This is a genomic window from Streptomyces sp. NPDC005775 (assembly GCF_042871565.1).
Lineage (GTDB): Bacteria > Actinomycetota > Actinomycetes > Streptomycetales > Streptomycetaceae > Streptomyces.
Genome location: NZ_JBIAIU010000006.1, coordinates 111310 through 165582, shown reverse-complemented (window position 1 = coordinate 165582; position 54273 = coordinate 111310). Strand labels below are relative to the sequence as shown.

Below are 54273 nucleotides of genomic sequence, written 5' to 3'. Positions count from 1 at the left end.
GCCGGGGTGAGCCTTGCCGAATGCCATCCGGCCAGGATGCCGTCGGCCCGGCGGACGCACCCGGCCGCCCCGCCCGACGGCCCCGCGCGTTTCCGCCGATTACGTCAATACGTCGAAATATGCCGGGCTCGCAAACACAAACGGAACAGAGAACACCACAAGTTCTTCCCAAACAGATCGTCAATTCTCATATAGTGACCCAGACTTGTCTGGGAATTCTCAGTTCCAGTTGTCGCATTTGATCATCACCGTCACGACTCGCCCGAACCGTCCCATCCATCACCGTCCGCCCCCCAAGGACTCCGCTTGCGCCCCTCAACCCGGCCGACCGCACTGGCCCTGCTGGTCACCGTGGCCCTCACCGGATCCCTGTGCCTGTGGGCGGTCGCCGCCGCTCCCGAGTCGGCCAGGACCGCAGTGGCCTGGGGGGCGAGCGCCGCCGCCGTGCTGCTCTCCGCCGCCGTCGCCACCGCCGTCCACGCCCGCCTCGCCGCGCGCCGACTGCGCGAACTGCTGGCCGCCGAGAGCGGCCGGTTCACCGCCGAGACCTCGCGCATGGTGTCGGCGTCCGCGGCCGACGCCCAGCGGTTCACCGCCGAGACGGCCAGGATCAAGGCCGCGGCGGCCGCCGAGACGGCCCGCGTCATCAAGGACGCCACGGCCGGCACCGAGCAGCTCACCGCCGAAAACGCGCGCCTCAAGGCCCGCGCCGCCCGCAGTGACACCGAGCGCTCCGCCGCCGTCGCCGCCTGCGCCAACGCCGCGGGCCGGATGCAGGCCCTCGCCACCAGCATGCTCGCCGACCTGCGGGACATGGAGCACCGGCACTCCGCCGAGGACGTCCTGGGCGACCTGCTGCACCTGGACCACCGCACCGCCCAGGCGGGCCGGCTGGCCGACTCCATCGCCGTGCTGACCGGCGCCCGCTCCGGCCGGCGCTGGGCGAAGCCGATCGTGATGGAGTCCATCCTGCGCGGCGCGATGGGGCGGATCAGCGGATACCAGCGCATCCGTCTCCACTCCACCAGCGATGTCGCCATCGCCGGGCACGCCGCCGAGGGCGTCATGCACGCGCTCGCCGAACTCCTTGACAACGCTGCCAACTTCTCGCCGCCCACCGCCGAGGTCCACGTGTACGTGGAGGAGGTCCCGGCCGGCATCGTGCTGACCGTCGAGGACAGCGGCCTGGTCATGAGCGACGTGCAGCTGCGCCGCGCCGAGCGGGCCGTCTCCGCGACGGACCAGGACCTGACCGGCCTCTCCGGAACCCGCCTCGGCCTCGCCGTCGTCGGCCGCCTCGCCCGCAAGCACGGTCTGACCGTCTCGTTCCGGCCCTCCGCGCGCGGCGGCACCGGCGCGCTGATGATGCTCCCCCAGGAGATCATCACCCGCACCCCGATGCCGGCCCCCGAGCCCGCCGCCGCCCAACCGGCCGCCCCCGCCCCGCGCGAGCCCGAGCCGGTCCACGCCTCCGCCGCCGACCGCACGGACGCGACCCCCGACGCGACCGCCGCCACCGCCCGCGCCCAGGAGCCCGTGCGCTCCGACTCCGGCTCGGAGCCCCTGCGCTCCGACTCCGGCTCGGAGCCCCTGCGCTCAGACTCCGGCTCGGAGACCACCGGCGGCCTCCCCCGGTTCGGCGAGAGCGGCCTGCCCAAGCGCTCGCGCGGCCGCACCCTGGCCGCCGCCGAGTCCCGCGCCCGGGCGGCCTCCGAAGCGTCGGAGGCCGAAACGGCCGACGGCTCCACCCCCCGGCCCCGTGCGTCCGACCCCAAGGCCCAGGCAGCCCGCTTCAGCAGCTTCCGCCAGGCAGTACGGCCCAACTCCCCGCACCCGGAAGGCAACACCCGATGACCGCGACCACCGACGAGAAGCTCAACTGGCTGCTGGAGGGGCTCCTTGAGCGCACTCCCGGCGCCCGTCACGCCCTCGTGCTGTCCAGGGACGGCCTCAAGCTGTGCCGTACCCCCGAGCTCTCCGTCGACCAGGCGGACCAGCTGGCCGCGATCTCGGCCGGAATCCAGAGCCTCTCGCACGGCGCGTCCGTCGAGTTCGGCGACGGCACCGGCGGCGTACGCTCCGCCATGGCCGAGTTCTACGGCGGCGTGCTGTTCATCGTGGAGGCCGGCGCCGGAGCCCACCTCGCGGTCGTCGCCTCCGAGGACGCCGACGTCGGCCTTGTCGGCCACAACATGAGCGAGCTCGTCGAGCAGCTCGGCGAGCACCTCGTCGCCCCGCCGCGCGAGCCCGCAGAAGCCTCCGAAACCGCGACCGTATGACCCCGCGCCCCCGCCCCGGCCGGGACGACGACCCGGACCGGCTGTACACCCTCACCGGTGGCCGCAGCCGCTCCGATTCGGCCGCCTTCGACCTGGTGACGCTGGTCGTCTCCGAATGCGAGCCGGCCCCCGGCATGCAGTCGGAGCACGTCACGATCCTGCGGATGTGCGAACGGCCCACCGCCGTCGTCGAACTCGCCGCCGGACTGAACCTGCCCGTCAGCATCGTGCGCATCCTGCTGTGCGACCTGCTCGACACCGGCCGGATCAGCGCCCGCCACCCCCGTACCGCCCGTGTCGCGGACCGGCTCCCCGACCCCGACATCCTGGAACAGGTGCTCGTTGGACTCCGCAACCTCTGACCGTGCCGCCCTGCAGGCCACGGCCGACAACGGACTGAAAATAGTCGTCGTCGGCGGCTTCGGGGTCGGCAAGACCACCATGGTCCGATCCGTGAGCGAGATCCGTCCGCTCAACACGGAGGAGACCATGACCCGCGCGGGCGAGGCCGTCGACCACCTCGACGGGGTGCAGTCGAAGACGTCCACCACCGTCGCCTTCGACTTCGGCCGGATCACGCTCGACGCCCGCTCCGTCCTCTACCTCTTCGGCGCACCCGGCCAGGAGCGCTTCTGGTTCCTCTGGGACCGGCTGTTCTCCGGGACGCTCGGCGCGGTCGTCCTCGTCGACACCCGGCGCCTCGCCGACTCCTGGTACGCCATCGACCGGCTGGAGCACCACGGCACGCCGTTCATCGTGGCGTGCAACGACTTCGGCGGCCCCCTCCACACCGAGCAGCAGATCCGCGAGGCGCTCGCCCTCTCGGACGACGTACCGCTCGTGGAGTGCGACGCCCGGGACCGGTCCTCCAGCAAGTACGTCCTGATCACGCTGGTGGAGCACCTCTACGCCCTCTCCAGGGGCACGGTCAGCTCCTCCACCTCCGCCGCCCGTCCGGAAACCGCTCCGGAGAAGACCCCGGAGCCCACCCCGTGACCCAGCCACCCGAACCACCCCCGGGCTGCCCCGCGCACGGACGCGCACCCCTGTCCGGGCCCCGCTTCCAGACCGAACCCACCCAGCTGTACCGGGAGATGCGCCGCGACCACGGCGCCGTCGCCCCCGTCGTCCTGGACGGCGACGTCCCGGCCTGGCTGATCCTCGGCTACCGCGAACTGCACCAGGTCACCAGCGACCCGGTGCTGTTCAGCCGCGACTCCGACCTCTGGAGCCAGTGGGAGAACATCCCCGACGACTGGCCCCTGCTCCCGATGATCGGCCGCAAGCAGCCTTCGATCCTCTACACGGTCGGCCCCCGCCACGTCGAGCGCGCCCGGATGATCAGCAACGCCCTGGAGGCGGTCGACCCGTTCGCCCTCAAGCGGTACGCGGAGGAGTTCGCCGACGACCTCATCGACCGGTTCTGTTCCAAGGGCTCGACCGACATCATCGCCGAGTACGCGATGCTGCTCCCCGCCCGCGTCCTGGCCCGGATCTACGGGTTCAGCGACGAGGTCGGCGACGCGCTCGTCGGCTCGATCAACGACATGATCGACGGCCGGGAACGCGCCCTGGCCGGTCAGCAGCACCTCGGCACGTCCATGTTCCAGCTGCTGGCCGACAAGCACACCCAGCCGGCCGACGACGTCGCCACCCGGATGCTGGCCGACCCCGGCGGCTTCACGGACGAGGAGGTCGCCCAGGACCTCATGGTCATGATGGCCGCCGGCCACCAGCCGACCGCCGACTGGATGGGCAACTCGCTGCGCCTGATGCTCACCGACGACCGCTTCGCCGCCTCCCTCTCCGGCGGCCGGCACAGCGTCGCCGAGGCCATGAACGAAGTCCTCTGGGAGGACACCCCGACGCAGAACGTCGCCGGCCGCTGGGCCTCGCGCGACACCCACCTCGGGGGCCGTCACATCCAGGCCGGCGACCTGCTGCTCCTCGGCATCGCCGCCGCCAACGCCGACCCGCAGGTCCGCACCGACGGATCCGCGCTCACCGGCGGCAACAACGCCTTCCTCTCCTTCGGCCACGGCGAGCACCGCTGCCCGTTCCCGGCCCAGGAGACCGCCGAGGTCATCGCCCGTACCGGCATCGAGGTCCTCCTGGACCGCCTCCCGGACATCGACCTCGACGTCCCCGCCGAGCAGCTCACCCGGCGCCCCTCCCCATGGCTGCGGGGCCTGACGGACCTGCCCGTCGCCTTCACGCCGACCCCCGCCACAGGTTCCGCCAACGGAGGCCAGATATGACCCGCATCGCCCTCGACCCGTTCGTCGCCGACCTCGACGGCGAGAGCGCCGCCCTGCGGGCTGCCGGGCCGCTCGCCGAGGTGGAGCTGCCCGGCGGGGTGCACTGCTACGCGGTCACGCACCACGCGGAGGCCCGGCAGCTGCTGACCGACTCCCGGATCGTGAAGGACATCAACGTCTGGGGCGCCTGGCAGCGCGGCGAGATCCCGATGGACTGGCCGCTGATCGGCCTGGCCAACCCCGGCCGCTCCATGCTGACCGTCGACGGCGCCGACCACCGCCGGCTGCGCACCCTGGTCGCGCAGGCCCTCACCGTGAAGCGGGTGGAGCGGCTGCGCGCGGGGATCGAGGCGCTGACGACCGCGAGCCTGGACCGCCTCGCGGCGCTGCCCAAGGGCGAGAAGGTCGACCTGAAGGCCGAGTTCGCCTACCCGCTGCCAATGAACGTGATCAGCGAGCTGATGGGTGTCGACGGCGCCGACCACCCCCGCCTCAAGGAACTCTTCGAGAAGTTCTTCTCCACGCAGACACCGCCGGAGGAGGTCCCGCAGATGATGGCGGACCTCGGCGCCCTCTTCACGAAGATCGTCGACGCGAAGCGGGCCGAGCCGGGCGACGACCTGACCAGCGCGCTGATCGCGGCCTCCGAGGACGGCGACCACCTCACCAACGAGGAGATCGTCAACACCCTCCAGCTGATCATCGCGGCGGGCCACGAGACGACGATCAGCCTGATCGTGAACGCCGTCGTCGCCCTCGAAACCCACCCCGAGCAGCGCAAGCAGGTCCTGAGCGGCGAGCTGCCGTGGGAGAACGTGATCGAGGAGACCCTGCGCTGGAACACCCCGACCTCCCACGTCCTGATCCGCTTCGCGACGGAGGACGTGGCAGTCGGTGACAAGGTCCTGCCCAAGGGCGAGGCCCTGATCGTGTCCTTCGGCGCACTGGGCCGGGACGAGGCGCAGTACGGACCGACCGCCGGCGAGTTCGACGCGGCCCGCACCCCCAACCGCCACATCGCCTTCGGCCACGGCCCGCACGTCTGCCCCGGTGCGGCGCTGTCCCGCCTGGAAGCAGGAGTGGCCCTCCCCGCCCTCTACGAGCGCTTCCCGGAACTGGAGCTCGCCGTGCCGGCCTCCGAGCTGCGCAACAAGCCGATCGTCACCCAGAACGACCTGTTCGACCTCCCGGTCGAGCTGGGCTGACCACCCTCCGTCCCCTCAAGCACCGGCCGAGCCGCTTCAAGCCCGTCCGGCGCTCGAGGACGAAACCCCGAACCCCGAAACCGGCCACCTCACGCCCGTCCGGCGCTTGAGGACAGAGCCCCGAACCCCGGTCCGGCGCGGAGGCTTCCGTCCTCGAGCGCCGGACCGGCTGATGTGGCGCGCGCGTCTCACCCGACGGACAGGCCGCGTAGCCACCGCACCGAGCGGCTACGCTCCGACTCGTGGCCGACATCCAGATTCCCGCTGACATCAAGCCCGCCGACGGACGCTTCGGCGCCGGTCCTTCCAAGGTGCGGACGGAGGCGCTCGACGCGCTGGCCGCCACCGGTACGTCTCTTCTCGGTACGTCCCACCGCCAGGCCCCGGTGAAGAACCTGGTCGGCGCGGTACGTGACGGTGTGCGCGACCTCTTCTCCCTCCCCGAGGGATACGAGGTGATCCTGGGCAACGGCGGCTCCACCGCCTTCTGGGACATCGCGACGCACGGTCTGATCGAGTCGAAGTCCCAGCACCTCAACTTCGGTGAGTTCTCCTCGAAGTTCGCGAAGGCCGCCAAGCTCGCCCCGTGGCTGGCCGACCCGACCGTCATCGCCTCCGACCCGGGTACCCACCCGGACCCGAAGGCCGAGGCGGGCGTCGACGTCTACGCCTTCACCCACAACGAGACCTCGACGGGTGTCGCCGCGCCCGTCAAGCGCGTCGCGGGCGCCGACGAGGGCTCCCTCGTCCTGGTGGACGCCACCTCCGGCGCGGGCGGCCTGCCGGTCGACATCGCCGAGACGGACGTCTACTACTTCGCCCCGCAGAAGTCCTTCGCCTCCGACGGCGGCCTGTGGATCGGCGTCTTCTCCCCGGCGGCCCTGGAGCGCGCCGCGCGCGTCCACGCGTCCGGCCGTCACATCCCGGAGTTCTTCTCGCTGCCGACGGCGATCGACAACTCCCTGAAGAACCAGACGTACAACACCCCGGCGCTCGCCACGCTGTTCCTCCTGAACGAGCAGCTGACCTGGATGAACACCCAGGGCGGCCTGGACTTCACCACCGGCCGCACGGCCGCCTCCTCCGGCCACCTGTACGGCTGGGCCGAGGAGTCGAAGTACGCGACCCCGTTCGTCACGGACGCGGCCAAGCGCTCGCAGGTCATCGGCACGATCGACTTCGCGGACGAGATCGACGCCGCCGCGATCGCCAAGGTGCTCCGCGCCAACGGGATCGTCGACACGGAGCCGTACCGCAAGCTGGGCCGCAACCAGCTGCGCGTGGCGATGTTCCCGGCGATCGACCCGTCGGACGTCCATGCGCTGACGGCGTGCATCGACTACGTGATCGAGAAGCTGTAGTCCGTACGTCCGGAACGGCCCTGCGCACCGCGAGGTGTGCAGGGCCGTTTCTGCTTCACTCGGCCGAGTGGCATATGCCAGAAACACGCTCTGCGGCCGTTCCGCCCTACGATGATGGTCTCGACACCAGCCATTCCAGGAGGCCCGCAATGTCTGCAGCAGCAGTCGAGCACCCCTGTGACGATGGACCGGAGCCCCTGCTCGTCACGGCCAACAGGCTTGCGGAGCAGCATCCCGGCTATCGCGTCGAGATCATCGGAGGCATCATCACCGTGGCTCCACCCCCGGACGGCCCGCACGCGGACGCGTTGACCACACTCATGATTCCGTTCCTCGCCGCAGGACTTCATGGCGCGGAATCGAGAGTCCTCCAGGCCATCGGTCTGTGGCTGCCCGGCGGTCCGGAGGACTACGCGATCCCCGACCTGGCCCTCGTCGACGCCGATTTCGACGAGCACAAACTCGAGAACAACTGCTACGACCCGGCCGTTTTCCGCCTTGTCCTGGAGGTCACCTCCAGCAACTACAACAGCGACCTGCGGCACAAGGTCGCGGCGTACGCCGGGGCCAAGATCCCCGTCTACGTGATCATCGACCGCAGGCACGGCCGCGTCCACGTCCTGACCGAGCCGGTCGGCGGCACCTACGACCGCCACGAGGTGTACGCCCCCGGCCAGGAAGCCCCGCTCCCCGACTCCATCGGAGCCGAAGTGGCCCTCGACGTCGCCGAACTCATCAAGGCGGGCCGGCCCCGCAACTGATCTCCGTACCGGCCCGTTGTCAGTGGCCGCGGCTACCTTACGGATCATGACGAAGACCGTGCCGTACACCGGCGGCGAGAAGGAATCCCTGCACATCGCGCTCGACCGGCACCGCGACGTGGTGCTGTGGAAGCTCGACGGACTGGACGACGAGCGACTGCGCCGCCCGATGACCCCTTCGGGGACGAACCTGCTGGGCCTGGTCAAGCATCTGGCGACCGTCGAGTACGGCTGGTTCTGCACATCGTTCGGGTACGAGGTCGAGAAGCTCTGGTTCGACCCGGCCACCGAGGACATGACGGTCTCCGGGGACGAGTCGACCGCGGACATCCTCGCGTTCTACGACCGCGCCCGCACCGCCGCCGACCGGGCCATCGAGGCAACGGACCTGGACACGACGGGCACGTCGTGGAACGGGCGGACGGTGTCGATGCGCTGGGTCCTCATCCACATGCTGGAGGACGTCGTACGGCACGCCGGGCACATGGACATCGTGCGCGAACTGATCGACGGGGCAACGGGCGACCACCTGCGCTGAGCCCACCGGGAGCCGTCATCCGGCGTCCAGCCGCCACCGCTCCTCGCCGTCCTCCCACGCACCGGTCCGCACCAGTCCCGCCGCCTCGGCCACGGCAGCCGACGCCGCATGCCCGGGGTGGATGTGGGCGACGACGGTACGCACCGCTCCCCCGCCGAACAGGTGCGCCACCAGACCCTCCACCGCCTCCTTGGCATGGCCCCGCCCCTGCCACTCCGCCCCGATCACCCAGGCGATCTCCGCCTGCGTACCGCTCACCGTCGCCTGCACGTAGCCCGCCAGGCGGTCCTCGTCCCGGACCCGCAGCACCCAGTTCCACCAGAGCTCGCCCGGGTCCGGCGACCCGGCGGTCTGCCGCTCGTAGCGGGCCCGCAGCTCACGGGCCGACTCCGGGGCGCCACCGGTGAAGGTGTGCAGGGCCGGGTCGGCGAGCACGGTCGCCATCTCTTCCGCGTACGCCACCCGGAGGGGCTCGGCGTCGAGGCGTGCGGTGGTGAAGGGAGCGGGCCCGTGGTTCGTCGTCGTCGTCATAGGCCGACGACCCTACGCCGGACCCGTCGCCGCCTTCGAAACGCCCGTTCCGCACCGCCCGCGCGGATGAACACGACGCCGGGGCGGCGGACCATGGAACGTATGCAGACGATTCCCGAGCTGAAGCCGTTCGTGACGCAGTACACCGTGCTGCTCAGCACGCGGCGCCAGGACGGGACGCACGCCGACACCCCCGTCCACATCGCCGTCGAGGGCGACCACGCCTACCTCCGTACGTTCTCCTCGGCGTGGAAGGTGGAGCGGATGCGCAACCACCCCGTCGTGCGGATCGGCCCGTGCACGCTGCGCGGCCGGCCGACGGGGCCACAGATCACCGCCCACGCCCGCCTCCTCCAGGCCGGGTCGAAGGAGAACACCCACGCCGCCCGGATGCTGTCCCGCAAGCACCCGATCGTGCAGGGCGTGCTCGTCCCGGTCGCGCACCGGATCAAGCGCGACAGGACCCTGCACTACGAGATCCGCCCACTCGAAACGTAGAACGGCGTCCGCACCCGTGGAGCGGTGTCAGCACCCGTGGAGCGGCGTCCGCACCCGTGAGCGGCGTCAGCCCTGTCTGCGCCGCCTGCCCAGGAACAGCAGCAGCCCGATCCCTGCGAGCACGGCGATCCCGGTGAGCGTCGTGCCCTTCACCGGCACCCCGCCCCCACCCGCCGCGCTCCCCGCGGACGACGGCGACGTGCCCCCCGCCCGGGCGGGCCCGTCGCCCCCGGCGCTCTTCAGGTCCACCCGCACGACATCGCTCTGCTCGCCCTCGGAGCCGTACATCAGCGCCGAACCGTCCGCCGTGTACGTCACCGACTCGGACTGCCCGAGCAGCGGCGACTCGACCGGGTAGTCCTTGCCTAGCCTGCCGTCGGCGAACGCGTAGCCGCGCGCGCTGAAGTACGAGCGCAGCACCAGTTCCCTGCCGTCCGGCGAGAACGCCCCGTCCGTCACCCACGGCACGTCCCCGACCCGCCGGAACACGTTGTCCCCGCCCGTCGTGAGCTTCGCGGGACCTTCGTACAGCCCGCCGCCCTCCTCGTTCTTCGACGCGATGTACACACGCCCGGTCTTCGGGTGGACCATCAGCGCCTCCGCGTTCCGCGCCCCGTCCGCGTACTTCACGTCGAACTGCGTGGCCCGGACGGTCGCGTCCCGGAGTTCCTTCGGCTCGGGGAAGCGGTAGATCCAGACGTGGTCCCAGCTGCCGTTCAGGTTGTCGCCGATGTCGCCGACGTACAGGTTCCCGTCGGGTCCGAGCGAGATCGCCTCCACGTCCCGGGGTGCGCCCACGCCCTTCATCGTGATGCGCGCGACGGTCTTACCGGTGCGGGAGTCGACGGCGAAGACGTACGGCCCGTCGTCGCTGTCGTTGTGCGTCCAGTAGATCCCCGGGTGGGCGCGGCTGGCGGCCAGGCCGCTGGACTCGGTGATCTGCGGGTCCTCGATCGTGAAGCTCCGGTCGGGCTCCGAGTCGTCGGCCACAGCAGGGGCAGCCGCCGCGAAGGACAGGAGCGCGGCGGCGCCGAAAGCAGTCAGTCGGTACGAACGCATGGCACAAGTGTCCATCGTCACGTCGCAGGCCGAAGCCAGGATCCGCCATGATGGCGCCATGCGTTTCATGTGCGTCGGCGATTCCATGACCATCGGACGCGCCGGTGACTTCACGTGGCGCTACCGCATGTGGCAGCACCTCGAAGCTTCCTTCGACGGTCCGTACGCGATCGTCGGCCCGCGCACCGAGTTGTACGACACCGGCACGGGCACGCCCGTCTCGGCCGCGTACGCGGTCCCCGGCTTCCCGGCCGAAGCCCGTCGGCACCTGGCCGGCTGGGGCGAGGGCTGGCTGCACATGGCCCCGGTGATCGCGGAGACTGTGGCCGAGCACCGGGCGGACGTCCTGCTCGTCTCGCTCGGCCTGATAGACCTCGGCTTCTACACGGACAGCGAGCAGACCGCGGCCAACGCCCGCGCGTTCCTCACCGCGGCCCGCACGGCGAACCCGCACATCAAGTGCGTACTGCTCCCCGTCATACCGAACGTGCGCGCCGAGTCCGACGCCCCCTTCGCCGCCGAGTGCGCCCGCTTCAACGAACTCCTCGCCAAGACGGTGGCCGACCTCGACGCCCCGGGCTCCCCGCTGCTGCTGGCCTCGCACCCGCCCGGCTACGACATCCACACGGACACGTACGACGGCACGCACCCCGGCCCGTCCGGCGAACACCGGCTCGCGGCCGCCTACGCCGACGCGATGCACCAGGCGTGGGGGCTGGGCGGGCCGTACCGCCCGTCCGCCTCCTGACCCCCTAGGGGGTCTCCGACAACGCCGCGCGCGCCGCGGCGAGGATCTCCTCGGAGAGCGGGGAGCCCTCGGTCGCCCGGGCCAGGACGAGTGCGCCGACCATCGTGCTCAGCCGGGTGAGGCCCTCCTGGGTGTCCTGGGTGTCCTGGTCCTCGGTGCTGAGGAACGCGGCGAAGTCCCTCACGCCCTCGGTGTACACGCGGCGTGCCTCGCGGTCTCCGGGTTCGCGTGCCATGTCGGAGGCCAGCGCGGCGACGGGGCACCCCTCGGCCGCGCCGTCCCGGTGCTCCACGGAGAGGTACGTGCCGATCAGCGCCTGCTGCGCGGCCTGGCGCTGTCCCGCGTACTGCTCGATCCCGTCCTTGTGGTGCCGGGCGAGGTCGTCGAAGGCGTGGGCGGTGGCTTCGTCGATGAGCGCCTCCTTGGAGGCGAACTGCTTGTAGAAGCCGCCGTGGGTCAGGCCGGACGCCTTCATGAGGTCGGCGACGCTGGTGTGGGTGCCCTGCTCCCGGAACAGCCGGGAGGCGGTTTCCACGACCCGTCGGCGGTTCTCCTCCGCCTGTGCCTGCGATACGCGGCCCATGAGCCACCTCCCATTGGATGTCGGTTGCAATCTATCCTAGACTGTGTTTTAGATTGTCATCGTAATCTAATTCTGGCGGGGCCGTCCGGCGCCCGCGACGTAGGGAGTAGTCATGGATCTGCAACACACGGTCGCGGTCGTCACCGGCGCCAACCGGGGACTCGGCCGGCATCTGGCCGGCCAGCTCGTCGAGCGCGGCGCGAAGGTGTACGCGGCAGCCCGCCGCCCCGAGACGGTGGACCTGCCCGGCGTCATCCCCCTGCGGCTGGACGTGACGGACGAGGCGTCGATCCGGGCCGCGGCCCGCACGGCGTCCGACACGACGCTGCTGGTGAACAACGCGGGCATCTCCACCGCCACACCACTGATCGCGGGCGGCCTCGACACGGTGCGCCTGGAGATGGAGACGAACTTCTTCGGCCCCCTCGCCGTGACGCGGGCCTTCGCCCCCGTCATCGAGGGCAACGGAGGCGGGACCGTACTCAACGTCCTGTCCGTCCTGTCCTGGCTGCACCCCGCCGGTCTCGGCTCCTACGCGGCGGCGAAGGCCGCGGCCTGGGCACAGACCAACGCGGTCCGGGAGGAACTGGCGCCCCGCGGCATCACCGTCTCCGCGCTGCACGTCGCGTACATGGACACCGACATGGCCGCGGACGTCCCCGCCGAACAGAAGACCGACCCCGCCGATGTCGCCGCACAGGCCCTGCACGGTATCGAGACGGGCCTGCTGGAGATCCTCGCCGACGACACCACCCGATACGTCAAGCAGAGCCTGGCCGCGGCACCGGCCGCCGCCTGAGACGCCCACCCCCGCGCAAGTCGCCACCCGCCGCTCCAGCCGGCGGAAGCACCCACAACGGACCGGTCCGTCCGGGGCAGAACCTCAGGACGGACGGCTGACGGAGACGGCGATGAAGACCTTCATGATCGAGCGGTACGGCGACGAGGCCGGAGTGCACGCCGGCGAGATGCCCGAGCCGCAGACGGGCCCCGACGACGTCCTGGTCCGGATCCACGCGGCGAGCGTCAACCCGCTCGACCTCAGACTTCGCGACGGGGCCTTCAAGGCGTTCCTCCCGTACCGTCTCCCGCTCGTCCTGGGCAACGACTTCGCCGGGGTGGTCGCCCGCACGGGACCGGCCGTCACACGGTTCGCGGTGGGTGACGAGGTCTACGCGCGACCCGACACGAACCGCATCGGCACGTTCGCCGAGCTCATCGCCGTCCACCAGGACGACGTGGCGCTCAAACCGGTCGGCCTCACCATGGAGGAGGCCGCGTCCCTCCCCCTCGTCGCCCTGACCGCGTGGCAGGCCCTGGTCGAGCGGGCACAGGTGCGGCCGGGCCAGAAGGTCCTCGTCCACGCGGGTGCCGGCGGTCTCGGCACCATCGCCGTACAGCTGGCCAAGCAGTTGGGCGCGCACGTGGCCTCCACCGCGAGCACGGCCAAGGTCGACCTGGTGAAGGAGCTCGGCGCGGACGTCGTCGTCGACTACAAGCGGGAGGACTTCGAGGCCGTCCTGCACGACTACGACGTCGTACTGGACACCCTCGGCGGCGAGACGCTCAAGAAGTCCCTGGGGGTACTCAAGCCCGGCGGGAAGGTCGTCAGCGTCGCAGGCCCGCCCGACGCTGCCTTCGCCCGCGAGCTGGGACTGAACGCGGTCCTCCGGCTCGTGATGAGCGCGCTGAGCTTTCGGACCCGCCGTCGCGCCGGGCGGCGCCACGTGACGTACTCGTTCCTCTTCATGAGGGCGAGCGGCGACCAACTGCGCGAACTCGCGCAGCTCGTCGAGGCCGGCAGCATCCGTCCCGTCGTCGACCGTGTCTTCCCGTTCGATCAGACCCGCGAGGCGCTGGAGTACGTCGAGGAGGGCCGCGCGAAGGCCGGCAAGGTCGTGGTCACGATGACGTGAGGACGCCCCAGCGGCGGACGACGCCACCGAGAGCATCCCGCGGCCCCGGTCACCGGGGCGGGCCTGCGGCTGGAGGCTCTCACCCCTTCCCCGTCGGCTTCGCCCGTACGTGCATCCGCTCCCCCTGCGGCCCGAACAGGCTCAGGCACTCCACCGGTTCCGGCCCTGCCGCGCCCCACCAGTGCGGGGTGTGCGTGTCGAACTCGGCCACCTCCCCCGCTGTGAGCACCAGGTCGTGGTCCCCCAGCACGAGCCGCAGCCGCCCCGAGAGCACGTACAGCCACTCGTACCCCTCGTGCACCCGCTGCTCGACCGGCCCCTCCCGGCCCGTCGCCCCGGGCATGACCTGCTTGTACGCGTTCACGCCGCTGAGGTGCCGGGTGAGCGGCACGAACGTCTGCCCGTGCCGCTTGAAGGGCCGCAGGGTGACCCGCGGGTCACCCGTGTCCGGGGCCCCGACCAGCTCGTCCAGCTGCACCCCATACGCCTTCGCCAGCGGGAGCAGCAGCTCCAGGGTGGGCTTGCGGCCGCCCGACTCCAGCCGGGACAACGTGCTGAGCGAGATCCCGGTCGTCTCGCTCAGCTGCGCCAGGGTCGTCCCGCGCTCGGTGCGCAGCGCGCGCAGCCGCGGCCCGACACCGGTCAGGACGGACGACAGCTCGTCGTCCCCCATCGGGCTGCCCTCTGTGCTTACCTCATCCGCTGCCATGGTTCCATTTGCCGACCCGGCAAGCGGCGTTGTCAACCGGAGACGTCTGCCGACCCGGCCGCCGGTCCGATCATGGCCATGGACAGGCGGGTGAACTCGCTGGTCAGCCAGGCGGGCGGCACCTGACGCGGGCGGCGGCCGTGATGCGCGAGGAGCTCGTCGACGGACCGGGTCAGCACCTTCACCACCACGGCGAGGTTCCCGTCGACGGCGTGACCGCGCCGCCTGGCACGCTCGGACTCCTGGGTCAGGAACTCCGTCCACACCGACCGCCACATCGTGAGGTGCTCCTCCATCTCCCTGCTCACTCCGAGCACCTCGACGAACGCCACCCTCGCCTCCTGCGGATCCCGCGTGACGGCCCGCACATAGGCGTCGAAGAGCCGGTGGACCCGCTCCTCGGTCGAGCAGGTCTCCATGCCCTCGGCGGACAGCTCCGCCTCGGACGCCCGCATCCCGCGCGTCGCCACTTCGTCGTACAGATCGATCAGCAGGGCCTCGCGCGATTCGAACTCGCGGTAGAAGTCCCGCACTTCCACATGTGCGGCAGCGCACAGGTCTTCGACGGTGGTACGGGCGTAGCCGTACACGGCGAACATGGTCCGCCCGGCCGCCAGGAGTTGCGCACGCACCCACGCGGGGTCACGTGCGGCCCTCACTCCGCTCCACAGCTCCATCACGGCATCTGCCATCGGTCCTCCTCGGTCCGTCCAGGCCCCCCGGCCCACTTTCCTCGCTCCACCGCGTTGACGGCACTACCGCCACACGGCGAACAGCCGTACGCCTCACCCGGAGGCGGCCGCGTCCGCCGCCTGGAGCGCCGCGACGCGCTCCCGCCAGGACACCGGCTCGGGCCGCACGTAGTCGTCGGGGAGGGGCGAGGGCTCCCACTTGACCGTGTGGGCGTCCCATGCGGCCTGCTGGGTGCACGGCCGGCACACGGTCTCTGTTCCCCTGGGCCGGAAGACGTGCTCGGCCACGTCGCCCGTCCCCTCGCAGGGGATGGGCGGCAGAAGCGCGGGCGGGGCGAGCACGGGCTCCTCCTCGCGCACGGGCTCCGGCATCATGCGGACGAGCCGCTTGCCCAGAAACCCGACGGCGCACCGCACCCCGTCCTCCGGCAGACCCCTGCTGAGCGCCATCCGCAACTCGGCCGCACTCGCCCCGCGCCTCAGCCAGTCGGCAGCCGTCCCGGCCAGACCACGGGCCTCCAAGACGCCGAGACGCAGCTGAATGTCGGCGTGCTTCAGCGAGAGCAACACGCGCTCAGCCTGCACGACTTGCGGGTCCGTGGGCTCGGGTTCGGCCGTCTCGTCCGGAAGCTGCGGCTCTTCGGTGGGTGGGTGGGATGAGTTCTTCTCATGTTCTTCATCCACCGGTAGGTAGCCACCGGCCGACCGACCACCCGGATGACCGACGGCCGGGTGTCCGACAGCCGGAATCCGCTCACTCGGTCGGACCTGCGGCGCCGACGCCCCGAGGTCCCGGACACACCGGGCCTCCTCGTCGGTGAGGGGCACATTGGAGAAGACCTGATCGGTCACCCACAGCCCGCCGTCACCCTGCCGCCGCCACTCGTGGACGAACCCGTTGACCTTCAACTGCGCCTTGGCCTTCTGGTAGGCGCGCCCGGTGATGCCGAGCTTCTTGGCGTGCTCGCTCAGGGCCTTGCCGGCCCATTTCCCGGGCAGCCCTTGCACGTAGGCGATCAGGATCTTCGCGTCACTGTCGAGACGCGGATGACGGATGACGTCGTGCGACGCCTTCACATAGCCGTAGGACGGCGAGATAGCATGGCAAAGCATTCTCGGTGGACCTCTGTCATATCCATCGTGGGGTGAAGGCCCTCGGGTAGGTGTTGGTAGCACCGCCGGGGGCCGCCCCATGCGCGGATGCGCACGGAGCGTAATAACGCGATCACCGTACAGCACGTTTCTCCTGCTCGACGACTTCCAGCTAGTAGCTCGAACAGCAGTTCCGCGTCTACGAACGGAACTTGAGCGGTGGGCAGGGAACGCCAGTCCAACGGGAACGTCACCCCGTCCACAGCGGGCACCCCGACGAAGGCCACCCCCTCCCGCACCAACGCCTCGGCCCCGACGGGCCATCGGTACACACGCGCGCTCCCGGGCGGCAGCAGGAAGTACATGCTCCGCTCACCGATGCGCGACCGGACGATGGGCCCGGCACAGAAGTCGGTGAACTGCATGACCTCGTAGGCCACTTGCTCGCCCAGGATGCCGATGATCCGTACGGCGTCGAAGTGGATCCCGGCGAGACGGAGCGCGTGGCCGGTCGCGGGAATCCAGGAGGGCATCAGGTCCGGTGAATTTTTCGGTTCCATACGGAAAGCGTCGACGCCCGCACGTACCGTGACCAGGGACACAAGGCGTCTGTGCACTGCTGTGCATTTGGGGGTCAGGCTGTGCACTCCGGTAACCACGGCGGCAGTAACGCCGAGATGTTCGGCGCGTTGTTGCGGTTCTTCCGCGAGCGGGCGGGGCTGTCCCAGGAGGCGCTGGGGGCGAAGATCGGTTTCTCCAAGTCGCAGGTGGCGATGGTGGAGCGGGGCGCCCGGCCGCCGAAGGGGACGTTCGTCGCACGCGCGGACGAAGAGCTGGGGGCACAAGGTGCACTGATCGCGGCCGGCGCGACGCTGCGGACCAGCCATTTGGCCTCATGGTTCCAGGAGTTCGCGGAAGAAGAGGCACACGCGTTCGCGCGCCACGAATACGAAACGCATGTGGTACCCGGCCTGCTTCAGATCGAGGAGTACGCGCGGACCGTACTCGCCCACACATACCCGTCCGTCGACGACGACGAGATCGACGGACGTGTCACCGCGCGCCTGAAGCGCCAGAGCGTGATCGCCCGCAAACCAGCCCCCGACATCGGGTTCGTACTGGAACTCAGCGCCCTCACCCGGCTCATCGGCGGTCGGCAGGTGCGCAGGAAGCAGCTGGACCACATCCTGAACGTGGCCCAGCTGCGCAACGTACAACTACAGGTGATGTCACCGGACCGGGAGACTCACGCCGGTCTGGACGGGCCGTTCGTCCTGCTGGAGAACCAGGCACGGCGACAGCTCGCCTACATCGAAGGCCAGGGCGGCAGCTTCTTCATCAGCGAGCAACCACGCTTGGGAAACCTGTTCGGCAAATATGGCATTCTGCGGGCGCAGGCGCTCAGCCCAGAAGCGTCTCTGAAGCTGATCGAAGAGGTGGCAAAGGACGTATGAGCACCGACCTCACTTGGTTCAAGAGCAGTTACAGCGGCAACGACAGCGGCAACTGCATCGAGGTCGCCACCCGCCCCCACACCATCCACGTGCGCGACTCCAAGGACCTCACCGTCCCCGCCCTCACGCTCTCCCCGGCAGCCTGGGTGCGGTTCCTCAAGTACGCCTCGGATTAGGGGACTTCGACGGTCACTCAGCACCCCACTCGTGGTAGCAAGGACGGGGTACTGAAGATCGAGTCTCGAACGGGGTGTTCCGGTGGCTGTGGGTTACCTGGTGACCGTGGTGTTGGCCGTGCTGATCGTGGTGTTCTGCCTGGTTCGCATACGCGGGCCGCAGCCGCTGTTCTTCTTCAGCTACCGGCTCGGCCTGGTCTTCAACGAGATCCCGCACGTCGCCCTCTACGCGCTGGTGGCATCGACGGCCCTGGCCTTCGCCGAGGGCGACATCGCGACGGTCGCCGACCGGGTGAACGTCGGCGTGGCCGCCGTCGCGGCTGCCGGGCTCGTGGTGGTCGCCCTGCGCGGGATACGGGCGGCGCCCGTGGTGCGGCTCGCGCTGGACGAGGCTCTCGGTGCCGGTGCGGCGAAGCACCACCGGCCGCCGCTGGCGCGCATCCTCCTCCGGCCGGTCTTCCGCCGCCGCCGTGACGTCAGGCGGGTGGGCAACCTCAGTTACGGGGACGGGGGCTTCCGCAACCTCCTCGACGTCTACCACCACCGCTCGCGCCCCGGGGGCGGCCCCGTACTGATCCACTTCCACGGCGGCCACTACGAGCAGGGCCGGAAGGACACCCAGTCGCTGCCCCTGCTCTACCGTCTCGCGAGCAGGGGCTGGATCTGCATCAGCGCCAACTACCGCCTGCGGCCCGACTTCCCTCACCCCGCCCACCTGATCGACGCGAAGAAGGTCATCGCCTGGGCGCGCGAACACGCCGAGGAGTACGGTGCGGCTCCCGCGGCGGCCGTGTTCGTCACGGGGAGCTCCGCGGGCGGCCACATGGCGGCGCAGGCCGCCCTCACCCCGAATGAGCCCTCCTACCAGCCCGGGTTCGAGGAGGCGGACACCTCGGTGACGGCCGCCGTAGCGCTCAACGGCTTTCTCGCGGAGTACTTCGACGGGGACCCGGCGACCTCGCCCGTGAACCTCGTCCGGGCGGATGCGCCACCGTTCCTGATCGCACACGGCGACTTGGACGAGCTGGTGGACACCGACAACCCCAAGGCCCTCGTGGCCGCACTGCGCTCCGTCTCCACCTCGCCGGTCGTGTACGTCGAACTACCCGGCGCGCACCATGCTTTCGACCTCTTCCACTCCTTCCGGTTCGAGGCGCTCATCGACGGCATCGAGGACTTCGCCGCGTGGGTGACAGCCGGGAAGAGGGCGGCTTAGCGGTGACGCGGAAAGGGGTGCGGTCATGGTCGGCGGTTCGGGCGTTCGTCCAATGAAGGCTGTCGACCTGACCACTCGACAACGCGCGTGCCGGCCATGGCTGAGGAACCCTTCCCGCGGGGCCTCTGCGCACGGATGGCGAGAGCTTGGGCATTCAGATGCTGTTGGCGATGCGCTCGTGGTCCCGTTCGCCCTCACGGGTCTGGATACCGGCAGCGAGCAGCTTGTGGGCGAGTTCGGTGACGTCGTCGCCGAACGCCGCGTACAGGCCCTCGTTCTCCACGGCGTACGCCGTGTGAGGAATCGGAGGAGCGATCGCGTCGACCGCGGCCTTGGTGATGGAGATGACCTCCGGTCGGAGGCCGGCGATCCGTCGGGCCAGGGTGCCGACGAATGCGTCGAGTTCCCCGGCGGGCAGCGCACGGTTGATCAGGCCGTAGCGTTCCGCGAGTTCCGCGCCCACGAGTTCGGCGCCGAGGATGAGCTCCAGCGCGCGGGCCCGGCCCGCCAGGCGCGTCATGTTCACCGTGCCACCGCCTCCGGGGAGAATCCCCATCAAGGACTCCGGCTGTCCCTGCCCTGACTTGCCGATCGCCGCGAAGCGCATGTCCAGGTACATGAAGAACTCGTTACCCGCGCCACGCGCGAAACCCGCCAGCTTGCCGATGGTGACCTGCGGCAGCGAGCGGACCTCCTCGCTCAGCGCCTGGAGGATGTTCAGCCCCTCGGGAATGGTCGCGTCCGGTGCGGCCGCGATCGCGGCGCGGGTGGCTTCGGGCAGGGCGTCCGGGTCGGTGAGGTAGGCCATGTCACCGTGCGCGATGAAGAACTCCGGGTCGGCGCTCTCGAAGACGATGACGCGGACATCGGCGTCGTTACGCACCCGCGCGATGAACGCCCGCAGGGACGGCAGCAGGAACGCGTCCATCAGATTGAGCGGCGGGTGATCGATTGTCACCGTCGCGACCCCGTCCGAGACGTCGATCGTCAGGGCGGAGAGGTCGTCGTAGCTCATGGGGTGACTCCACTTCAGATGAAGGCCGGCGCATGACCGTGCCGCTGACCGGGTAGGCGCCGCGACTCTCAGCGTCGCGACTGACACTGAGTATCAGATTATGAATTGAGGTTCATAAAAGCAAACGAGTGTGGCGCAGTACACTTGGCTCCATGAGTGCAGCACCCGTCGGTACCCGTGAGATCGGCCGCCACGCGGTACGAGCAGAGCTGGCCCGCGTGGCGTTCAACCGGTTCTGCCTCACCGGCTTCAACCAGGTCACCTTCGCCGACCTCGCCAAGGCCGCCGGAGTGTCGCGGAGCACGTTCCTGCGCTACTTCGGAACCAAGGAGGACGTAGTCCTGTTCGTCTTCGACCCCGTCGGTGACGTCATCGCCAACGCGCTCGGCGCCGACCGGGTGAGCGAGAACGACTGGGACAGGCTGCGCAACGCCCTGGAATCAGCAGTGACATTCCTCGTGCGCGATGTCCAGGAACTCGTGACGATCCTCGGCCTCATCGACCAGACTCCGGCCCTGTCCGCACGGCTCCACGAGAAGCAGGCTGAATGGCGACCGGAGATCGTCGCCCGGCTGCGGGAGACGGCCTCCTCGGCCGACGAATCCCCGGTCATCGCCGACGTGCGCGCAGCAGCAGCACTCGAATGCCTGTGGATCGTCCTCAGGCAGTGGAGTGCGAGCGGCGGCCAGGAAGACCTTGGCAACCTGCTGGACGCTGCGTTCGCCGCCTTCTCGACCCCGGCACGCCAGCAGACGGACGCTCCGCTGTAGAAGGGCCGGGGCGGCGGCGGCTTCTCGGCGGTGCCGAAGCGGACGGTGTCCACGCGCCCAGCCGTGCGGCCGCCGAGGCCCCACAGCACCTATCTGCGCAACCTCTCAGGGCGCGTAGCGAAAGTGAGGCCGCGCCACCCCTTGAGGTCGAACGGCGACCAGCGCGCCATCTTCCTCTCGGCACGGCGGCAAGGTAGCGGCTGGATCTACAGGATGACCTCCGGCGGCACCGCGTCGCCCGGGTGCCGCCATAGGCCGCGATCGATGCGGGACGCCAGTTGGTCGGGCAGAGCAGGGCCGCGGACTCTTGAACGCGCCATGGCGTACACCTTCGCACGGCAGGGCGACCCGACCGCAGCCGATCGCCTCTACCCGGGCGACAGCCCCTAGGGCGTGCGAATCCGGTCCCTGATCTCCGGCATCGCCCGGTACCCGGCCGCCTTGTAAGTGGCGACACCACCGACGTTGGAGCTCGGCGTGCAGACGCGCGCGCTCGACGAGCCCATCTCCCGCAGCGCGGCCGCCGCGGCGACGGTGATCGCCGTGCCGAAGCCGCGACCGCGATGGTCCTGGTGTGCGCCCATCGGCTCGATCAAGCCCGGCTTGCCCGGCCCGGCCGACCAGGCCGTCACCACCGCCGCCAGGTTGCCCCGGTCGTCGTACGCGCCCAGACACCGGGCATCGGTATACGGCGCCCCCGCCGCCATCGCGTGCCAGCGCTCAGGCGTGAACGTCGAGTTGTTGAACGCGGATCGCATGACCTCGGCGAACAGGTGGGCATGGTCCGGGCCGATGGACTCGATGCGAACGCCGGGGTCCTCCACCGGCTCCGTGAGGTCGCGGAACAGAGGTGTCCACGGTTCGTCGACGCCCCAGCCCTCGTCGGTCAGGAGGTCGTGGAGCAGTAGGCCCACGGGTGCTTCGATGCCCACAGGGCCCGCCGGGAGCACGCCGCGCTCCGGGAGGATCATGTCCTCGGCCAGCCGCCGCGCCAGCTCCTCGTCCCTGAAGGCGTCCGGTGCGACCGTCATCCGCAGCACCGTGGGGCTGTCCAGCATTCCGACGGCGAGGACCCGTCCGTCGCGGCTCCAGGTCCGGACCGCCGCGGCCGTTTCGTCCGTACCGAACCGGTAGTTCCAGCCCAGGTCACCCGAATGCAGCTGCATCGGCGCCGCCTCGCGCTGCCACTCCCGCACCGTCCCGACCGCTTCGTCGAGTTGGCCGACTCCCGGCGTGCTGAGCGCGATGGTCATAGCCCGGATCAGACACCGCGGACCGGCCCGTCGCAACCGGTTTTCGGCTCAGTGGACGACCCAGCGGCTGACCCCGCCGACGCGGCCCTCACGTCAACGGACCGACCTTCCTCGACCAGGCCCGAGCGGTCGTGGGACAGCCCGATTCGGGCCCCGGAGGCCCTGCTGAAGGGCAGCCCCTAGTGGCGATACCTCCGGGTGGCATGAGGGATCGTCCTGATGGACCGGGGCGCGCGACTCCGCGACCGTAGTCGCATGACCGAAACCACACGCACAACTCGCCTGTTCGCACTGCTTGTTCCGCTGTTCCTGCTTCTCTACGGCGTCCTCCGCCTCATCGACGGAATGGACGGGGATCACGGGCCCGGGCTCGCCTGGAACGTCGGGCACACCTTCTTCTTCGCCGCGTTCCTCCTGCTCGGCGCCCTCGTCGTGGAGCTGCGCAGCCTGGTCCCCGTCCACACGGCGCGAAGAGCGGCGGTCGCCGGAGTAGCCATGGTCGCCGGGGTGTTCGGCGCCGGGTGCTTCCTCTGGGTGATCCTCGGAGACCTGTTCCCCGGCTTCGACGACTCCGCCCCGCTGCCCGAGACGCTGGAGCTCGTCGGCCCCCTGGCCTTCCAGCTCGGCATCCTGACCCTGATGGTCATGCTGGTCACGTCCCGGCCCCGGCGGCTTCCCGCGTGGAGCCCCGTGCTCGTCTTCGTCGCCTTCCTCCTCATCGCCGTGAACCTCGACCTGATCCCGGTGGCCGCCTGCGTCCTCATGGCCGGCCTCGCGCCCCTGGTCCGGCCCCTCACCCGTACGTCCTGAGTCGCCTCAGCGCCGCACCAGCGCCAGCAGGCTCAGGCCGAACATCAGGACTCCCAGCGGCAGATGGACCGACGGTACGTGCGCGATGCCGAGCACGACCTGGACCGACGCGAGGACCAGGAAGCCCGACGCGTACCCGATGGGCCGGGGCGATCCGCCGCCCGGCTTCCAGGCCAGGACCGCCGCGAGTACGTACAGCATCGACGCCCCGTACATGACGCGGGCTCCGGCACTGTGCAGCGTCTCTCCGTACGACGAGGTCAGCAGGAGTCCGGCGGAGACCGCCTGAAGGAAGACGGTCAGGGTCTGCAGGAATATCGCGACCTGCAGAAACGAGTAGCGGCGCCGCTTCGTCGCCTGGGTTGTCTGGGATTCCATGGCACGGTCCCCTTGTCCGCCCGGGGGCGCTAGATCGATAGGGTCTTCACCAGCCCGACGACGCGGGCCCGCGAAAGGTAAGGCGAGGGGGCGGTCGGGGCATGGGGACGGCGGGGACCAGCACCGAGGGGATAGCCGGTGAGCGGCGCCAACTCCTCAACGTCGCCTATCGGTTGCTCGGCTCGCTCGCCAAGGCCGAGGACGCCGTGCAGGAGGCCTACGCACGCTGGTACGCGCTGCCGCGAAGTCGGCGGGACGAGATCGTGGCGCCCGGCGCCTGGTTGTCGACGGTGACCGGGCGGATCTGCCTGGACGTGCTCGGCTCGGCGCGGGCCCGGCGTGAGCGGTACGTCGGCGCGTGGCTGCCCGAACCGTTGCCCGACCGCACCGAGTGGGGCTCCGGCCGGGGCATCGACCACTCCGATCCCGCCGACCAGATGGTCCTGGACGAGTCGGTGACCATGGCCTTCCTCGTCGTACTGGAGTCGATGACGCCCGCCGAGCGGGTGGCCTTCGTCCTGCACGATGTCTTCCGGTACCCGTTCACGGAGATCGGCGACGTCCTCGGCCGCACCTCCGCCGCCTGCAAGCAGCTCGCCGCCTCCGCCCGGCGGCGGGTGCGCGTCGCGCAGGCTCCGGTGGCCCCGGTGGCGGTGGCCGCCGGGCAGGCCGAGGCGGTGCGGCACGTCAAAGAGGCCTGGGAGAGCAAGAACATCGCGGCCCTCGTCGACCTCCTCGACCCGGCCGCCGTGATGACCGCCGACGGCGGCGGACTGGTCGGCACCGCGCTGCGCCCGATCGAGGGCGGTGCGCTCATCGCCCAGTACATGGTCGCCATCGCCGACAAGGCCCCGGGACTCGAACTGCTGGAGCGGTCGGTCAACGGGATGCCGGGGTTGGTGGCGCAGCGGGCCGGTGCCGTCATGACCGTGGCCTCGTTCGAGGTCGTCGACGGTCGCGTCACCCGGATCTGGGTGGTCCGCAATCCGGAGAAGCTGCGGCCGTGGGCGCGGGGCGACTGACGCCGGCGATCCACGACGTCCGAGCGGCAGCCGGAGAGGCGGCCCGCGCGGCAGCCCGCCCGGCGGCCGGAGCGGGGCCTGCCCGGCGGTCTGCGCCGGACAGGCCCCTCGTCCCGATCGGGCTCAGCGCTTGAGCAGGAAGGTGAAATCGCCGGAGAGCCTGCCGCTCAACCGGACTGCCGATATCAGCTTCCCCGCCGCGGCCAGTCGCTCGACCTCGGCCCGCGGCAGACCGCAGCCTTCAGCGATCAGGCGCACCGGCCGGACAGGAATCCGCGCCGCGAAACGGACCGTGACGTCGAGGGCCTCGTCGCCGTTGGCGGCGTCGTTGGCGTCGCCGTCGCGGTGCTCGTCGTCGAGGTGGTCCGATCCGGCGGTGTCGAGGCGCCAGGCGTTGTCCCAGTCGAGGGCGATGCGGTTGCGGCGACGTACGCCCGGTTCCTGAAGCAACCGCGCCGCCAGGCTTGCGTCGTTGTCATGCATTCGGTTGAGCGACTCGGCTGGTATGGACCGCACTTGTGTCCGCTCCAGGACCGTGAGCTTCGTCGTCCCCCCGCAAGCAGTGCAGAGCGCGAGGAGCCAGGCGTCGAGGAGCTTGTGGTGTGCGTTGACGCGGAACTTGCCGTCCGTCCGGAAGCGATCGGACGCGCACACGTGGCAGCGACGGACGACGAGAGGAAGGCAGGTGGGAGTGACCACCCAGGTTTTGAGCACAGAAGTACACCGGTTCCAGTGAGAAGACCGCAGCAAGAAGGAGCGCGGCGCACATGCGCGACGCGCGACGATTCAGCGCTTGGGAGGTCTCACAGGGTGTACAACGGGGCGTCCTTGCCTGGGCGACGTGGTTCGGCAGCACGGTAGCGGCGTCCGGCGGTGGCGTACCACTGGATTTCCCGCAGGATGAAGTCCGGCTCCTCGCAGGGGCGTTCGCCGGACCCGTCCGCTTACGGATGCAGCGTGGGCCGGTACGTGAGCTCCTGGATGTGGTCGTCGAGCGTGCGGTGGCCGATCAGCTCAAGGTCGAAGTCGGCCGCGCCCTTGAAGATCGGGTCCTGCCCCGTCCGGCCGGTGATCACGGGGAAGAGCGTCACCTGGACGCGGTCCACCAGCCCGGCGGCCATCAGCGCCCGGTTCATCGACAGGCTGCCGTGCGAGCGCAACGGCACCTCGGACTCCTCCTTGAGCCGGGCGACGACGTCGACGGCATCACCACTCGCGACGGTCGCGTCCGGCCAGTCGAGGGAACCGTCGAGCGTGGTCGACACCACCGTCGTCGGCAGGCTCCTCATCCGTGTCACCCAGGGATCGCGAACGTCGGACTCCTTGGTGCTCTCGGCCAGCATCTGCGCGAACAGCCGGTAGGTGTGCGCCCCGAAGACCATCCGCTGCGTCTCGGCGTACAGGGCGAGGCGGTGGGCCAGGAGCTCAGGGCCCTGCTTGCCCCAGTAACCGGTCCAGTCGCCGCCTGCGCCGCCGAAGCCGTCGAGGCTGGAGAAGACGTCGAATGTGTAGGTGGCCGTCATGATGCTCTCCTCACGTGCGGGGCCGGTCGCGCGTCGTAGTCCGCGCGCCGTGAACCCTTCCGTAAGTACAGACCGGCCCTCGCGGCCGGACTCATCGGCACGCCGGAGCCCTCACTCCCGGATGCCGCGCAGGAGGTTGTCGATCAGGGCGTCGGCGAAGGCGGTGTCCAGGGGCTCGTCCGGCATCATGAGGCGGTGGTAGCACGCGCCCCAGAGCTGGTCGACGACCACCTGGGGGTCGACCTCGGCACGGATCTGGCCCGCTTGCCGCGCCCGGGTGAGCCGGTCCACCGCGAGACGGCGGCGCGGGTGGACGTAGTGCCGCGCGAGGGCGTCGGCCAGCGCGGGGTCGGTCTGTGCCGCGCCGACGAACTGGGCGATCACGGGTCCGGCGGGCCGGCCGCCGAGCAGGCCGACGAAGGAGTGGAGCTGGGCCGTGAGGTCGCGCTCGATGTCGCCGGTGTCCGCGAAGGCGAGGGTGTCCTCGACGGCCGTGAAGTACGCCTCGAAGGCGAGCGCGCCGGGCGAGGGCCACCACTTGTAGAGCGTCATCTTGCTCGCCCCGGCGCGGGCGGCCACCTTCTCGAAGGTGATCCCGGTCAGTCCCGCCTCGAACAGCATCGCGCCGGCGGCCTCCAGCACCGCCTGCCGCACTTCCGCGGCCGGGCGGCGGCCGCGACCACGCCTGCCGGGCTCCGTCGGCTCGTCCACGCGCCCTCGACTCTTCGGCTTGCCGTATATGGACGATCAGTCTACATTTATTTTATGGACGGATCGTCCATAAATTCGAGGAGGCCGGACCCCATGAACCCGAGCACCGAATCCGCACGCCGCGTAGCCATCGTCACCGGCGCCTCCGGCGGCATCGGCCGCGCCGTCGCCGAGCGGCTCGCCTCCGACGGTCTCGCCGTCGTCGTGCACTACGGCAGGGACGAGTCCCGTGCCGCGGAGGTCGTCGCCGGCGTCGAGGCGGCCGGCGGGGTCGCGACCGCGATCGGTGGCGACGTGGCCGACGAGGACGTGATGGCCGCGCTCTTCGCGACGGCCGAGAAGCTGTACGGCGGCGTCGACGTGGTCGTCAACACCGCCGGGATCATGCTCCTCTCACCGATCGCCGAGCTCGACCTCGCCGACTTCGACCGGATGCACCGCACCAACGTGCGCGGCACGTTCGTCGTGTCGCGGCTCGCCGCCCGTACGCTGCGGCCCGGCGGCGCCCTGATCAACTTCTCGACCTCGGTGACCCGCCTCCAGCAGCCCACGTACGGGGCCTACGCCGCCACGAAGGGCGCCGTCGAGGCGATGACGCTGATCCTCGCCCGCGAGCTGAAGGGCCGTGACGTGACGGTGAACGCCGTGGCCCCCGGCCCGACGGCCACGCCGCTCTTCCTGGACGGCAAGCCGCAGGAGGTCATCGACGCCATCGCGTCCCGCACCCCGCTCGACCGCCTCGGGACGCCGGACGACATCGCCGAAGCCGTCGCGTTCCTCGCCGGTCCCGGCCGCTGGATCAACGGGCAGGTCCTGTACGCGAACGGCGGGATCGCCTGAGTCGCGGGCATCCGGCGGGCTGCGGGGCGGCGCGGGGCGGGGCGCGGGGCGGTGGCCGGGGTGACTCCGCCTTCCCGGACCCCGCCTCCGCCGCGACCCGGGCGGTCCCCCACCATGGGGCCACGAAGACGTAGGAGGGGAGGCGGCTGCCATGGGCTGGAGCCCGATGATGTTCACGTTCGTCGAGGGTGCCGAGACACCCGTGCCGCTGGACCTGGCCTCGGTACGGGCCCTTCTGGAACCGTATGACGTCGGCGCTCCGGGGGGCGCGGCGGCGGACGGCACTCTGGCGTTCCTCGTTCGCGCGTCCGACGGCAGCGAGGCCGAGATCTTCGTCGACGAGCGGTGCATCGGGGTGCACCGCCCCCAGTCCGGCGGCGTGTTCGCCATCCTCGCGGAACTGGTCTCGCGCCTGGGCGTCACGGTCATCGACCCGAGCAGAGCGGGGGTCGTGTGCTCGCCGGAGGCGTACGCGCACCTTCCGGCGGGCTTGCGGGACGACGCCCTGGTGATCGAGCCGACCCGCGAGACCCTGGAAGCCGCACTCACCGGGCCGAGGCGGCCCGCCGGCCCCTGACCCGCCCCCCGCTCACAGCCGGCTGGCGGCTCCGCATCCGGCTTCGTCGCTTCCCGCCATGCGGGCGTCCATCGTCGTGCTCCGGTCGTACGGGTCGACCTCGTCACCGCGCGGACCGACGGTGACGGCGCGTTCGGCGGCGAACTCGGGGAGGAAGAAGCCGGTGTGGTTGTCGCAGCCGCCGTTGGCGGTGTCCGAGCGGCGGGACACGAGGGAGAACGTCCCCGGTTCGATGATGATCTTCGCCGGGTCGTCCCAGCCCATCACGACCTCGCGGCGCACGATCGTACGCGTGACCTCGTCGCTGCCTTCGGCGGCGCGTACGACCGGGTAGACGTACGTGACGTCGGCCGCCACCTCGACCGCGCCCCGCTTGCCCTCGCGGTACGTGATCCGGCCCCGGGTCTTCACCACGTCCCCGACGAGTCGCACCTTCGACGGCGCGAAGCGGCTGAACAGCTTCAGGGGATCGTCGTCCGCGTTCGGCTTACTGAATGCCGCGGTCAGGTACTCCTGGACGTCCTTCTGATGCGGGTTGAGCAGAGCGATGGCCTTCGTCGGACGTTCCCCGCGCAGCACTTCGGGGTCGAGGGAGGACGCGACGAGGAAGTCACGGGACCGTTCGAGCGCCCGGGCGACCTCCGCCTTGCTCATCCAGCCCGTGGCCCGCGCCTCGGGCAGGGGCAGTGCGGCCACTCCGTCACCCCAGGAGGCTGCGGGCGACCCCCTGAACGGCTCGTCCAGGGTGGGGCGTTCGGCGGCGGCCCGCGTGGCCGGCGGCCGCGTCGGGCTCGTCGACTCGGCGGCGAGGGGCGGGGAGTCGTCGCTTCCCGAGAACCAGCCGGTGACCCACCCCGGATTCAGCGCGACGACGAGCAGGGCGACCAGCACGAAGAACCCGACGAAGTACCCGGCCTTGCCCCCCGACCGCGTCGGCGGCCGGTGCGTACGCCATCCGTCCGGCTGAGCGGGCTCGTCCGTCAGGCGGCTCGCCACCATCCTGGCGCGCGCCGACGGCTCCTCGGGCGCCCCAGGCGTGCCGGCTTCGGCGTCCCGGAGGAAGCGCTCCCACTCCTCGTCCGGTATGGATGTCCCGTCCTTGCCCACGCTGCACTCCCACCCCTGCTACGCGTCCGGCCCCTCCCCAGGACCGGCCGGATCATCCGTGCATCATCACACAGGCCACGGCCGGCGGCCGGTGGCGCCGGTGGCTCAACTCAGCGTGACACGGGCGGTGATGGGCAGGTGGTCACTGCCCGTCGCGGGCAGGGTGCGGATGCGGCCGACCGTCGCCGAGCGGGCAAGGACCTGGTCGATGCGGGCCAGCGGGAAGGACGCGGGGAAGCTGAACGCGAATCCGCGCTCCGGCACGTTCAGTTGCGAGACCAGCGGCGACAGGCCGCGATCGTCGACCGTGCTGTTGAGGTCGCCCAGCACGATCACCTTCGCCACGGTCTCCGCGGCGACGGCCCGGCCCAGCAGATGGGCGCTCTCGTCCCGCCAGGAGGAGGCCAGTCCCCCTGCGCCGACGCGGATCGAGGGCAAGTGGGCGACGTAGGCGGCGACTTCGCCGTGCGGGGTGTGCACCACGGTGCGCAGGCCACGACTCCAGCCCTCGGCGATGCCCTTGGGCTTGATGTCCACCGCCTGCGTGCCGGAGAGCGGGTGCTTGGACCAGATCCCGACCGTGCCCCGGACCTCGTGGAACCGGAAGTCGGGGGCGAGGGCCTTCTCGTACGCCGGCAGGGCGGCCGGGACCAGTTCCTCCAGCGCGATCAGGTCCGGCCCGGCCCCGGCCAGGATGCGGGCCGTGCCCGCCGGGTCCGTGTTCACGTCGCTCACGTTGTGCTGCACCACGACCAGATCGCGCTCGCCGGGCTCCGGCGCGGCGAGGAACAGCCCGCCGAACGCGTACGCCCACGCCGCCACCGGCAGGCACAGGGAGACGAGCGCCGTGGCCGAGCGACGCAGCAGGGCGGCGGCGAGCAGGGGCACGACCGCGAGGCCGAGCCAGGGCAGGAACGCCTCCAGCAGGCTTCCCAGGTGGCCGGGCCGGTTGGGCACCACCCCGGGGAACGCGAGCAGGAGCGCCGTGAGCAGGGCGAGTACGGCGATCACCCGGCCTCGCACCCAACGCCCCGGGCGCTCCCACGCCCACCGGGAGACGCCCGCCTTCGCCGCCGTGGCCGCGCCGCTGTCCGTCCGCTCCACCATGTGTTCCGTACGCCCCTTCCACGAGCCGGCCTCGTTGTCGAGGACGGTCTGCCGGGCCGCACAGTTCCAGGGGTGCGCGGCAGCGGCCCTCTCGCCCCGACCGGACGCGCGAACGCCTCCAGGACCGGCCGCCAGTCGTAGGAGTGCGGCCCCCGTGCGGGTGACCCTGCGGCCTCGTCGCTCCGTACTGCCGGACCACCACACCTACGGTCCGCGGCATGAAACGCACCCATCTCGCCGCCGCCGCGACCGTCTGTGTCCTGGGCCTGGCCTCCGCGCTTCCGGCCGCGGCCGACTACTCGGGCAACCCGCTGGCCGGGGACAACGGCTTCGGCGTGCTCGTCCAGGACGACGCCACCCTGGGCAGCACCGAGACCGAGGGCTCGGTGGCCATCGGCGGGGACCTCACCTACGGCCCCGGGTACAACGTGGCGCTGCAGACCCCCGGCACCTTCACCGCTCCCGGTGACGACCGCCCGACGGCCCTGCTCGTGGGCGGCAGGGCCGACCACGCGGGCAGCTCACCGCAGGGTGTGCTGAAGGTCCTCAGCGACGGCTACGTGAAGATCGGCGACGCGACGGGGTCGTCCGTCCTGGACACGGACGTCAACGGCGCCGACGTCACCACGCAGGTCGTCGCGGCCGGTGCCGCGTACAACTCGACGCCCCGGATCGAGACGACCGTGCGCCAGCCCGTCGAGTCGGTCACCGACACCACCGGGCTGCCCGACCTCGACGCGCTCTTCGCGACGTACCGCGACCGCTCCGACGCGATCGACACCTGCGACACGAACGTCATCCTGCGTGACGCCGCCGGGAACCCGCTGCCCGACCAGACCGGCTTCCCGGCCGGGACCAGCGCCCATGTCACCCTCACCGAAGGGGAGACGAACGTGCTCCGGCTGACCGGTGAGCAGCTGAACAACCTCTCCGAGATCACGTTCGACACACCCCCGACGGCGTCGACGCCGTTCGTGGTCGACGTCGACACGACGGGGACGGACAGTACGTACGTCTGGCACCTGCCGAACCTCGCCGGGGTGTCCGGTGACCAGGCCCCGTACATGCTGTGGAACTTCCCCGACGCCACCGACATCACCATGGCGGACGGCGACTCCCTGGAGGGCACCGTCTTCGCGCCCCGGGCCCATCTCACGGACCTCGCCGCGTCCAACATCGAAGGCACGGTCGTGGTGCGGGAACTGACGGCCGGTCCGCTGACGGAGGGCGGCGCCTCCTCGGTCGACGCGGGCGAGATCCACCAGTTCCCGTTCGCCGCCGACATCGACTGCACCGGCGGGGAGCCCCCCTCGCCGACGCCCACCCCGACGGAACCCACTCCCACTCCGACGGAACCGACGCCCACACCGACACCCACCGAGCCGACGCCGACACCCACCGAACCGACGCCGACTCCCACGCCCACCGACCCCACACCGACACCCACCGAGCCGACTCCCACGCCGACGCGCGCGCACTTCAGCCCCACCCCGCCACTGCCCGACCACGGCGGACACGACCACGGCGGACGCGGCGGACACGGCGGATACGACGACGGTGGACACGACCACCACAGGCCCGGCGGGGGGCTCGCCGACACCGGTACGACCACGGCCCTCGTCGCGGCGAGCGGAAGCCTTCTCCTCGTCACCGCCGGTCTCTTCCTCCTGGGGCGCCGCCGTCGGCCGCGGCACTGACACGGTCCCCGGGATCAGCGGTCGGGGAAGCGTTCCCCGCACTCGCCGCAGTACTTCGGTGCGGACTCCTGCGACATGCGGCCGCACTCGGGGCACACCCGGTCCAGGGCACAGGGCGCCTCGCCCCCCTCGTGCGTCACCGACGCGGCCGGCGCGCGCTTGATCGCGAGGCCGGGGCGGCGGCGGTGCACCGTGAGGTAGGCGAGGCCGTCCGGGCCCGCGGCCAGGGAGCGGCGCGAGGTGCGCGGCAGCCAGGTGGCCGTGGTGGGGATGAGAGTCAGGGGCTCGCCGCCGTCGCCCGGGGTGAGGCGGCCGCTGCCCTCGAGGACCACCAGGAGGACGTCCAGCACGTCCTCCTGGTGCTCCCCCACCTCGGCACCTGCCGGCAACCGGACCAGATTGGCGTCCAACTCACGTCCCTGACGGTCCAGTTGCCAGAGGGCGCCACGGTCTTCGGGAGCCGCGGCGGCGAGCAGGTCGCCGAGTACGGCCAGTACCTCGGGAGTGGAATTCACGGTTCCCAGGCTACGCCGCAGAGCGCCGACGGCCGGAGGGTGCGTGCCGGGTCGGGGGGCGGCTCCCGCCGCGCGTGCCGCGCCGCCGGACGGGGTGAACGGCACCCGCCACGGAGATCCACCCTTGCTTCGAGCGGACTCGAAGGCGTTGGCTTGCCCCCATGAAGTACACGCAGCTCGGACGCACCGGACTCAAGGTCAGCCGCCTCGTCCTCGGGACGATGAACTTCGGCCCCCAGACCAACGAGAGCGACAGCCACGCACTCATGGACGCCGCCCTGGACGCGGGCGTCAACTTCTTCGACACCGCGAACGTCTACGGGTGGGGCGAGAACAAGGGCCGCACCGAGGAGATCCTCGGCACCTGGTTCGCGCAGGGCGGCGACCGTCGCGACAAGGTCGTGCTCGCCACCAAGGTCTACGGCAACATGGGCGCCGACGGTGAGGCGTGGCCCAACCACGACAAGCTGTCCGCCTTCAACATCCGCCGGGCCGTCGACGCCAGCCTGAAGCGGCTGCAGACGGACCACATCGACCTGTACCAGTTCCACCACGTCGACCGCTCCACGCCGATCGACGAGATCTGGCAGGCCATCGACGTACTGATCCAGCAGGGCAAGATCCTCTACGCGGGCTCGTCCAACTTCTCCGGCTACAAGATCGCCCAGGCCAACGAGAGGGCCCGGCAGCGGGGCAGCTACGGGCTGGTCAGCGAGCAGTGCATCTACAACCTGATGGAGCGCGGGGCCGAGATGGAGGTCATCCCGGCCGCCCAGGAGTACGGCCTCGGGGTCATCCCCTGGTCGCCCCTGCACGGCGGGCTGCTCGGCGGCGCGATCCGCAAGGAGCGCGACGGCGGCGGCGCCCGGTCCGTCTCGGGCCGCTCCGCCGAGGCGCTGGCCGACCCGAAGGTGCGCGCGCAGATCCAGTCGTACGAGGACCTGCTGGCCAAGCACGGCCTGGAGCCCGGCGAGGTGGGCCTGGCCTGGCTGCTGACGCGGCCCGGCGTCACCGGCCCGATCTCCGGCCCGCGGACGCGGGAACAGCTCGACTCCGCGCTGCGCGCGGTGGAGCTGGAGCTGACGGACGAGGTGCTGGGCGCGCTGGAGGAGATCTTCCCCGGCCCGGGCCCGTCGCCGGAGAACTTCGCCTGGTAGGAGCGGCTCGTGGGCGGCCGTCCCCGGCGGATCATCCGAGGGCGGCCGCCACGGCGACGACGGCGAACATCAGCACGAGCACGGCCGCCATAATGCGGTTTCTGGTCTTCGGGTCCACCCGACGAGCGTAACCGCCCCGCTCACCTTCCCAGCGCCCAGGCCCGTCCCACCTCGTACCGGGGCCGCCCCGGGGCGCGGTCACCGCGGCGCGCCGGCGCCGGGCAGGGGGCGCGGTACGCGTACGGCCCCGCCCGGATCCCGGGCGGGGCCGTATCACGTCCGTACGGACGGCTGGGCGGCTCTCAGGCCGCCGTCGCCAGCTGCTCGCGCGGGACGAACCGCACGTGCGGGCGGCCCGGGCGCAGGTCGACCTTGAGGCGCAGGCCGCCGACGCGGGCCAGCATGAAGCCGACTCCGAGCGCGGCCACCAGGGAGAACGCCCCGCCGACCGCCATACCGGTGCGGACGCCGTACGCGTCGCTGATCCAGCCGACGATCGGGGCGCCCACCGGCGTACCCCCGGCGAAGACCATCATGTACAGGCTCATCACCCGGCCGCGCATGGCCGGGTCGGAAGCCATCTGCACGCTGGTGTTCGCGCTGATGTTGGTCGTCAGGCCGATCATGCCGATCGGGACCAGCAGGATCGCGAAGATCCAGACGGAGGGCGCCAGGGAGGCGACGACCTCCAGCACGCCGAACGCCGTACCGGCGGCCACCAGCATCCGCAGCCGCGAGGAGCGACGGCGGGCGGCGAGGAGGGCGCCGGCGAGGGAGCCGGCCGCCATCAGGATGTTGAAGAACGAGTACATCCCGGCGCCGCCGTGGAAGACCTCGTCCGCGAAGGCCGTCAGCCAGATCGGGAAGTTGAAACCGAACGTGCCGACGAAGCCGACGAGGACGATCGGCCAGATCAGCTCGGGGCGCCCGGAGACGTACCGCAGCCCCTCGCGGAGCTGCCCCTTGGCGCGCGGGATGACGACGGCCTTGTGCAGTTCGCTCGTACGCATCATCAGCAGGCCGACGAGGGGTGCGAGGAACGACAGGCCGTTGAACATGAACGCCCAGCCGCTGCCGACCGAGGTGATCAGCACACCCGCGACGGCGGGGCCGACGAGCCGGGCGGACTGGAAGTTCGCCGAGTTCAGGCTGACCGCGTTCCGCAACTGTGCGGGGCCGACCATCTCGGAGACGAACGCCTGGCGGGCCGGGTTGTCCACGACCGTGACCATGCCGAGCAGGAAGGCGATCAGGTAGACGTGCCACACCTGGACCATGCCCGAGAGCGTGAGGATCGCGAGCGCGACCCCGCACAGGCCTAGTGCCGCCTGGCTGAAGAGCAGGAGCTTGCGCTTCGGGAGCCGGTCGGCGATGACGCCGCCGTACAGGCCGAAGAGGAGCATGGGGAGGAACTGGAGCGCCGTGGTGATACCGACGGCGGTGGCGGACCCGGTGAGGCTCAGGACGAGCCAGTCCTGCGTGATGCGGGACATCCAGGTACCGGTGTTGGAGATCACGGCGCCGGTTGCGAACAGGCGGTAGTTACGGATCTTCAGCGACGAGAAGGTCCCGCCGGGCTTGCTCTCGTGGGTGGAAGTCGGTGCGGGGGCGGAGTCTGCTCCGGATCCCGTACTCAAAAGGGTTCGCCTCCTCGGGCGTGGACATTGCGCTGACTGACAAGGATGCGGCGGTGGGGGCGGTGCGCCGGTTGCTTTCCGGCGCGGCCCGCTCCGCTACAGGTGGGCGAGCTTCTCCAGCACGGGCGCCGCGTTGCGCAGCGTCTCCCACTCGTCCTCGTCCAGGCCTTCGGCGAGGGTGGTCAGCCAGGCGTTCCGCTTGGAGCGGCTCTCGGCGAGCATGGCTTCGGCCTGCTCGGTCTGGCTGACCATCTTCTGACGACGGTCATCGGGGTGCGGTTCCAGTCTGACCAGTCCCTTGGCTTCCAGCAGCGCGACGATGCGGGTCATCGACGGCGGCTGCACGTGCTCCTTGCGGGCCAGCTCACCGGGGGTGGCCGAACCGCAACGCGCGAGCGTGCCGAGCACCGACATCTCGGTGGGGCTCAGCGACTCGTCGACGCGCTGGTGCTTGAGGCGCCGGCCGAGCAGCATGACGGCGGAACGCAGGGAGCTCACGGCGGCGGCACTGTCGCTGTCGTGGATCAGGTCAGGCATGTTTGTTAGCGTAACTCATTACCTACCCTAAAGACCACTCGGTGGTACACGCGCGCGGGCCGAACCACCAATCGATCACCCAAACGAGTGAGTCGAATCCGGAAAGTCACGCGTGTCGGGCCCGTGGGACGTAACCCTGCTTGCCATGGGATCGACAGTGCTCAGCCTGCGGATAGACGGTGAGCTGCTCGACCGGCTCAAGCAGCACGCCGCCAAACGCGGAATGAGCGTCCAGGACTATGTGGTCCGGACGCTCATTCGCGACGATTTCGACGAGCGCTTCCAGGCGGCCGTCGACGAGACGGAGAAGTTCTACGGAGCGGAGGAGGTCGCGGCCGAGGAGGTCACGTGACCCCCTGGGCCGCGAGCCCGCTTCCGCGTCCGTGACCCTCCGGGGATCACGTGAGGCCGAGCGCCGGCATCGCGTAGTAGAAGACGAAGACCGCCGACACCGCGTACATGGCCGCCGGCACCTCCCGACCGCGCCCGACGGCCAGCCGCAGCACGCAGAACGTGATGAAGCCGATTCCGATGCCGTTGGTGATCGAGTACGTGAACGGCATCATCACCATGGCGAGGAAGGCCGGGACCGCGAGCGTGTAGTCGCTCCAGTCGATGTCCCGCACCGAGCCCGCGATGATCAGGAAGCCGACCGCCAGCAGCGCCGGAGTGGCCGCCTGCGAGGGGACCATGGTCGCCAGCGGCGTGAGGAACAGCGACGCGGTGAACAGCAGACCCGTCACGATGCTCGCGAAGCCGGTACGGGCGCCCTCACCGACGCCCGCCGTGGACTCCACGAAGCAGGTGCCCGCCGAGGCGGAGCTCGCACCACCCGCGGCGACCGCGATGCCGTCGACGAACAGCACCTTGTTGATGCCGGGGAAGTTGCCGTCCTTGTCGGTCAGCTTGGCCTCGTCGCCGACGCCGAGGATGGTGCCCATCGCGTCGAAGAAGCAGGACAGCAGCACGGTGAAGACGAACAGGATGCCGGTGAGGACACCGACCTTGTCGAAGCCGCCGAACAGACTGACATCGCCGATCAGCCCGAAGTCGGGCGAGGCGACCGGATTGCCCGGCCACTGCGGCACGGTGAGGCCCCAGGCCTCGCCCGGCAGGTCGGTGGCCGCCTCGATGATCAGCGCGACGCCCGTCATGGCCACGATGGAGATCAGGATCGCGCCCGGCACCTTGCGGACGATCAGCACGAGCGTGAGCAGTGCGCCCAGGACGAAGATCAGGACGGGCCAGCCGTTGAGGTGGCCGTCGCTGCCCAGCTGGAGCGGCACGGTGGTGTGCGCGAGGTCGGGCATCCGGGAGACGAAGCCCGAGTCGACCAGGCCGATCAGCAGGATGAAGAGACCGATGCCGATCGCGATGCCCTTGCGGAGCGAGGTCGGTACGGCGTTCATCACGCGTTCCCGCAGCCCGGTGGCGACCAGCAGCATGACCACGATGCCCGCGAGGACGACCATGCCCATCGCGTCGGGCCAGCTCATCCGGGGGGCGAGCTGGAGGGCGACGACGGTGTTGACGCCGAGGCCCGCGGCCAGCGCGATCGGCACGTTGCCGATGACGCCCATGAGCAGGGTGGAGAACGCCGCGGTCAGGACCGTCGCGGTGACCAGCTGACCACTGTCGAGCTGGTGGCCGTACATGTCCTTCGCGCTGCCCAGGATGATCGGGTTCAGGACGATGATGTACGCCATCGCGAAGAACGTGGCGAAGCCGCCGCGGATCTCACGCGCGACCGACGACCCCCGCTCGGAGATCTTGAAGAAACCGTCCAGGCCGCCGGTGGGCTGCGGCGGCGAAGGCGGCGTGGAGTCGACCGGAGCGGTGGCCGAGGGGGACATGTATGACCTCAGTCGTGCGTAGAGGGGTTAAAAGTGGTCAGCTTTGGACTTTCGCACGAATAATTCGAGACAGTCGTAAGCAGATTCAGTATGAATACATAAGGCGAAGATCGCTATCTCCGCGCGTAGACCCATGCGCCGACTGGCCTGATCGCGTTTATGTACGCCGCGCATACACTGGCGGCATGGAGAAGTGGACACCGAAGCACGAGGCACCCGAGCCCCTGGAGGGGCCGGTCGTCGCGACCATCACGGGCGGCACGATCCTCTGGTTCGTCCTCTTCCTGGTCCAGCTCCCGTTCTACGGCTGGTTCGACGATCACGGGCACCTGTGGTGGGTGTGGACGTGTCTGGCCGGTGCCGGACTCGGCCTGATCGGCATCTGGTACGTACGGGGCCGCGAGGCGGCACTCAAGCGGGCCGCCGCGGCGCGCGATGATCAGACGGACACTCCGGGCGCAACCGCCTGAGGCGGGCTCGCGCCCCGGAGCCGTCCACCCACGGGACCATTCCTCTCCTCCCCCGGTCTGATCTTCGGACCCCCGGTGGGTGAATCGGACGTTCCGCCCGTACCGTCGGAACCATGACTCAGCGGGCACTCGATCCCTCCGGGGAACAGCCGACCGGTTCCTCCGGTCCCTCCGGACCCCCCGGCGCCGGCCGCCCGAAGACGATCGACGCCGGTTCCGAGCTCGATCCGGTCCACCCGGTGGATCTGCCCGCCCCGGCCACCGCCGCGCGCGGGCTGACCGCCGCCGAGGTCGCCGAGCGGATCGCCCGCGGCGAGGTCAACGACGTACCGGTGCGCTCCTCCCGGTCCGTGACCGAGATCGTCCGCGCCAACGTCTTCACCCGGTTCAACCTGATCATCGGCGTGCTCTGGGTGATCATGCTGTGCGTCGCGCCGATCCAGGACAGCCTCTTCGGCTTCGTGATCATCGCCAACACCGGCATCGGCATCGTGCAGGAGTGGCGGGCCAAGAAGACCCTGGACAGCCTCGCGGTCATCGGCGAGGCGAAACCCACCGTGCGACGGGACGGGGTGGCCGCCGAGGTCTCCGTCTCCGAGATCGTCCTCGGCGACGTCGTCGAGCTCGGCCCCGGCGACAAGGTCATCGTGGACGGCACGGTCACCGAGGCCGACAGCCTGGAGGTCGACGAGTCCCTGCTCACCGGCGAGGCCGACCCGGTGCTGAAACGGGCCGGGGACGCCGTCATGTCCGGCAGCTTCGTCGTCGCCGGCGGCGGGGCCTTCGCCGCCACCAAGGTGGGCCGCGAGGCCTATGCCGCACAGCTCGCCGAGGAGGCCTCCCGCTTCACGCTCGTCCAGTCCGAGCTGCGCAGCGGCATCTCCACCATCCTCAAGTACGTCACCTGGATGATGATCCCGACCGCGATCGGCCTGATCATCAGCCAGCTCGTCGTCAAGGACAACAACTTCAAGGACTCGGTCGCCCGGACCGTCGGCGGCATCGTCCCGATGATCCCGGAGGGCCTGGTCCTGCTCACCTCGGTCGCCTTCGCGATCGGGGTCGTACGGCTGGGGCGCAAGCAGTGCCTCGTGCAGGAGCTCCCCGCCATCGAGGGCCTGGCCCGGGTCGACGTCGTCTGCCTGGACAAGACCGGCACCCTCACCGAGGGCGGCATGGACGTCACCGAGGTCCGCGCGCTGAACGGGGCGGACGACTCGTACCTGCACCGCGTCCTCGGGGCCTTCGGCGCCTCCGATCCGCACCCCAACGCCAGCCTGCAGGCCATCATCGACACCTACCCGGTTCCCGAAGAGCAGGCGTGGACCGTCACCCAGGCGCTGCCCTTCTCCTCGGCCCGCAAGTACAGCGGCGCCGCGTTCGACGAGGGCGAGGGGCGCACGTCGTCCTGGCTGCTCGGCGCCCCCGACGTGCTGCTGCCCGAGGCGGACCCGGCGCTCGCCGAGATCGAGCAGCTCAACGAGCAGGGCCTGCGGGTGCTGCTGCTGGCCAGGGCGCGGGACGAGCTGGACGGCTCCGACGCCGCCGCCGGAGCCGTACCGACCGCGCTGGTCGTCCTGGAACAGCGGCTGCGGCCCGACGCCGGGGAGACGCTCGCCTACTTCGCCGAGCAGCGGGTCGCCACGAAGGTGATCTCCGGCGACAACGCCGTCTCGGTCGGCGCGGTCGCCGCGAAGCTCGGGCTGCCCGGCGCCGAGCACACTCTGGACGCGCGCAAGCTGCCCACCGATCCCGACGCCATGGCCACCGCCATGGAGGAGAACACGGTCTTCGGCCGCGTCACCCCGCAGCAGAAGCGGGAGATGGTCGCCGCCCTCCAGTCCCGCGGCCACACCGTCGCGATGACGGGCGACGGCGTCAACGACGTCCTGGCCCTCAAGGACGCCGACATCGGCGTCTCCATGGGCTCGGGCTCGGAGGCGACCCGGGCCGTCGCCCAGATCGTGCTGCTCAACAACAGCTTCGCCACGCTGCCGTCCGTCGTCGCCGAGGGCCGCCGCGTCATCGGCAACATCACCCGGGTCGCCACCCTGTTCCTGACGAAGACCGTCTACTCGGTGCTGCTGGCGATCCTGGTGGTCTGCTTCCAGGTCGAGTACCCGTTCCTCCCCCGCCATCTGACCCTGCTGTCGACGCTGACGATCGGCATCCCGGCGTTCTTCCTGGCCCTGGCCCCCAACAGGGAACGGGCACATCCGCACTTCGTACGCCGCGTCATGCGGTACGCGGTCCCCTCGGGCGTCATCGCGGCCGTCGCCACCTTCACGACGTACCTGATCGCCGGGCACCACTACTCCGGTACGGACGCACTCGACGCGGAGACGAGCGCGGCCACGCTCACGCTGTTCCTGGTCTCGATGTGGGTCCTGGCGATCATCGCGCGCCCCTACACCTGGTGGCGGATCTGCCTGGTCGCGGCGATGGGGCTGGCATTCGTGATCGTGCTCGTGGTGCCCTGGCTCCAGGACTTCTTCGCCCTGAAGCTGGTGGGGACGACGATGCCGTGGACGGCGGTGGGCATCGCCGTGGTGGCCTCGGTCGCCCTGGAGTACGCCTGGCGCCTGGTGGGCCGCCGCTTCCCGGTGTAGCGGCGGCGCCGAACCGGACGGGGCTACTTCACGTCGACGAAGTCGCCCGTGGAGGTGGCGGCCGGCGTGGTGGACGTACCGGCGAAGCTGTAGCGCCAGTAGCCGTCCACCGAGGCCTTCACGGTGGTCTTCAGGTTGCCGGCGGTGTTGGTCCTGACGGTCTTCACCGTGGTGTAGGTCCTGCTGCCCTTCTTGCAGAACTGGAGCTTCACCGGCTGGGCGCCGTAGCCGTGGTACTTGAAGTCGGTCCAGCTGGCCCGCTCCAGCTTGCCGGTGACCGTAAGGGTCTTGCCCTTCTTCACCGGCTCCGGGCCTGCGTTGGCCGACTGCCGCGCGGCGCGCTGGAACTTGAAGGAGCGCGCCTTCTGCGTCCAGACGTAGTCGCCGTCCTTGGCGTCCACCCACGCGTCGACGTACCAGGTGCCGGCGATGTCGTTGGAGTACGCCAGGTCGACCTTGGGGTCGACGATGAACGTGGCCGTGCAGGTGCTGCCGGAGCAACGGGTCTTGCCGGAGAAGTAGCCGAACCCGGGGCCGTCCAGGGAGATGTCGGCACCCGCGATCCCGGAGTTGTCCCTGGCGGTCACGGAGACGGTGAACTTCTTGACGAGGCTGGTGCCGACGACGACGTTCTTGCCGCCGTTCACCGTGACCTTGGTGAGGGCGATGTCGCCGTAGCCGCTGTCGGCCTGCGCGGCCGGTACGGCGAGGGCGGTCAGGGCCAGGGCGCCGACGGTGACGGCGGCAGAGGTGCGCATGCGCATGTGTGTTTCCCCGTGGGAATGGGCCCCGGTCCGCAGGCGGACCGTCGGCCGATAGGTCGGTCGAGTCGACGACTCAACAGACCAGACAGGGAACGAATGTGAAGGGTTGTACGAAGGTGTGAAGATTTCGCGCAGCACACTGATACCGGGCCGCTCGCGGCGCGCGCCGCCCCGTGCTCAGTCGAACCAGCGGTCCCGGGCCAGTTCGTCCGTGCGGGACGGGTCCTCCAGCAGGGCCGCGACCTCGAAGCGGCGCGGCCACTGGCCCGCCGCCCAGGCCAGGCCCGCCGCGACGCCCTCCAGGGTCGCGGCGTGGACGACACCGTCCGGGGTGCGGCGCCAGTCCAGCTCGGCGCCGCCCGCGAGCAGCTCGCCGTGCTCGACGTACGTGTCCGGGGTGCCGGGGCCGAGCAGGATCCGGACCGGCTCCGGGACCTGGTGCTCCTCGCCCTCGGACGTCACCTCCGCCGCGACGCTCTCGCCGAGCCGCCGCACTTGGAGCAGCTCGGCCAGCTCCGCCGCGCTCGCCGGGGCGACGGGCAGCAGCGCCACTCCCCCGGTCAGCGGCAGCAGGTCCGGGGCGTCCGCGATCACCGCGTCCGCCGCGTCGACCACCCGCACCTCGCCGTCGACGACGGCCCGCAGCTCGTCCGGCAGCGTGACCTGCTCCGGGTCGAGGTCGGCCAGCGCCGTGTACAGGGAGTGCAGTTGTACGGGGCCGACCGGGCGGTCCTCGTCCGCGAGCCGGCCGAGCAGTTCGGCCGCCCCGCCGGGCTCGTCCAGCAGGGCCGCGACCGAGGTCCGCACACCGAGGGCGCGCAGCACCTGCGCGTCGTCGAAGCCCGTCGCGTCGGCGGAGTCGTACAGGCCCGCCAGCCGGGGGTCCCCGCCATGGGCGCGCAGACCGGCCGGGCGGCGGCCGTCCAGCACCGGGTGGTCGCGCAGCCACCAGGCGGTGTACGGGCGTACGGACTGCGTCGTGCCGTCCGGGAGCAGCACGCGCACCGGCTGGGTCAGCGCGTCGCGCAGCGGCGGCTTGGCCAGGAGGGCGAGGGCCTGGGGCCAGGCGTCGTCGTCGACGAGGTCGAGGTCGCGGACGGCGACGATCTCGGTGGCGACGGGCGGTACGGGGGTGTCCGGGAGCTGGTCGAGGATGTCCTCGCACCACACGTCGACGGCGTCGAGCAGTCCGGCGTCGTCGGGTTCGGCGAAGTCGCTGTCGCGGGGCTCCAGTTCGTCCGGGTCCAGGACCACGTCGGTGGCCCGGACAAGGGCGAACGTGGCGAGCACCCCGCAGGCGGTGAGCGGCTGCTCGCCCCAGCGGTCGGCCAGGTCCGCGTCGCAGTGGGCGAGTTCGCCCTCACGCATGACGGCGGCGAACGGGCTGCCGGGCAGCACCAGTTCACCGGCCGGTGCGAGCTCGCCGTCCTCGTCGGGCAGGGCGAGCGCACCGAGCCAGGGCTCCTCGCCCGGCGCCAGGTCGGCGTCCCTGACCAGGGTGAGGACGGTCTCCACGAGTTCGTCGCCGTCCAGCGCGTCCTCGTCCCAGATCTCGCCCGCGTCCATCGAACCGGCGACGGCGGCCCGCACCTGCGGGGTGCTCAGCACGGCGCGCGGCGTGGCGGGCAGGGCGCCGAGCTTCTCCAGGAGCGGGTGCGCGGCGTCCGGGTGCGCGACCTTCAGCCCGAGCCGGCCGAGTCGGTCCAGGACGGGGCCGGTCAGCGCGTCGGGCAGCGGGAGCAGGATCTGCCGGGGGCCGATCGTCGTACGCGGCACGGCCGGGGCGTCCGGGTCCGGGCCCTGGGACGCCGTCCCGGCGAGCGGCACCGGAAGGCCCGACAGCCGGTCCGGGTCGACCCCTGCCAGGCTGTCGTAGAGCCGCCGCCACCAGCCGGGGTCGCGCTCCAGACCCGCGAGCCGGTCGATCGCCTCGGTCAGCGGTACGCGGGCGACGCCGAGCGTCCGCAGTTCGCCGCGGCGCTCGAGTCCGGCGGGCAGCAGGCACGGCAGCACCTCGGCCAGCACCGTGACCGTCTCGGCGCCGACGCCCTCCAGCACCTCGGCCTCGATCGGCCGCAGCGCGGTGGTGGCCTTGCGGGCGCTCTCCGCCCCCGCGTCCCAGCTGTCCCACCGGTCGGGCTCGGCGGCGGGGTCGCGGGGTGCGGCCGGCTCCAGGAAGGCGACGCGCGGCAGCCGCTCCAGCACGGCGCCCCGCAGCGCGCCGTCCAGCTCGCCCTTGCCGAGCGGCCCGGGCACGAGCCCGATGGTGGCCACGGTCACCGGCTGCCAGTCGGCGAGCAGTTCCGCGTACGCGTCGGCCGCGCGCTGCACCAGGAAGTCGGTGAGCGGGCCGGGCGCGGGGTGCCGGCGGGTGGTGTCCAGCGGCAGCGAGGCGATGAGCAGCGCGGGAAAGCCGAGGGGTTCGTCGGTGGGCGTCGGGGCGTGCACGACGGGGGCGGTACGGGGGTGGACGGGGGCGCCCTCCTCGTCGACGGGGACGGCCCAGGTCACCGACCAGTGCGGGCGCAGCCGTTCCTCCAGCGGACGGTCGGCGAGCAGCGCGGGCTCGACGGGGCCGTGGTGGGAGACGGTCCGCCAGCGGTTCGTGCCGCGCGCGGAGTCCTCGACGTGTGTGTACGGGCCGTGCTGCGAGCGCCGCAACGTCCGTACGGCGTCCGGGGTTTCGACGACGATCTCGTCCAGGCCGGCCAGGGTGAGCAGCAGGGCGTCGTCCACGGCGTCGAGCAGCCGGCCGACGAGGTCCTCGGCCACGCCGTCGCGCAGCGGCAGGACGACGACGGTGTCGTAGCCGTCGGGCGCGCTGCCCTCGGCGGGCAGCGGGAGCCGCAGCAGCGGTACGTGGCCGTCCCGGCGGCGCAGCTCGTCACCCAGGCCGGGGCTGCCGACGGCCGCCTCGCGGGCGAGGTCGCGGGCCTCGGCGAGGGACCAGCGCACGCCGCCGTGCCGGCCGACGACGGCCGGCTCGTCGCTCACCGCGAGCACGGCGGCGAACCCGACACCGAACCTGCCGACGGCCCCCTCATGCCCCTCGCGCTTGGCGGAGGCCCGCAGGGTGGACAGCGACTCCACGCCGGTGGCGTCCAGGGGCGCGCCGGTGTTCGCGGCGGCCAGGACGGCGGGGGCGACCTCGGTCGCCGGGTGCAGGGTCAACCGGAGCCGGCCGGGCACATGGGCGCGGGCCGCCGCGTCGGCGGCGTTCTGGGCCAGCTCGACGACGAGGCGGTCGCGGTAGCCACCGAGCGCGAGGTCCTCCTCGGCGTTGGCGTCCTCACGGAAGCGGGCGGGGCCGGCGCCCCAGGCATCGAGCACGCCGCGTCGCAGCCGCGCGGTCCCGAACGGGTCGGCCCCCTCGGTCGCATTCATGCTCACGCCGTTACTCCCTCGTCCGTGGTCCGTGCTCCGGTCGCGCGTACCCCGCGCTGCCCAGTGTGCCCCGGCCCGGGCGCGGGGTTCCGTCCTCAAGCGCCGGACGGGCTGGTTTTGTGCGGGTGCTCCGCGGGGTGCGGGGCGCTTCTGCCCGGTGGGTGGGGGTGGGGCCCCTCCGGGCAGACTCCTCAAAAATGGCGTGTGCACCCGACGCCGCAATGGAACCCGGGTCGTACGCCATTTTCTGCGGGGACTGCCCTGCACGCCCCCACCCGGCCGCCCCTGCGTCTGCGGACCAGCCCGATGACCGTCGCAGACTCACGGCGGGCGGGTTCGGGGGCGTGCAGGGGAGTCCCCGCAGGACGACGAACAGATACCCGGGTCGGCTACGGACCCGCCGAACGTTCGTCGTCTGAGGAGACGCCCCGGAGGGACCCCGAACCCCCACCCACAAACCCAGCCCGTCCGGCGCTTGAGGACGGAACCGGTCCGCCGGAGCAACCCGCACCCCGTGGGAAACCGCTCCCGGGCCACTGCCTACGAGTGACCCAGGTCCTCCGTCGGCCCGTCGGCCTCCACCGGCACGGAGCCGGAATCCCGCGCCGGACGCAGCGGGTACTCGTCCACCTGCATCGTGTCCAGCGCATGCGGCGCCGGCTTCGGCGGCTTCGGCATCACCGCGGCCTCCGAATGCCCACCGCACCCGTACGACAGGGACACCACGTGCCCGTCCGCCGGACCGAACTCGTTCGCGCACACCCCGAAGGCCTGCTTCAGCGAACCGGCGAGCGGCACCAGGAAGGCACACGACACACACGTCGCCGGGGCCGCCTGCGCCATCGGCGTCTTCGCGCCGAACCCCTCGTCCCAGCGGTCGGCCGCCGCGTGCAGCCCGTACCGGGACAGCACCCGCGCACGCCGCATGCCCAGCTCGTCCGCGACCGCCGCGATCGACCCGCGGCGCGGCGGCTCCGGGCGGGTCGTCAGTTCGGCGTCCTCCGCGTCGACGAGCTCCGCCAGCTCGCCGGACACCGCGGCGACCGCGGAGTTCGGCGGCAGCTCGTCGTCGCCGGTGTAGCCCGGCTCCAGACGCAGGTCGTCCGCCTCGGTGGGCAGCAGGTCGCCCGGCCCCATGTCGCCCGGCCGCAGCCGCTCGCTCCACGGCACCCACTCCGGCGCGAGCAGCGCGTCGGTGCCCGGCAGCAGGACCGTCTCGTCCAGCGTGACGTTCTTCGCGCGGGAGGCCCTGGCGACCGTCACCGCCCAGCGCCAGCCCCGGTAGGCCGGGTCCTTGCACTCGAAGTAGTGCGTGACGACCCGGTCCCCCTCGGGGACCACGGCCACATGCTCACCCACCACCCCTGGCGCGGCCGCTTCCTCGGCCGACGCGCGGGCGAGGTCTACGGCCTCGGCGCACAGGCGGTCGGGGACGGGGGTACGGGCCGTACGGCTTCGCGTCGTCGCAGCACTCACAGGTCTCGCTTCTCTCCTACGCCAGTCTCACGAGCGCGCCAGCACATCCATCGATTTCGGCCATACGGTTGCGGGCGGAGCGGACCTGGGGGCCGCGTCGACGTCCACACCCGTTGTGCCTGCCTCGGGCGCACCTTCTTCGATCCATTCTGCGGGATCGCCGAGAGGCGCGCGGCCAAGAACAACCGCCGGTGGCGCGCTACGCACGCTACCCTCTCCGCCGCTCCTCGCCCACCTGCCCGTCCCAAACGACGCCGTATCCGACGCCGTGTCCCCTGTGAAGAGCGCGCTCCGGCCACCCCGATCCGCACCACCGCACCCCCTGCGACCTGGCCGATCACTGACCCGACGGGGCGGTAGACACCGCGCCCCGCGCCGATCTCGGTTCGTGATGCCGGGGACTGGGGCACTATGACCAAGTGGCTTCTGCCCGGTCGCACGACGAAGCCGGCCCGCTCCGCAGAACGGGCCGGTCGATCGGTCATGCCCTGCGGTCCCCGTTCACCGGCACCGCCCGAGGCATCCGGAAGGCGACGCACGCCCACGGGGCGGGTGAGTCGGGCCTCGGCAAACTGATCGAGCTGCACGCGGTGAACGGCGCGGGCGACGTGATGATCACCGTGGCGCTCGCGTCGACCGTGTTCTTCTCCGTACCGACGGACCAGGCGCGCGGCCGGGTCGCGCTGTACCTCGCCGTCACCATGGCGCCGTTCATCCTCCTCGCCCCGGTCATCGGCCCGCTCCTGGACCGCCTGCCGCACGGCCGCCGCGCCGCCATGGCCGGCTCCATGCTGGCCCGGGCCGTGCTGGCGCTCACCATGTCGGGCGCGGTCGCCACCGGCGGCCTGGAGCTGTACCCGGCCGCCCTGGGCGTACTGGTGTGCTCGAAGGCGTACGGAGTGGTGCGCAGCGCCGTCGTACCGCGGCTGCTGCCACCCCGTTTCTCGCTCGTGAAGGCCAATTCACGGGTCACCCTGGCCGGTCTCCTGGCGACGGGTGTCGCGGCGCCCATCGGGGCGGGGCTCCAGACCATCGGGCCCCCGTGGCCGCTGTACGGCGCTTGCGCGATCTTCGTCGGCGGGGCCGTGCTCGCGTTCACGCTGCCGCACAAGGTGGACTCGGCGAAGGGCGAGCGGAAGGCGCACCTGGTGCCACCGCACGGCGAGGGGGACGTCCGGCCCGAACCGCTGCGGAAGAACGCCCCGCCCAAGAACGGCAAGAAGCCCGCCAAGGACAAGAACGGCGAGAAGGAGAAGCGGCCCGGGCTGCGGTCCGTCGGCCCGTCCGTCCTGCACGGGCTCCAGGCCAACGCCTCGCACCGGGCGCTCTCCGGCTTCCTCATCTTCTTCCTGGCGTTCCTGCTGCGCGAGCACCCGCTGTCCGGGCAGAGCGCCGCGATCTCGCTCGGCATCGTCGGTGTGGCGGCCGGGGTGGGCAACGCGCTGGGTACCGCGGTCGGCTCCTGGCTCAAGGCGCGCGGCCCCGAGATCATCATCGCCTCGGTGCTGGGCCTGGCCCTGGGCATCGCCGTGCTGGCCGCCGCCTTCTTCAGCACGGTGATGGTCGCCGCGCTCGCGGCCACGGCGGGCTTCACCCAGGCCCTGTCGAAGCTGTCGCTGGACGCGATGATCCAGCGCGACGTACCGGAGGAGGTACGGACCTCCGCCTTCGCCCGTTCGGAGACGCTGCTCCAGATGGCCTGGGTGGCCGGCGGGGCGATCGGAATCGCCCTCCCCCTCAACGGAGTACTGGGCATGTCGGTCGCCGCGGGCCTCCTCGCCGTCGGTGCGGCAGCGTCCGTACGGGGTCTGCTGGGGGCCGCGCGGCGCGGCTCGCCGCACCCCCGCGTGGCGTGAGCCGGAGCGACCGATAGCCTTCGGCCCATGACCGTTGCGTTCTTCTCCGGTAAGGGCCGTCGAATCGGCGTCGCTCTTGGTGCCGTGTCCGCGGGACTCCTTGTCCTCTCCGCCTGCGACAAGCCGACGCCGCTCGCCACCGTGACGGTCGGCGACAACTCGGTGAGTGCCGAGGCGTCCTGCTACAACGACGGCAAGGCCCTCAAGGAATCCGAGTACACCAGCTGCCTCAACAAGAAGGCGGAGAAGACCGTCAAGGTCTCGATGGAGGACCAGGTCCACTTCGGTGTCGACCCCGAGGTCGCGGACAACGGCTGGACCATCTTCATCAACGGCCAGCAGGCCGAGCAGGAGCCGAACAAGAAGACGTACCGGTCCATCGCGGGCAGCGCCTTCTTCGCCAGCCAGACCGGCGAGACCACGAACAGCACGCAGCTCAGCATCGTGGAGACCAAGGGCAAGGAGCTGCTGGGCATCTGGCACTTCGAGCTCAAGAAGACCAGCTGACCCCTCCTGACCTCGGAGGACTCCCCCGTGCGTGTGCTTGTCGTGACCGCTGTCCCGGTAGAACGGGACGCGGTCACGCGTGCGTCCGGCCCCGACCGCGCCGTCAGTGTCCATACGGTGCCGGGCGCGGAGCTCCACCGCGCGGGCCCGTTCGACGTCGTCGCGGGCGGCGCGGGACCGGCCGCCGCCGCGGCCTCCGCCGCGTTCGCCCTCGCCTCGGACCGCTACGACCTGGTGATCTCGGCCGGCATCGGCGGCGGGTTCGACGGTGTCGCCCCGGTCGGCTCCCTCGTCGTGGCCGGCCGCATCGGCGCGGCGGACCTGGGCGCCGAGACCCCCGCGGGCTTCGTGCCCGTCACCGACCTCGGCTTCGGCCGGGTCTGGCACTTCCCGCCCCGCTCGCTGGTGAAGGCGGTGGTCGCCGCGACCCGCGCGGTGACCGGCGACATCCTGACCGTCTCCACGGTGACCGGCAGCGCCGGACACGCCGCCGCCCTGCTCGCCGCACACCCCGGCGCCGTGGCCGAGGCCATGGAGGGCTTCGGGGTGGCGGAGGCGGCCGCCCTGACCGGCGTCCCCTGCCTGGAGATCAGGGCCATCTCGAACGCCGTCGGCCCCCGCGACCGCGATGCCTGGCGCATCGGCGACGCGCTGACCAAGCTCACCGAGGCGTTCGGGAAGCTCACCCCCGTACTGGAAGGCTGGCTCCACCATGACCACAGCAACACCTGACCCCCTGCGGATCGCCTTCTCGCCGTGCCCGAACGACACGTTCGTCTTCGACGCCTGGGCGCACGACAGGGTTCCCGACGCGCCCGCGCTCGACGTCACCTTCGCGGACATCGACATCACGAACGGCATGGCCGAGCGCGGCGAGCTGGACGTGCTCAAGGTGTCGTACGCCGTACTCCCCTGGGTCCTCGACGAGTACGCGCTGCTGCCGTGCGGCGGGGCACTGGGCCGGGGCTGCGGGCCGCTCGTGCTCACGAAGGAGGCGGGCACGGACCTGACGGGGAAGACCGTCGCCGTGCCCAGCGAACGCTCCACCGCCTACCTGCTCTTCCGCCTGTGGGCGGCGGAGGTCGTGCCCGGCGGTGTGGGCGAGATCGTCGTCATGCCGTTCGACGAGATCATGCCTGCGGTGCGGGACGGCAAGGTCGACGCCGGTCTCGTCATCCACGAGGCCCGCTTCACGTACCAGAACTACGGCCTGCACAACCTGGCCGACATGGGACGCCACTGGGAGGACACGACCGGGCTGCCGATCCCGCTCGGCGCGATCATCGCCAAGCGCTCCCTTGGCGCGGACACGCTGAAGCTCCTCGCCGAGTCGGTGCGCACGTCGGTACGGATGGCGTGGGACGACCCGGAGACGTCGCGCCCCTACGTGCTGGAGCACGCGCAGGAGATGGACCCGTCCGTCGCCGACCAGCACATCGGTCTGTACGTGAACGAGTTCACCGCCGACCTCGGCGAGGACGGCTACGCGGCGATCCGCGGCCTGCTGACGCGCGCCGCGGCCGAGGGACTGGTTCCGCCCCTCGGCCCCGACGCGCTGTCGTTCGGCTGAGCGCCTGCCCGAGCGCCTATACGTCGAGCTGGTCCGCGACCGCGCGCAGCAGACCGGCGATCTTGGCGCCGGACGCCTTGTCGGGGTAGCGGCCGCGCTCCAGCAGCGGCGTGATGTTCTCCAGCACGGTCGTCAGATCCTGCACGATCGACGCCAACTCGTCCGGTTTGCGGCGCTGCGCGGCCGCGACGGACGGGGTGGGGTCGAGGACCACCACGGAAAGTGCCTGGTCACCGCGTTGTCCGGCGACCACGCCGAACTCGACGCGCTGGCCGGGCTTGAGTGCGTCGACTCCGTCGGGAAGCACGGACGAGTGCACGAAGACGTCGCTGCCGTCGTCGCGGGAGAGGAAGCCGAAGCCCTTCTCACTGTTGAACCACTTGACCTTGCCAGTCGGCAAAGCACGCACCCCATCTCAACCCGTATGCCGGAACAAAGCCCTCAGCAGGTCAGGCCGTCCTGTGGTCGCGCTTCCCCTGCTGGCAGAAGCCTCCACAGGTGAAGTACCCCTCGTCAAGCCTGGTCATCCGGACTCTGTCCGGAAACGGCACACGCCTCACCGACCGGCCACCCGTGGGTGGTTCGCCGCCGCCGGGAACTACCCTGACAGGGTGAGTACTACATCTTCCGGCGCCGGCGACCGACTGATCCGCGTCGGCGCGATCGTCTTCTTCCTCGGCGCCCTGTCGACCCTGGCGACCATGGCCCCGCTCTTCCTCGGCACGGACCCGCTGCCGTCCATCGCCTGGTCGCTCTGCATGCTGATGGGCGTCGGCTTCCTGATCGCCGCGGCGGGGGTGATCCGCTCGGTGCGGGCGGGGTCCCCGAAGCCGTAACCGCGACCTGAGAGCGATGTAGGCGCGTCCCGGCACCCGCCAAAGCCCGAAACCCGCCCCGCCATCACCCGCAACTCACCGTCTTTCGCTTCTCGGGAGCAGCACTCGAGCGGACTCCCATACCCGGAGCCGAGCACCGTTACGCGGCGCACGGGCACCGGGGCGTTCGGCGCTCCGTGATCGGCGGGCCTCAGGCCCCGTACGTCTCCAGCCACGCCGGGAACTCCGTCAGCGACGTGAGCACCACGCCCGCGCCCGCCGCCCGCAGTTCCGCCTCGTCGCACGGGCCCGTCGTCACGCCCACCGAGAAGGCGTTCGCCGCCTGGGCGCCGCGTACGTCGCCGGTGTGGTCGCCGACGTAGACCGACGCACCGTGCTCGCGCAGCGCCACCGCCTTCTGCTCGGCCCACAGGCCGCCGACGATCACGTCGGGTTCGATGCCGAGGTGGGTCAGGTGGAGCTTCGCGTTCGGTTCGTACTTGGCGGTGACGACCATCGTCCGGCCGCCCCGTGCGCGGATTGCCTCGATCGACTCCCGGGCGCCCGGCATCGCGAGCGAGGGGGCTATCGCGTATGTGGGATAGATCTCGCGGTAGCGGTCGGCGATCGCGGCCACATCGGCGGCCGGGAACCAGTGGGCGATCTCCTGCTCCAGCGGCGGCCCGAGGCGGCTCACCACCAGGTCCGTGTCGATGAACGCACCCGTCTCGGCGGAGAGTGCGCGAAAGGCGGCCGCGATGCCGGGCCGGGAGTCGATGAGGGTCATGTCCAGGTCGAAGCCGACCGTCAGTGCGTGGGAAGCCATGTCGTCCATTGTGCCGAGCCCGTACGCACCCCGGTACACCGCCGGACAGCCCCGCACAGGCGACGCTTAGACTTAGCCAAGCCTTACTTTGCTTGGCTTTGTCTCGCTTGTCGATTGTTGATTGGGTCCGATGTCAGCCGCCGCACCACGCCGCTCCAGACGCGCTCTCGCGACGGCGGCGGCCGTTGTGGCGCTGCTGATCGCGGTCCTGCTCAGCCTTGCCGTGGGGGCGCGCTCCATACCCCCGTCCGAGGTGTTCGACGCCCTGCTCCACGGCGGGCACTCCGACGCCGCCGAGGTCATCCGGAACATGCGGGTGCCCCGCACCCTGATCGGCCTGATGGTCGGCGCCTCGCTCGCCCTCGCCGGCACCGTGCTCCAGGGCATCACCCGTAACCCCATCGCCGACCCCGGCATCCTCGGCATCAGCCAGGGCGCCTCGGTCGGGGTGGTGCTCGCCATCGCGTACGCGGGGATCCACACGCTCACCGGGTACGTGTGGTTCGCCTTCGCCGGGGCGGCCATCGCGTCCGTCGCCGTGTACGCCATCGCCTCCAGCGGGCGCGGCGGCGCCACCCCCGTGAAACTCGCCCTCGGCGGCGCCGCGATCAACGCGCTGCTGGTGTCCGTGACCATGGCCGTGCTGACCACGAAGGCGTCCGCGCTGGACGAGTTCCGGTTCTGGCAGGTCGGCTCGATCGCCGGCCGCGAGGCCGAGGTGGCCCAGCAGATCTGGCCGTTCCTGCTGCTGGGGACGGTGCTCGTGCTCTGCGTCGCCCGTGGGCTCGACGCGCTCGCGCTCGGCGAGGACATGGCGAAGGGGCTGGGTCAGAAGATCGCGACCGTACGGATCGTCGGCGGCATCGGGGCCACCGTGCTCACCGGCGCCGGGGTCGCCGCGGCCGGCCCGATCGCCTTCATCGGACTCGCCGTTCCCCACATCGCCCGGGCCGTCGTCGGCAGCGACCACCGCTGGGTGCTCCCGATGGCCGCCCTGATCGGACCCGTGATGCTGCTCGTCTCCGACGTGATCGGCCGGATCGTCTTTCCGCCGAGCGAGGTGCCCGCCGGGGTCATGACGGCCCTGATCGGGGTGCCGTTCCTGGTCACGCTGGTGCGCCGGAAGGCGGTGCCCGCATGAGCGCCACCACGGCCGCGGTACGGCCCGCCGGGTACAGCCTCGTACGGATCGGGGCGCGCGGGCGGTTCCTGCTGCACCGGCGGGCCGCGGTCGTCGCCGCCTCGCTCATCGTGCTGCTGGCCGTCGTCTGCGTCGCGTACCTCTGCGTCGGCGAGAGCTTCGTCGCCCCGTCCGAGGTCCTGAACGTGATCCTGGGCCGGCCCTCCCCCGACGAACTCGTCGTCGGCACCCTGCGGCTGCCGCGCATGGTCGTCGGGCTCCTCGTCGGCCTCGCCTTCGGGATCGCCGGTGCGCTGATCCAGACCGTGGCCCGCAACCCCCTGGCGAGCCCCGACATCATCGGCATCAGTCAGGGCGCGAGCGCGCTCACGGTCGGCGCCATGACGTTCGGCATCACCTCGTACACCGTCCTGCCGTACCTGTCGGTGATCGGCGGGGTCGCGGCCGCGGCGCTCGTCTACGCCTTCGCGTGGCGCGGCGGTCTGCACGCCACCCGCTTCGTCCTCATCGGCATCGGCTTCGCGATCGCACTGCGGTCCGTCACCACGCTGTTCCTCACCAAGGGCGACTACCTCGTCGCCCAGCAGGCCCAGATCTGGATGACCGGCTCGCTCAACGGCCGCGGCTACGACGAGGCCGCCCCCATCGCCTGGACGCTGCTCATCCTGCTGCCCGCCGTCCTGTGGGCCGCCCGCGCCCAGCGGTCCGTGTCCATGGACGACGACACGGCGACCGCCCTCGGGGTCCGGCTCGGGCGGGTGCGGCTGGGGCTCGTCGCACTCGGCGTGATCCTGGCGTCCGTGGCCACGGGGACGGCCGGACCGGTCGACTTCGTCGCGCTGCTCGCCCCGCAGATCGCCCGCCGCATGACCCGCACCGCACAGATCCCGCTGCTCTGCTCGGCGCTGCTCGGCGCGGTGATCGTCGTCTTCGCGGACCTGCTGGCCCGCAGGCTCTTCTCCCCCACCGAACTCCCGGTGGGCGTCCTGACGGCGGCGGTCGGCGCCCCGTATCTGATCTGGCTGATCATCCGCGGTCATGGTGGCCGCTCGGGAGGCAACGCATGACCACGACCCGACAGCGGGACACCGCGACCAGCCGGCTGACGGTGCGCGAGCTGACCCTCGCGTACGAGGACCGCACCGTCGTCCACGAGCTGGACCTCGCCGTCCCCGACGGGAAGGTCACCGTCATCGTCGGACCGAACGCCTGCGGCAAGTCCACGACGCTGCGCGCCCTCGGCCGGCTCCTGAAGCCGCGGAGCGGGTCC

At 71.1% G+C, this 54273-nt stretch carries 58 protein-coding genes and 1 pseudogene (2 of these 59 cut by a window edge); 34 read left to right on the top strand and 25 right to left on the bottom strand.

Annotated elements, in window-relative coordinates; all coding sequences use genetic code 11:
* Window positions 1-27, bottom strand: partial view of an FAD-binding and (Fe-S)-binding domain-containing protein gene (locus ACFYPA_RS16340; RefSeq protein ID WP_359077964.1) — the 5' end (the start) only. It extends 2826 nt beyond the left edge of the window; the window shows 27 of its 2853 coding nt (coding positions 1-27); the start codon lies at window positions 25-27; its stop codon lies beyond the left edge, outside the window.
* 279 nt (window positions 28-306) lie between these two features.
* Between ACFYPA_RS16340 and ACFYPA_RS16335 the strand changes: the two genes are divergently transcribed.
* The 9 genes from ACFYPA_RS16335 (at window position 307) to ACFYPA_RS16295 (ending at window position 8402) form a co-directional block, all read left to right on the top strand.
* On the top strand, window positions 307-1854 hold the full coding sequence (locus tag ACFYPA_RS16335) for an ATP-binding protein (protein WP_389132353.1): 1548 nt from the start codon (window positions 307-309) through the stop codon (window positions 1852-1854).
* Entirely contained in the window at window positions 1851-2279 is a 429-nt protein-coding gene (locus tag ACFYPA_RS16330) for a roadblock/LC7 domain-containing protein (protein WP_359077960.1), read from the top strand. Before ACFYPA_RS16335 ends, ACFYPA_RS16330 begins: the two co-directional genes overlap by 4 nt.
* On the top strand, window positions 2276-2641 hold the full coding sequence (locus ACFYPA_RS16325) for a DUF742 domain-containing protein (RefSeq protein WP_219573777.1): 366 nt from the start codon (window positions 2276-2278) through the stop codon (window positions 2639-2641). The genes ACFYPA_RS16330 and ACFYPA_RS16325 overlap by 4 nt, the downstream gene beginning before the upstream one ends.
* Entirely contained in the window at window positions 2622-3275 is a 654-nt protein-coding gene (locus tag ACFYPA_RS16320) for an ATP/GTP-binding protein (protein ID WP_359077958.1), read from the top strand. Before ACFYPA_RS16325 ends, ACFYPA_RS16320 begins: the two co-directional genes overlap by 20 nt.
* A complete protein-coding gene (locus ACFYPA_RS16315; protein ID WP_359316269.1) occupies window positions 3272-4537 on the top strand; it encodes a cytochrome P450 in 1266 nt (421 codons plus the stop codon). Before ACFYPA_RS16320 ends, ACFYPA_RS16315 begins: the two co-directional genes overlap by 4 nt.
* Window positions 4534-5742 (top strand): cytochrome P450, encoded by a 1209-nt coding sequence (locus tag ACFYPA_RS16310; protein ID WP_359077954.1) that lies wholly within the window; start codon window positions 4534-4536, stop codon window positions 5740-5742. The genes ACFYPA_RS16315 and ACFYPA_RS16310 overlap by 4 nt, the downstream gene beginning before the upstream one ends.
* A gap of 242 nt (window positions 5743-5984) precedes the next feature.
* Window positions 5985-7103, top strand: a complete 1119-nt coding sequence (gene serC, locus ACFYPA_RS16305; protein ID WP_359077952.1) for a phosphoserine transaminase — start codon at window positions 5985-5987, stop codon at window positions 7101-7103.
* Window positions 7104-7252: 149 nt separating this feature from the next.
* Window positions 7253-7864 carry a Uma2 family endonuclease gene (locus ACFYPA_RS16300; RefSeq protein WP_359077950.1) on the top strand — a complete coding sequence of 204 codons (612 nt, stop codon included), beginning with the start codon at window positions 7253-7255 and terminating at the stop codon, window positions 7862-7864.
* Window positions 7865-7910: 46 nt separating this feature from the next.
* Window positions 7911-8402, top strand: coding sequence for a DinB family protein (locus ACFYPA_RS16295; RefSeq protein ID WP_359077948.1), 492 nt, complete (start codon window positions 7911-7913; stop codon window positions 8400-8402).
* A gap of 15 nt (window positions 8403-8417) precedes the next feature.
* Here ACFYPA_RS16295 and ACFYPA_RS16290 read toward each other — a convergent pair whose 3' ends face one another.
* On the bottom strand, window positions 8418-8933 hold the full coding sequence (locus ACFYPA_RS16290) for a GNAT family N-acetyltransferase (protein WP_389132345.1): 516 nt from the start codon (window positions 8931-8933) through the stop codon (window positions 8418-8420).
* A gap of 102 nt (window positions 8934-9035) precedes the next feature.
* Here ACFYPA_RS16290 and ACFYPA_RS16285 point away from each other — a divergent pair, with 102 nt between their 5' ends.
* Window positions 9036-9431: a PPOX class F420-dependent oxidoreductase gene (locus tag ACFYPA_RS16285; protein ID WP_359077944.1), complete on the top strand. Its 396-nt coding sequence runs from the start codon at window positions 9036-9038 to the stop codon at window positions 9429-9431.
* A 66-nt stretch (window positions 9432-9497) separates the two neighbouring features.
* Here the strand turns inward: ACFYPA_RS16285 and ACFYPA_RS16280 are convergent, their stop codons facing one another.
* Complete coding sequence (locus ACFYPA_RS16280) at window positions 9498-10490, bottom strand: WD40 repeat domain-containing protein (protein WP_389132342.1); 993 nt, start codon at window positions 10488-10490, stop codon at window positions 9498-9500.
* A gap of 58 nt (window positions 10491-10548) precedes the next feature.
* Here ACFYPA_RS16280 and ACFYPA_RS16275 point away from each other — a divergent pair, with 58 nt between their 5' ends.
* The gene (locus tag ACFYPA_RS16275; RefSeq protein ID WP_359077940.1) at window positions 10549-11238 is read left to right on the top strand and encodes a GDSL-type esterase/lipase family protein; all 690 of its coding nucleotides are present in this window, start codon (window positions 10549-10551) and stop codon (window positions 11236-11238) included.
* 4 nt (window positions 11239-11242) lie between these two features.
* Here the strand turns inward: ACFYPA_RS16275 and ACFYPA_RS16270 are convergent, their stop codons facing one another.
* The gene (locus ACFYPA_RS16270) at window positions 11243-11821 is read right to left on the bottom strand and encodes a TetR/AcrR family transcriptional regulator (protein WP_359077939.1); all 579 of its coding nucleotides are present in this window, start codon (window positions 11819-11821) and stop codon (window positions 11243-11245) included.
* A 112-nt stretch (window positions 11822-11933) separates the two neighbouring features.
* Between ACFYPA_RS16270 and ACFYPA_RS16265 the strand changes: the two genes are divergently transcribed.
* Window positions 11934-12620, top strand: a complete 687-nt coding sequence (locus ACFYPA_RS16265; protein WP_389132339.1) for an SDR family oxidoreductase — start codon at window positions 11934-11936, stop codon at window positions 12618-12620.
* Between the two features lie 112 nt (window positions 12621-12732).
* Window positions 12733-13737 carry an NADP-dependent oxidoreductase gene (locus ACFYPA_RS16260; RefSeq protein ID WP_389132336.1) on the top strand — a complete coding sequence of 335 codons (1005 nt, stop codon included), beginning with the start codon at window positions 12733-12735 and terminating at the stop codon, window positions 13735-13737.
* Window positions 13738-13816: 79 nt separating this feature from the next.
* Here the strand turns inward: ACFYPA_RS16260 and ACFYPA_RS16255 are convergent, their stop codons facing one another.
* The 4 genes and pseudogenes from ACFYPA_RS16255 to ACFYPA_RS16240 form a co-directional block, all read right to left on the bottom strand.
* The gene (locus tag ACFYPA_RS16255; RefSeq protein WP_359077934.1) at window positions 13817-14410 is read right to left on the bottom strand and encodes a helix-turn-helix transcriptional regulator; all 594 of its coding nucleotides are present in this window, start codon (window positions 14408-14410) and stop codon (window positions 13817-13819) included.
* Window positions 14411-14478: 68 nt separating this feature from the next.
* Window positions 14479-15138 (bottom strand): helix-turn-helix domain-containing protein, encoded by a 660-nt coding sequence (locus tag ACFYPA_RS16250; RefSeq protein ID WP_359077932.1) that lies wholly within the window; start codon window positions 15136-15138, stop codon window positions 14479-14481.
* A 93-nt stretch (window positions 15139-15231) separates the two neighbouring features.
* Window positions 15232-16251, bottom strand: coding sequence for a hypothetical protein (locus ACFYPA_RS16245; protein WP_389132331.1), 1020 nt, complete (start codon window positions 16249-16251; stop codon window positions 15232-15234).
* 112 nt (window positions 16252-16363) lie between these two features.
* Window positions 16364-16763 (bottom strand): annotated as a pseudogene (locus ACFYPA_RS16240) (hypothetical protein).
* A 108-nt stretch (window positions 16764-16871) separates the two neighbouring features.
* Here ACFYPA_RS16240 and ACFYPA_RS16235 point away from each other — a divergent pair.
* From ACFYPA_RS16235 to ACFYPA_RS16225, 3 genes are all read left to right on the top strand, one after another.
* Window positions 16872-17684 carry a helix-turn-helix domain-containing protein gene (locus tag ACFYPA_RS16235; RefSeq protein WP_389132328.1) on the top strand — a complete coding sequence of 271 codons (813 nt, stop codon included), beginning with the start codon at window positions 16872-16874 and terminating at the stop codon, window positions 17682-17684.
* The gene (locus ACFYPA_RS16230) at window positions 17681-17860 is read left to right on the top strand and encodes a DUF397 domain-containing protein (RefSeq protein ID WP_389132326.1); all 180 of its coding nucleotides are present in this window, start codon (window positions 17681-17683) and stop codon (window positions 17858-17860) included. The genes ACFYPA_RS16235 and ACFYPA_RS16230 overlap by 4 nt, the downstream gene beginning before the upstream one ends.
* Window positions 17861-17942: 82 nt before the next feature.
* Window positions 17943-19076, top strand: a complete 1134-nt coding sequence (locus ACFYPA_RS16225; RefSeq protein ID WP_389132323.1) for an alpha/beta hydrolase — start codon at window positions 17943-17945, stop codon at window positions 19074-19076.
* 154 nt (window positions 19077-19230) lie between these two features.
* Here the strand turns inward: ACFYPA_RS16225 and ACFYPA_RS16220 are convergent, their stop codons facing one another.
* Window positions 19231-20091, bottom strand: coding sequence for an enoyl-CoA hydratase/isomerase family protein (locus ACFYPA_RS16220; protein ID WP_359352632.1), 861 nt, complete (start codon window positions 20089-20091; stop codon window positions 19231-19233).
* A 152-nt stretch (window positions 20092-20243) separates the two neighbouring features.
* Here ACFYPA_RS16220 and ACFYPA_RS16215 point away from each other — a divergent pair, with 152 nt between their 5' ends.
* Complete coding sequence (locus tag ACFYPA_RS16215) at window positions 20244-20861, top strand: TetR/AcrR family transcriptional regulator (RefSeq protein ID WP_389132320.1); 618 nt, start codon at window positions 20244-20246, stop codon at window positions 20859-20861.
* A gap of 386 nt (window positions 20862-21247) precedes the next feature.
* On the opposite strand, the gene ACFYPA_RS16210 is transcribed toward ACFYPA_RS16215, so the two are convergent.
* Window positions 21248-22114 (bottom strand): GNAT family N-acetyltransferase, encoded by an 867-nt coding sequence (locus ACFYPA_RS16210; RefSeq protein WP_389132317.1) that lies wholly within the window; start codon window positions 22112-22114, stop codon window positions 21248-21250.
* Window positions 22115-22369: 255 nt separating this feature from the next.
* Here ACFYPA_RS16210 and ACFYPA_RS16205 point away from each other — a divergent pair, with 255 nt between their 5' ends.
* Window positions 22370-22924: a hypothetical protein gene (locus ACFYPA_RS16205; RefSeq protein ID WP_389132314.1), complete on the top strand. Its 555-nt coding sequence runs from the start codon at window positions 22370-22372 to the stop codon at window positions 22922-22924.
* A gap of 6 nt (window positions 22925-22930) precedes the next feature.
* Here ACFYPA_RS16205 and ACFYPA_RS16200 read toward each other — a convergent pair whose 3' ends face one another.
* Window positions 22931-23302, bottom strand: a complete 372-nt coding sequence (locus tag ACFYPA_RS16200; protein ID WP_359316303.1) for a hypothetical protein — start codon at window positions 23300-23302, stop codon at window positions 22931-22933.
* A gap of 101 nt (window positions 23303-23403) precedes the next feature.
* Between ACFYPA_RS16200 and sigJ the strand changes: the two genes are divergently transcribed.
* Window positions 23404-24324: an RNA polymerase sigma factor SigJ gene (sigJ, locus tag ACFYPA_RS16195; protein ID WP_359316305.1), complete on the top strand. Its 921-nt coding sequence runs from the start codon at window positions 23404-23406 to the stop codon at window positions 24322-24324.
* 123 nt (window positions 24325-24447) lie between these two features.
* Here sigJ and ACFYPA_RS16190 read toward each other — a convergent pair whose 3' ends face one another.
* The 3 genes from ACFYPA_RS16190 to ACFYPA_RS16180 all read right to left on the bottom strand — a co-directional run bounded on the left by ACFYPA_RS16190 (window position 24448) and on the right by ACFYPA_RS16180 (window position 26558).
* Window positions 24448-25038, bottom strand: coding sequence for a DUF1062 domain-containing protein (locus tag ACFYPA_RS16190; protein ID WP_359352638.1), 591 nt, complete (start codon window positions 25036-25038; stop codon window positions 24448-24450).
* A 230-nt stretch (window positions 25039-25268) separates the two neighbouring features.
* Window positions 25269-25847: a dihydrofolate reductase family protein gene (locus tag ACFYPA_RS16185; RefSeq protein WP_389132310.1), complete on the bottom strand. Its 579-nt coding sequence runs from the start codon at window positions 25845-25847 to the stop codon at window positions 25269-25271.
* A 111-nt stretch (window positions 25848-25958) separates the two neighbouring features.
* Window positions 25959-26558 (bottom strand): TetR/AcrR family transcriptional regulator C-terminal ligand-binding domain-containing protein, encoded by a 600-nt coding sequence (locus ACFYPA_RS16180; RefSeq protein ID WP_389132307.1) that lies wholly within the window; start codon window positions 26556-26558, stop codon window positions 25959-25961.
* A 93-nt stretch (window positions 26559-26651) separates the two neighbouring features.
* On the opposite strand from ACFYPA_RS16180, the gene ACFYPA_RS16175 reads away from it, so the two are divergent.
* The gene (locus tag ACFYPA_RS16175) at window positions 26652-27398 is read left to right on the top strand and encodes an SDR family oxidoreductase (RefSeq protein WP_359077905.1); all 747 of its coding nucleotides are present in this window, start codon (window positions 26652-26654) and stop codon (window positions 27396-27398) included.
* Window positions 27399-27549: 151 nt separating this feature from the next.
* A complete protein-coding gene (locus ACFYPA_RS16170) occupies window positions 27550-27975 on the top strand; it encodes a hypothetical protein (RefSeq protein ID WP_389132305.1) in 426 nt (141 codons plus the stop codon).
* 12 nt (window positions 27976-27987) lie between these two features.
* On the opposite strand, the gene ACFYPA_RS16165 is transcribed toward ACFYPA_RS16170, so the two are convergent.
* Both ACFYPA_RS16165 and ACFYPA_RS16160 read right to left on the bottom strand, forming a co-directional pair.
* Window positions 27988-29082 (bottom strand): hypothetical protein, encoded by a 1095-nt coding sequence (locus ACFYPA_RS16165; RefSeq protein WP_389132303.1) that lies wholly within the window; start codon window positions 29080-29082, stop codon window positions 27988-27990.
* A 105-nt stretch (window positions 29083-29187) separates the two neighbouring features.
* The gene (locus tag ACFYPA_RS16160; RefSeq protein ID WP_389132300.1) at window positions 29188-30189 is read right to left on the bottom strand and encodes an endonuclease/exonuclease/phosphatase family protein; all 1002 of its coding nucleotides are present in this window, start codon (window positions 30187-30189) and stop codon (window positions 29188-29190) included.
* 218 nt (window positions 30190-30407) lie between these two features.
* On the opposite strand from ACFYPA_RS16160, the gene ACFYPA_RS16155 reads away from it, so the two are divergent.
* A complete protein-coding gene (locus tag ACFYPA_RS16155; RefSeq protein ID WP_389132297.1) occupies window positions 30408-31886 on the top strand; it encodes a collagen-binding domain-containing protein in 1479 nt (492 codons plus the stop codon).
* A 14-nt stretch (window positions 31887-31900) separates the two neighbouring features.
* Here ACFYPA_RS16155 and ACFYPA_RS16150 read toward each other — a convergent pair whose 3' ends face one another.
* Entirely contained in the window at window positions 31901-32401 is a 501-nt protein-coding gene (locus ACFYPA_RS16150) for a hypothetical protein (RefSeq protein WP_359077895.1), read from the bottom strand.
* A 161-nt stretch (window positions 32402-32562) separates the two neighbouring features.
* On the opposite strand from ACFYPA_RS16150, the gene ACFYPA_RS16145 reads away from it, so the two are divergent.
* Complete coding sequence (locus ACFYPA_RS16145; RefSeq protein WP_359077894.1) at window positions 32563-33558, top strand: aldo/keto reductase; 996 nt, start codon at window positions 32563-32565, stop codon at window positions 33556-33558.
* Window positions 33559-33860: 302 nt separating this feature from the next.
* Here the strand turns inward: ACFYPA_RS16145 and ACFYPA_RS16140 are convergent, their stop codons facing one another.
* Both ACFYPA_RS16140 and ACFYPA_RS16135 read right to left on the bottom strand, forming a co-directional pair.
* A complete protein-coding gene (locus tag ACFYPA_RS16140) occupies window positions 33861-35195 on the bottom strand; it encodes an MFS transporter (protein WP_359077892.1) in 1335 nt (444 codons plus the stop codon).
* A 96-nt stretch (window positions 35196-35291) separates the two neighbouring features.
* A complete protein-coding gene (locus tag ACFYPA_RS16135) occupies window positions 35292-35732 on the bottom strand; it encodes a MarR family winged helix-turn-helix transcriptional regulator (protein ID WP_219573152.1) in 441 nt (146 codons plus the stop codon).
* A gap of 145 nt (window positions 35733-35877) precedes the next feature.
* Here ACFYPA_RS16135 and ACFYPA_RS16130 point away from each other — a divergent pair, with 145 nt between their 5' ends.
* Entirely contained in the window at window positions 35878-36084 is a 207-nt protein-coding gene (locus ACFYPA_RS16130) for a ribbon-helix-helix protein, CopG family (RefSeq protein WP_359077889.1), read from the top strand.
* Window positions 36085-36130: 46 nt separating this feature from the next.
* Here the strand turns inward: ACFYPA_RS16130 and ACFYPA_RS16125 are convergent, their stop codons facing one another.
* Complete coding sequence (locus ACFYPA_RS16125; RefSeq protein WP_359077887.1) at window positions 36131-37585, bottom strand: NCS2 family permease; 1455 nt, start codon at window positions 37583-37585, stop codon at window positions 36131-36133.
* Window positions 37586-37770: 185 nt separating this feature from the next.
* Between ACFYPA_RS16125 and ACFYPA_RS16120 the strand changes: the two genes are divergently transcribed.
* On the top strand, window positions 37771-38055 hold the full coding sequence (locus ACFYPA_RS16120; protein WP_359077885.1) for a DUF2530 domain-containing protein: 285 nt from the start codon (window positions 37771-37773) through the stop codon (window positions 38053-38055).
* A 113-nt stretch (window positions 38056-38168) separates the two neighbouring features.
* Window positions 38169-40664, top strand: a complete 2496-nt coding sequence (locus tag ACFYPA_RS16115; protein ID WP_389132291.1) for a cation-translocating P-type ATPase — start codon at window positions 38169-38171, stop codon at window positions 40662-40664.
* 23 nt (window positions 40665-40687) lie between these two features.
* On the opposite strand, the gene ACFYPA_RS16110 is transcribed toward ACFYPA_RS16115, so the two are convergent.
* From ACFYPA_RS16110 to ACFYPA_RS16100, 3 genes are all read right to left on the bottom strand, one after another.
* Window positions 40688-41428, bottom strand: a complete 741-nt coding sequence (locus tag ACFYPA_RS16110; RefSeq protein WP_389132289.1) for a calcium-binding protein — start codon at window positions 41426-41428, stop codon at window positions 40688-40690.
* A 177-nt stretch (window positions 41429-41605) separates the two neighbouring features.
* On the bottom strand, window positions 41606-44812 hold the full coding sequence (locus ACFYPA_RS16105; protein WP_389132627.1) for a sacsin N-terminal ATP-binding-like domain-containing protein: 3207 nt from the start codon (window positions 44810-44812) through the stop codon (window positions 41606-41608).
* 540 nt (window positions 44813-45352) lie between these two features.
* A complete protein-coding gene (locus ACFYPA_RS16100) occupies window positions 45353-46288 on the bottom strand; it encodes a DUF3027 domain-containing protein (RefSeq protein ID WP_359077879.1) in 936 nt (311 codons plus the stop codon).
* A 419-nt stretch (window positions 46289-46707) separates the two neighbouring features.
* Between ACFYPA_RS16100 and ACFYPA_RS16095 the strand changes: the two genes are divergently transcribed.
* The 4 genes from ACFYPA_RS16095 to ACFYPA_RS16080 are packed head-to-tail and all read left to right on the top strand — an operon-like array spanning window position 46708 to window position 50221.
* On the top strand, window positions 46708-48144 hold the full coding sequence (locus ACFYPA_RS16095; protein ID WP_389132287.1) for an MFS transporter: 1437 nt from the start codon (window positions 46708-46710) through the stop codon (window positions 48142-48144).
* 27 nt (window positions 48145-48171) lie between these two features.
* A complete protein-coding gene (locus tag ACFYPA_RS16090; RefSeq protein ID WP_359077875.1) occupies window positions 48172-48651 on the top strand; it encodes a DUF2771 domain-containing protein in 480 nt (159 codons plus the stop codon).
* A gap of 27 nt (window positions 48652-48678) precedes the next feature.
* A complete protein-coding gene (locus ACFYPA_RS16085) occupies window positions 48679-49383 on the top strand; it encodes a futalosine hydrolase (RefSeq protein ID WP_359077874.1) in 705 nt (234 codons plus the stop codon).
* Window positions 49364-50221: a 1,4-dihydroxy-6-naphthoate synthase gene (locus tag ACFYPA_RS16080; protein ID WP_389132283.1), complete on the top strand. Its 858-nt coding sequence runs from the start codon at window positions 49364-49366 to the stop codon at window positions 50219-50221. Before ACFYPA_RS16085 ends, ACFYPA_RS16080 begins: the two co-directional genes overlap by 20 nt.
* A gap of 16 nt (window positions 50222-50237) precedes the next feature.
* On the opposite strand, the gene ACFYPA_RS16075 is transcribed toward ACFYPA_RS16080, so the two are convergent.
* A complete protein-coding gene (locus ACFYPA_RS16075) occupies window positions 50238-50621 on the bottom strand; it encodes a cold-shock protein (RefSeq protein WP_359077870.1) in 384 nt (127 codons plus the stop codon).
* A gap of 211 nt (window positions 50622-50832) precedes the next feature.
* On the opposite strand from ACFYPA_RS16075, the gene ACFYPA_RS16070 reads away from it, so the two are divergent.
* Window positions 50833-51057, top strand: a complete 225-nt coding sequence (locus ACFYPA_RS16070) for a hypothetical protein (RefSeq protein WP_359316327.1) — start codon at window positions 50833-50835, stop codon at window positions 51055-51057.
* A 190-nt stretch (window positions 51058-51247) separates the two neighbouring features.
* Here the strand turns inward: ACFYPA_RS16070 and ACFYPA_RS16065 are convergent, their stop codons facing one another.
* Entirely contained in the window at window positions 51248-51871 is a 624-nt protein-coding gene (locus ACFYPA_RS16065) for an HAD family hydrolase (RefSeq protein ID WP_389132279.1), read from the bottom strand.
* A gap of 121 nt (window positions 51872-51992) precedes the next feature.
* Here ACFYPA_RS16065 and ACFYPA_RS16060 point away from each other — a divergent pair, with 121 nt between their 5' ends.
* The 3 genes in view from ACFYPA_RS16060 to ACFYPA_RS16050 are tightly spaced (each overlapping or abutting the next) and all read left to right on the top strand, a layout consistent with a single transcriptional unit that may run on beyond the window.
* Window positions 51993-53003 (top strand): iron ABC transporter permease, encoded by a 1011-nt coding sequence (locus tag ACFYPA_RS16060; RefSeq protein ID WP_359077865.1) that lies wholly within the window; start codon window positions 51993-51995, stop codon window positions 53001-53003.
* Window positions 53000-54070 (top strand): iron chelate uptake ABC transporter family permease subunit, encoded by a 1071-nt coding sequence (locus ACFYPA_RS16055; RefSeq protein ID WP_359077863.1) that lies wholly within the window; start codon window positions 53000-53002, stop codon window positions 54068-54070. Before ACFYPA_RS16060 ends, ACFYPA_RS16055 begins: the two co-directional genes overlap by 4 nt.
* On the top strand, window positions 54067-54273 hold the 5' end (the start) of the coding sequence (locus ACFYPA_RS16050; RefSeq protein WP_389132275.1) for an ABC transporter ATP-binding protein. 675 nt of this gene lie beyond the right edge of the window; the window shows 207 of its 882 coding nt (coding positions 1-207); it begins with the start codon at window positions 54067-54069; the stop codon falls past the right edge of the window. Before ACFYPA_RS16055 ends, ACFYPA_RS16050 begins: the two co-directional genes overlap by 4 nt.

Coding starts and splice junctions, on each gene's coding strand:
- ACFYPA_RS16330 (WP_359077960.1), top strand. CDS start 1,851: ATGACCGCGACCACCGACGAGAAGCTCAACTGGCTGCTGGAGGGGCTC.
- ACFYPA_RS16325 (WP_219573777.1), top strand. CDS start 2,276: ATGACCCCGCGCCCCCGCCCCGGCCGGGACGACGACCCGGACCGGCTG.
- ACFYPA_RS16310 (WP_359077954.1), top strand. CDS start 4,534: ATGACCCGCATCGCCCTCGACCCGTTCGTCGCCGACCTCGACGGCGAG.
- ACFYPA_RS16300 (WP_359077950.1), top strand. CDS start 7,253: ATGTCTGCAGCAGCAGTCGAGCACCCCTGTGACGATGGACCGGAGCCC.
- ACFYPA_RS16295 (WP_359077948.1), top strand. CDS start 7,911: ATGACGAAGACCGTGCCGTACACCGGCGGCGAGAAGGAATCCCTGCAC.
- ACFYPA_RS16290 (WP_389132345.1), bottom strand. CDS start 8,933: ATGACGACGACGACGAACCACGGGCCCGCTCCCTTCACCACCGCACGC.
- ACFYPA_RS16285 (WP_359077944.1), top strand. CDS start 9,036: ATGCAGACGATTCCCGAGCTGAAGCCGTTCGTGACGCAGTACACCGTG.
- ACFYPA_RS16280 (WP_389132342.1), bottom strand. CDS start 10,490: ATGCGTTCGTACCGACTGACTGCTTTCGGCGCCGCCGCGCTCCTGTCC.
- ACFYPA_RS16275 (WP_359077940.1), top strand. CDS start 10,549: ATGCGTTTCATGTGCGTCGGCGATTCCATGACCATCGGACGCGCCGGT.
- ACFYPA_RS16270 (WP_359077939.1), bottom strand. CDS start 11,821: ATGGGCCGCGTATCGCAGGCACAGGCGGAGGAGAACCGCCGACGGGTC.
- ACFYPA_RS16265 (WP_389132339.1), top strand. CDS start 11,934: ATGGATCTGCAACACACGGTCGCGGTCGTCACCGGCGCCAACCGGGGA.
- ACFYPA_RS16260 (WP_389132336.1), top strand. CDS start 12,733: ATGAAGACCTTCATGATCGAGCGGTACGGCGACGAGGCCGGAGTGCAC.
- ACFYPA_RS16255 (WP_359077934.1), bottom strand. CDS start 14,410: ATGGGGGACGACGAGCTGTCGTCCGTCCTGACCGGTGTCGGGCCGCGG.
- ACFYPA_RS16250 (WP_359077932.1), bottom strand. CDS start 15,138: ATGGCAGATGCCGTGATGGAGCTGTGGAGCGGAGTGAGGGCCGCACGT.
- ACFYPA_RS16245 (WP_389132331.1), bottom strand. CDS start 16,251: ATGCTTTGCCATGCTATCTCGCCGTCCTACGGCTATGTGAAGGCGTCG.
- ACFYPA_RS16230 (WP_389132326.1), top strand. CDS start 17,681: ATGAGCACCGACCTCACTTGGTTCAAGAGCAGTTACAGCGGCAACGAC.
- ACFYPA_RS16220 (WP_359352632.1), bottom strand. CDS start 20,091: ATGAGCTACGACGACCTCTCCGCCCTGACGATCGACGTCTCGGACGGG.
- ACFYPA_RS16215 (WP_389132320.1), top strand. CDS start 20,244: ATGAGTGCAGCACCCGTCGGTACCCGTGAGATCGGCCGCCACGCGGTA.
- ACFYPA_RS16210 (WP_389132317.1), bottom strand. CDS start 22,114: ATGACCATCGCGCTCAGCACGCCGGGAGTCGGCCAACTCGACGAAGCG.
- ACFYPA_RS16205 (WP_389132314.1), top strand. CDS start 22,370: ATGACCGAAACCACACGCACAACTCGCCTGTTCGCACTGCTTGTTCCG.
- ACFYPA_RS16200 (WP_359316303.1), bottom strand. CDS start 23,302: ATGGAATCCCAGACAACCCAGGCGACGAAGCGGCGCCGCTACTCGTTT.
- sigJ (WP_359316305.1), top strand. CDS start 23,404: ATGGGGACGGCGGGGACCAGCACCGAGGGGATAGCCGGTGAGCGGCGC.
- ACFYPA_RS16185 (WP_389132310.1), bottom strand. CDS start 25,847: ATGACGGCCACCTACACATTCGACGTCTTCTCCAGCCTCGACGGCTTC.
- ACFYPA_RS16175 (WP_359077905.1), top strand. CDS start 26,652: ATGAACCCGAGCACCGAATCCGCACGCCGCGTAGCCATCGTCACCGGC.
- ACFYPA_RS16170 (WP_389132305.1), top strand. CDS start 27,550: ATGGGCTGGAGCCCGATGATGTTCACGTTCGTCGAGGGTGCCGAGACA.
- ACFYPA_RS16160 (WP_389132300.1), bottom strand. CDS start 30,189: ATGGTGGAGCGGACGGACAGCGGCGCGGCCACGGCGGCGAAGGCGGGC.
- ACFYPA_RS16155 (WP_389132297.1), top strand. CDS start 30,408: ATGAAACGCACCCATCTCGCCGCCGCCGCGACCGTCTGTGTCCTGGGC.
- ACFYPA_RS16145 (WP_359077894.1), top strand. CDS start 32,563: ATGAAGTACACGCAGCTCGGACGCACCGGACTCAAGGTCAGCCGCCTC.
- ACFYPA_RS16135 (WP_219573152.1), bottom strand. CDS start 35,732: ATGCCTGACCTGATCCACGACAGCGACAGTGCCGCCGCCGTGAGCTCC.
- ACFYPA_RS16130 (WP_359077889.1), top strand. CDS start 35,878: ATGGGATCGACAGTGCTCAGCCTGCGGATAGACGGTGAGCTGCTCGAC.
- ACFYPA_RS16125 (WP_359077887.1), bottom strand. CDS start 37,585: ATGTCCCCCTCGGCCACCGCTCCGGTCGACTCCACGCCGCCTTCGCCG.
- ACFYPA_RS16120 (WP_359077885.1), top strand. CDS start 37,771: ATGGAGAAGTGGACACCGAAGCACGAGGCACCCGAGCCCCTGGAGGGG.
- ACFYPA_RS16115 (WP_389132291.1), top strand. CDS start 38,169: ATGACTCAGCGGGCACTCGATCCCTCCGGGGAACAGCCGACCGGTTCC.
- ACFYPA_RS16110 (WP_389132289.1), bottom strand. CDS start 41,428: ATGCGCATGCGCACCTCTGCCGCCGTCACCGTCGGCGCCCTGGCCCTG.
- ACFYPA_RS16105 (WP_389132627.1), bottom strand. CDS start 44,812: ATGAATGCGACCGAGGGGGCCGACCCGTTCGGGACCGCGCGGCTGCGA.
- ACFYPA_RS16090 (WP_359077875.1), top strand. CDS start 48,172: ATGACCGTTGCGTTCTTCTCCGGTAAGGGCCGTCGAATCGGCGTCGCT.
- ACFYPA_RS16080 (WP_389132283.1), top strand. CDS start 49,364: ATGACCACAGCAACACCTGACCCCCTGCGGATCGCCTTCTCGCCGTGC.
- ACFYPA_RS16065 (WP_389132279.1), bottom strand. CDS start 51,871: ATGGACGACATGGCTTCCCACGCACTGACGGTCGGCTTCGACCTGGAC.
- ACFYPA_RS16060 (WP_359077865.1), top strand. CDS start 51,993: ATGTCAGCCGCCGCACCACGCCGCTCCAGACGCGCTCTCGCGACGGCG.
- ACFYPA_RS16055 (WP_359077863.1), top strand. CDS start 53,000: ATGAGCGCCACCACGGCCGCGGTACGGCCCGCCGGGTACAGCCTCGTA.